The organism is Pseudoxanthomonas sp. Root630 (assembly GCF_001427585.1).
Lineage (GTDB): Bacteria > Pseudomonadota > Gammaproteobacteria > Xanthomonadales > Xanthomonadaceae > Pseudoxanthomonas_A.
On the sequence record NZ_LMGY01000016.1, the window covers coordinates 227,476 to 284,009 of the forward strand.

The 56,534-nt window shown below is 67.6% G+C and carries 53 protein-coding genes (2 of these 53 only partly in view); 32 read left to right on the forward strand and 21 right to left on the reverse strand.

The annotated features are described in order from the left end of the window. Positions 1-29, forward strand: the 3' end of a protein-coding gene (locus ASD72_RS13350) for a YaiI/YqxD family protein (protein WP_056880439.1). It extends 442 nt beyond the left edge of the window; the window shows 29 of its 471 coding nt (coding positions 443-471); its start codon lies beyond the left edge, outside the window; the stop codon is at positions 27-29. Positions 30-36: 7 nt separating this feature from the next. Then, a complete protein-coding gene (locus ASD72_RS13355; RefSeq protein ID WP_056880440.1) occupies positions 37-357 on the forward strand; it encodes a DUF6122 family protein in 321 nt (106 codons plus the stop codon). 2 nt (positions 358-359) lie between these two features. Here ASD72_RS13355 and ASD72_RS13360 read toward each other — a convergent pair whose 3' ends face one another. From ASD72_RS13360 to ASD72_RS13380, 5 genes are all read right to left on the reverse strand, one after another. Next, positions 360-929, reverse strand: a complete 570-nt coding sequence (locus ASD72_RS13360; RefSeq protein ID WP_155944645.1) for a hypothetical protein — start codon at positions 927-929, stop codon at positions 360-362. Between the two features lie 84 nt (positions 930-1,013). Then, positions 1,014-1,454, reverse strand: coding sequence for a DUF1801 domain-containing protein (locus tag ASD72_RS13365; RefSeq protein ID WP_056880442.1), 441 nt, complete (start codon positions 1,452-1,454; stop codon positions 1,014-1,016). Position 1,455: 1 nt separating this feature from the next. Further along, a complete protein-coding gene (locus ASD72_RS13370; RefSeq protein ID WP_056880443.1) occupies positions 1,456-1,872 on the reverse strand; it encodes a DUF1801 domain-containing protein in 417 nt (138 codons plus the stop codon). A gap of 104 nt (positions 1,873-1,976) precedes the next feature. Beyond that, complete coding sequence (locus ASD72_RS13375; protein WP_155944646.1) at positions 1,977-4,511, reverse strand: prolyl oligopeptidase family serine peptidase; 2,535 nt, start codon at positions 4,509-4,511, stop codon at positions 1,977-1,979. A 105-nt stretch (positions 4,512-4,616) separates the two neighbouring features. Continuing rightward, positions 4,617-5,666, reverse strand: coding sequence for an LD-carboxypeptidase (locus tag ASD72_RS13380; protein WP_056880445.1), 1,050 nt, complete (start codon positions 5,664-5,666; stop codon positions 4,617-4,619). A gap of 141 nt (positions 5,667-5,807) precedes the next feature. Here ASD72_RS13380 and ASD72_RS13385 point away from each other — a divergent pair, with 141 nt between their 5' ends. The 3 genes from ASD72_RS13385 to ASD72_RS13395 all read left to right on the forward strand — a co-directional run bounded on the left by ASD72_RS13385 (position 5,808) and on the right by ASD72_RS13395 (position 9,993). Beyond that, positions 5,808-6,425, forward strand: coding sequence for a dihydrofolate reductase family protein (locus ASD72_RS13385; protein ID WP_056880446.1), 618 nt, complete (start codon positions 5,808-5,810; stop codon positions 6,423-6,425). Between the two features lie 85 nt (positions 6,426-6,510). Continuing rightward, complete coding sequence (locus ASD72_RS13390) at positions 6,511-6,990, forward strand: VOC family protein (RefSeq protein ID WP_056880447.1); 480 nt, start codon at positions 6,511-6,513, stop codon at positions 6,988-6,990. 105 nt (positions 6,991-7,095) lie between these two features. Beyond that, positions 7,096-9,993, forward strand: a complete 2,898-nt coding sequence (locus ASD72_RS13395; RefSeq protein WP_056880448.1) for a two-component regulator propeller domain-containing protein — start codon at positions 7,096-7,098, stop codon at positions 9,991-9,993. A gap of 73 nt (positions 9,994-10,066) precedes the next feature. Here the strand turns inward: ASD72_RS13395 and ASD72_RS13400 are convergent, their stop codons facing one another. The 3 genes from ASD72_RS13400 to ASD72_RS13410 form a co-directional block, all read right to left on the reverse strand. After that, on the reverse strand, positions 10,067-10,588 hold the full coding sequence (locus ASD72_RS13400; protein WP_056880449.1) for a hypothetical protein: 522 nt from the start codon (positions 10,586-10,588) through the stop codon (positions 10,067-10,069). A gap of 1 nt (position 10,589) precedes the next feature. Then, a complete protein-coding gene (locus ASD72_RS13405; RefSeq protein WP_056880450.1) occupies positions 10,590-11,669 on the reverse strand; it encodes a hypothetical protein in 1,080 nt (359 codons plus the stop codon). 226 nt (positions 11,670-11,895) lie between these two features. Then, a complete protein-coding gene (locus tag ASD72_RS13410; RefSeq protein WP_155944647.1) occupies positions 11,896-12,426 on the reverse strand; it encodes a hypothetical protein in 531 nt (176 codons plus the stop codon). A gap of 129 nt (positions 12,427-12,555) precedes the next feature. Here ASD72_RS13410 and ASD72_RS13415 point away from each other — a divergent pair, with 129 nt between their 5' ends. The 3 genes from ASD72_RS13415 to ASD72_RS13425 are packed head-to-tail and all read left to right on the forward strand — an operon-like array spanning position 12,556 to position 15,310. Then, complete coding sequence (locus ASD72_RS13415) at positions 12,556-13,716, forward strand: SPFH domain-containing protein (RefSeq protein ID WP_056880452.1); 1,161 nt, start codon at positions 12,556-12,558, stop codon at positions 13,714-13,716. A gap of 14 nt (positions 13,717-13,730) precedes the next feature. After that, on the forward strand, positions 13,731-15,053 hold the full coding sequence (locus tag ASD72_RS13420; RefSeq protein ID WP_056880453.1) for a hypothetical protein: 1,323 nt from the start codon (positions 13,731-13,733) through the stop codon (positions 15,051-15,053). Continuing rightward, entirely contained in the window at positions 15,050-15,310 is a 261-nt protein-coding gene (locus ASD72_RS13425) for a hypothetical protein (protein WP_056880454.1), read from the forward strand. The genes ASD72_RS13420 and ASD72_RS13425 overlap by 4 nt, the downstream gene beginning before the upstream one ends. A gap of 578 nt (positions 15,311-15,888) precedes the next feature. On the opposite strand, the gene ASD72_RS13430 is transcribed toward ASD72_RS13425, so the two are convergent. Both ASD72_RS13430 and ASD72_RS13435 read right to left on the reverse strand, forming a co-directional pair. Further along, positions 15,889-18,189 carry a bifunctional diguanylate cyclase/phosphodiesterase gene (locus tag ASD72_RS13430; protein WP_056880455.1) on the reverse strand — a complete coding sequence of 767 codons (2,301 nt, stop codon included), beginning with the start codon at positions 18,187-18,189 and terminating at the stop codon, positions 15,889-15,891. A 1,906-nt stretch (positions 18,190-20,095) separates the two neighbouring features. Beyond that, positions 20,096-21,238, reverse strand: coding sequence for an AraC family transcriptional regulator (locus ASD72_RS13435; protein ID WP_056880456.1), 1,143 nt, complete (start codon positions 21,236-21,238; stop codon positions 20,096-20,098). A gap of 119 nt (positions 21,239-21,357) precedes the next feature. Between ASD72_RS13435 and ASD72_RS13440 the strand changes: the two genes are divergently transcribed. Further along, positions 21,358-22,161: a DUF2306 domain-containing protein gene (locus ASD72_RS13440; RefSeq protein WP_056880457.1), complete on the forward strand. Its 804-nt coding sequence runs from the start codon at positions 21,358-21,360 to the stop codon at positions 22,159-22,161. A 107-nt stretch (positions 22,162-22,268) separates the two neighbouring features. Here ASD72_RS13440 and ASD72_RS13445 read toward each other — a convergent pair whose 3' ends face one another. Further along, complete coding sequence (locus tag ASD72_RS13445; protein WP_056880458.1) at positions 22,269-22,451, reverse strand: DUF2892 domain-containing protein; 183 nt, start codon at positions 22,449-22,451, stop codon at positions 22,269-22,271. A 185-nt stretch (positions 22,452-22,636) separates the two neighbouring features. Between ASD72_RS13445 and ASD72_RS13450 the strand changes: the two genes are divergently transcribed. The 5 genes from ASD72_RS13450 (at position 22,637) to ASD72_RS13470 (ending at position 27,203) form a co-directional block, all read left to right on the forward strand. After that, positions 22,637-23,620 carry a hypothetical protein gene (locus ASD72_RS13450; protein WP_056880459.1) on the forward strand — a complete coding sequence of 328 codons (984 nt, stop codon included), beginning with the start codon at positions 22,637-22,639 and terminating at the stop codon, positions 23,618-23,620. Positions 23,621-24,281: 661 nt separating this feature from the next. Further along, a complete protein-coding gene (locus tag ASD72_RS13455; RefSeq protein ID WP_056880460.1) occupies positions 24,282-24,578 on the forward strand; it encodes an autorepressor SdpR family transcription factor in 297 nt (98 codons plus the stop codon). Further along, complete coding sequence (locus ASD72_RS13460) at positions 24,575-24,955, forward strand: hypothetical protein (RefSeq protein WP_056880461.1); 381 nt, start codon at positions 24,575-24,577, stop codon at positions 24,953-24,955. Before ASD72_RS13455 ends, ASD72_RS13460 begins: the two co-directional genes overlap by 4 nt. A gap of 359 nt (positions 24,956-25,314) precedes the next feature. Next, positions 25,315-26,118 (forward strand): HNH endonuclease, encoded by an 804-nt coding sequence (locus ASD72_RS13465; RefSeq protein ID WP_056880462.1) that lies wholly within the window; start codon positions 25,315-25,317, stop codon positions 26,116-26,118. 212 nt (positions 26,119-26,330) lie between these two features. Then, positions 26,331-27,203, forward strand: a complete 873-nt coding sequence (locus tag ASD72_RS13470; protein ID WP_056880463.1) for a hypothetical protein — start codon at positions 26,331-26,333, stop codon at positions 27,201-27,203. Between the two features lie 191 nt (positions 27,204-27,394). Here ASD72_RS13470 and ASD72_RS13475 read toward each other — a convergent pair whose 3' ends face one another. From ASD72_RS13475 to ASD72_RS13495, 5 genes are all read right to left on the reverse strand, one after another. Beyond that, entirely contained in the window at positions 27,395-27,754 is a 360-nt protein-coding gene (locus tag ASD72_RS13475; protein WP_056880464.1) for a hypothetical protein, read from the reverse strand. Next, positions 27,751-28,053 carry a type II toxin-antitoxin system HigB family toxin gene (locus ASD72_RS13480; protein ID WP_056880465.1) on the reverse strand — a complete coding sequence of 101 codons (303 nt, stop codon included), beginning with the start codon at positions 28,051-28,053 and terminating at the stop codon, positions 27,751-27,753. The genes ASD72_RS13475 and ASD72_RS13480 overlap by 4 nt, the downstream gene beginning before the upstream one ends. Positions 28,054-28,250: 197 nt before the next feature. After that, positions 28,251-31,916, reverse strand: coding sequence for a methylmalonyl-CoA mutase family protein (locus ASD72_RS13485; protein ID WP_056880466.1), 3,666 nt, complete (start codon positions 31,914-31,916; stop codon positions 28,251-28,253). 125 nt (positions 31,917-32,041) lie between these two features. After that, positions 32,042-32,971 (reverse strand): alpha/beta fold hydrolase, encoded by a 930-nt coding sequence (locus ASD72_RS13490; protein ID WP_056880467.1) that lies wholly within the window; start codon positions 32,969-32,971, stop codon positions 32,042-32,044. Positions 32,972-32,990: 19 nt separating this feature from the next. Continuing rightward, the gene (locus tag ASD72_RS13495) at positions 32,991-33,611 is read right to left on the reverse strand and encodes a TetR/AcrR family transcriptional regulator (RefSeq protein ID WP_056880468.1); all 621 of its coding nucleotides are present in this window, start codon (positions 33,609-33,611) and stop codon (positions 32,991-32,993) included. A gap of 215 nt (positions 33,612-33,826) precedes the next feature. On the opposite strand from ASD72_RS13495, the gene ASD72_RS13500 reads away from it, so the two are divergent. Then, positions 33,827-34,927: a Glu/Leu/Phe/Val dehydrogenase dimerization domain-containing protein gene (locus ASD72_RS13500; RefSeq protein ID WP_056880469.1), complete on the forward strand. Its 1,101-nt coding sequence runs from the start codon at positions 33,827-33,829 to the stop codon at positions 34,925-34,927. Positions 34,928-34,982: 55 nt separating this feature from the next. Further along, positions 34,983-36,155: an isovaleryl-CoA dehydrogenase gene (locus tag ASD72_RS13505; protein WP_056880470.1), complete on the forward strand. Its 1,173-nt coding sequence runs from the start codon at positions 34,983-34,985 to the stop codon at positions 36,153-36,155. 97 nt (positions 36,156-36,252) lie between these two features. On the opposite strand, the gene ASD72_RS13510 is transcribed toward ASD72_RS13505, so the two are convergent. After that, positions 36,253-37,026: a DUF2189 domain-containing protein gene (locus ASD72_RS13510; RefSeq protein ID WP_056880471.1), complete on the reverse strand. Its 774-nt coding sequence runs from the start codon at positions 37,024-37,026 to the stop codon at positions 36,253-36,255. Between the two features lie 128 nt (positions 37,027-37,154). On the opposite strand from ASD72_RS13510, the gene ASD72_RS13515 reads away from it, so the two are divergent. From ASD72_RS13515 to ASD72_RS13550, 8 genes are all read left to right on the forward strand, one after another. Then, complete coding sequence (locus ASD72_RS13515) at positions 37,155-38,330, forward strand: thiolase family protein (RefSeq protein ID WP_056880472.1); 1,176 nt, start codon at positions 37,155-37,157, stop codon at positions 38,328-38,330. Between the two features lie 170 nt (positions 38,331-38,500). Next, positions 38,501-38,845: a hypothetical protein gene (locus ASD72_RS13520; protein ID WP_056880473.1), complete on the forward strand. Its 345-nt coding sequence runs from the start codon at positions 38,501-38,503 to the stop codon at positions 38,843-38,845. Between the two features lie 163 nt (positions 38,846-39,008). Further along, positions 39,009-39,386: a hypothetical protein gene (locus tag ASD72_RS13525; protein ID WP_056880474.1), complete on the forward strand. Its 378-nt coding sequence runs from the start codon at positions 39,009-39,011 to the stop codon at positions 39,384-39,386. Positions 39,387-39,507: 121 nt separating this feature from the next. Further along, positions 39,508-41,115: a carboxyl transferase domain-containing protein gene (locus ASD72_RS13530; RefSeq protein WP_056880475.1), complete on the forward strand. Its 1,608-nt coding sequence runs from the start codon at positions 39,508-39,510 to the stop codon at positions 41,113-41,115. 191 nt (positions 41,116-41,306) lie between these two features. Then, entirely contained in the window at positions 41,307-41,843 is a 537-nt protein-coding gene (locus tag ASD72_RS13535; protein ID WP_056880476.1) for a polymer-forming cytoskeletal protein, read from the forward strand. Further along, positions 41,840-42,205 (forward strand): hypothetical protein, encoded by a 366-nt coding sequence (locus tag ASD72_RS13540; RefSeq protein ID WP_056880477.1) that lies wholly within the window; start codon positions 41,840-41,842, stop codon positions 42,203-42,205. The genes ASD72_RS13535 and ASD72_RS13540 overlap by 4 nt, the downstream gene beginning before the upstream one ends. Positions 42,206-42,271: 66 nt before the next feature. Then, the gene (locus ASD72_RS13545; protein WP_056880478.1) at positions 42,272-43,969 is read left to right on the forward strand and encodes a molecular chaperone HscC; all 1,698 of its coding nucleotides are present in this window, start codon (positions 42,272-42,274) and stop codon (positions 43,967-43,969) included. Next, positions 43,966-44,799, forward strand: a complete 834-nt coding sequence (locus ASD72_RS13550; protein WP_056880479.1) for a hypothetical protein — start codon at positions 43,966-43,968, stop codon at positions 44,797-44,799. Before ASD72_RS13545 ends, ASD72_RS13550 begins: the two co-directional genes overlap by 4 nt. Before the next feature lie 41 nt (positions 44,800-44,840). Here ASD72_RS13550 and ASD72_RS13555 read toward each other — a convergent pair whose 3' ends face one another. The 3 genes from ASD72_RS13555 to ASD72_RS13565 are packed head-to-tail and all read right to left on the reverse strand — an operon-like array spanning position 44,841 to position 47,200. Next, complete coding sequence (locus ASD72_RS13555) at positions 44,841-45,089, reverse strand: DUF6587 family protein (RefSeq protein WP_056880480.1); 249 nt, start codon at positions 45,087-45,089, stop codon at positions 44,841-44,843. A gap of 3 nt (positions 45,090-45,092) precedes the next feature. Continuing rightward, positions 45,093-46,958: a ferrous iron transport protein B gene (feoB, locus tag ASD72_RS13560; RefSeq protein ID WP_056880481.1), complete on the reverse strand. Its 1,866-nt coding sequence runs from the start codon at positions 46,956-46,958 to the stop codon at positions 45,093-45,095. Next, a complete protein-coding gene (locus tag ASD72_RS13565) occupies positions 46,955-47,200 on the reverse strand; it encodes a FeoA family protein (RefSeq protein ID WP_056880482.1) in 246 nt (81 codons plus the stop codon). Before ASD72_RS13565 ends, feoB begins: the two co-directional genes overlap by 4 nt. 108 nt (positions 47,201-47,308) lie before the next feature. On the opposite strand from ASD72_RS13565, the gene ASD72_RS13570 reads away from it, so the two are divergent. From ASD72_RS13570 to yeiP, 8 genes are all read left to right on the forward strand, one after another. After that, positions 47,309-48,109 (forward strand): enoyl-CoA hydratase-related protein, encoded by an 801-nt coding sequence (locus tag ASD72_RS13570; protein ID WP_056880483.1) that lies wholly within the window; start codon positions 47,309-47,311, stop codon positions 48,107-48,109. A 4-nt stretch (positions 48,110-48,113) separates the two neighbouring features. Further along, a complete protein-coding gene (locus tag ASD72_RS13575) occupies positions 48,114-48,515 on the forward strand; it encodes a VOC family protein (protein WP_056880484.1) in 402 nt (133 codons plus the stop codon). Beyond that, positions 48,515-50,506: an acetyl/propionyl/methylcrotonyl-CoA carboxylase subunit alpha gene (locus tag ASD72_RS13580; protein ID WP_056880485.1), complete on the forward strand. Its 1,992-nt coding sequence runs from the start codon at positions 48,515-48,517 to the stop codon at positions 50,504-50,506. Before ASD72_RS13575 ends, ASD72_RS13580 begins: the two co-directional genes overlap by 1 nt. An 8-nt stretch (positions 50,507-50,514) precedes the next feature. Further along, the gene (locus ASD72_RS13585) at positions 50,515-51,123 is read left to right on the forward strand and encodes a hypothetical protein (RefSeq protein WP_056880486.1); all 609 of its coding nucleotides are present in this window, start codon (positions 50,515-50,517) and stop codon (positions 51,121-51,123) included. Next, the gene (locus ASD72_RS13590; RefSeq protein WP_056880487.1) at positions 51,120-52,040 is read left to right on the forward strand and encodes a hydroxymethylglutaryl-CoA lyase; all 921 of its coding nucleotides are present in this window, start codon (positions 51,120-51,122) and stop codon (positions 52,038-52,040) included. Before ASD72_RS13585 ends, ASD72_RS13590 begins: the two co-directional genes overlap by 4 nt. Then, positions 52,037-54,601: an EAL domain-containing protein gene (locus tag ASD72_RS13595; protein WP_056880488.1), complete on the forward strand. Its 2,565-nt coding sequence runs from the start codon at positions 52,037-52,039 to the stop codon at positions 54,599-54,601. Before ASD72_RS13590 ends, ASD72_RS13595 begins: the two co-directional genes overlap by 4 nt. Before the next feature lie 227 nt (positions 54,602-54,828). Next, the gene (locus ASD72_RS13600; RefSeq protein ID WP_056880702.1) at positions 54,829-55,599 is read left to right on the forward strand and encodes an SDR family NAD(P)-dependent oxidoreductase; all 771 of its coding nucleotides are present in this window, start codon (positions 54,829-54,831) and stop codon (positions 55,597-55,599) included. Positions 55,600-55,637: 38 nt separating this feature from the next. Next, entirely contained in the window at positions 55,638-56,204 is a 567-nt protein-coding gene (yeiP, locus tag ASD72_RS13605) for an elongation factor P-like protein YeiP (RefSeq protein WP_056880489.1), read from the forward strand. A gap of 7 nt (positions 56,205-56,211) precedes the next feature. Here the strand turns inward: yeiP and ASD72_RS13610 are convergent, their stop codons facing one another. Next, positions 56,212-56,534 carry the end of a DUF4105 domain-containing protein gene (locus ASD72_RS13610; protein WP_056880490.1) on the reverse strand. The gene runs 1,468 nt beyond the window's last position, so the window shows 323 of its 1,791 coding nt (coding positions 1,469-1,791); the start codon falls outside the window, past its right edge; it ends in the stop codon at positions 56,212-56,214.

The following is a 56,534-nucleotide window of genomic DNA, read 5'->3' on the forward strand; positions in this document are numbered from 1 at the left end:
TCGACCGTTGGCTCGCGACCCGGCGCTGACGCGGTGATGCCGGAGTTCGAGTTCCGCCCGATCTTCCACTTGCTGCTGCACGTCATCGTGCCGCTGGCGGTGGCGCGCCTGTTCTGGCCTGCGCAATGGAAGCGCGCTGCGCTGTGGATGCTCGCCGCCTGGGCGATCGACCTCGACCACCTGCTGGCCGACCCGATCTACGCGCCCGGCCGCTGCAGCATCGGCTTCCATCTGTTGCACACCTGGCCGGCCATCGCGGTGTATGCAGGCCTGACCGTGCCGAAGAAGACCCGCTGGTTCGGCATCGGCCTGCTGATCCACATCGTGCTGGACGGGATCGATTGCCTGCTGATGTAGCGTCAGTCCGCGCGCACGCCCGGATCCAGTACCTGGAAACGTGTCTGCAAGGGAATCTCGATCTTGCGCTGACGGTCCTTCACCACCACTTCGACGCGCCACTGGCCGGACAGGTCGTCCGGGTCGGCGATGTACCCGAGCGAGGTCTCGCACAGCCGTACGTTGGTGGGATCGCCCTGCAGGACACCGCTGAAGCAGGCGACATCCTGCACGTCGAGTTGCGCCTTGCCATCCGGCTGGACGACCCGCAGGTCCAGGACGGTATCCGCCCTGCCATCGACGGCGGCGGGATTGGCGAAGAAGATCAGGATGGCGAGGCGCTCATCGCGCGCCACGCGGTCCGCCTCGCGGAAATGCGGGATCACGTCCGGCGGCGTATCCCACTTGTCCTGCCAGTCCATGTCCGGCGTAACCAGCAACATCGCGCTGAAGCCGCCGATCTCCTTCCTCGATTCGGAGGACGGCCCCGGCGTACCGTCGGGCGCGCGCCAGGCCTGTGCGCCGGCCTGCCCGCCCACCACGATGCACGCCAGGAGCACTGCACCGGCAACCCATCGCTTCGATCCCTGCATGCGCGTCTCCTCCCCCGGAGCATCGACTGGCCTGTACTGGAACACGCTTCGCCGCGTGCCCTCAAGGGGCACCGCGCCGGAGGGTCACATCTTCTCGCCCGGCAACCGGCCGGCCTGCCCGATCCAGTCGACCAGTTGCGCCTCGTCCAAAGCGTCGTGCTCGCGCAGGTGGACGTAGCGGACCTCGGCCACCTTCGAGGCTTCCGAAGGCACCGGCTTCAGCGACTGGCCGCGGAAGAAGGTCACCTTGAGGTAGCGCTCGAAGCAATGGAACGAGAGGAACCATCCCTCCATACCGGGTGCGCCATAAAAGGGGGAATTCCACTTCACCGCCTTGCGCACGCCGGGTACGGTGCGCTCGACCAGCGCATCGAGCCGTCGGGCCACCGCCTGCTTCCAGCCGGGCACCGCCGCCAGATAGGCCTGTACCGGCGCATCGCCCTCGCCCTTCGGGATCTGCGGATTGCCGCCGGACAACAGCCGCGGCGCAGACGATGCCTTCGCAGCGACTTTCTTGGCCGCCATCTCAGGCCTTGGCCTTCTTCGTCCTGTTGAACGTCACCGCGCGCAGGAACAGCGCCTTGAACGCCGCCGACTGCAGCACATCGCGCTCGCGCACATCGATCGCACGGCGCGTGCCGCCGTCCAGGCTGGCATTGAAGAGATCGTCCGGATCGTCCAGCTTCGCGCCGTGGGCAAAGGTCAGCTTCACGTAGGCCTTGTAGACCTCGCCGGTGCAGACCAGCCCGTCGTGCGACCAGGTCGGCACGCCATGCGGATTGGTCGGCTTGACCCACTTCACGTCCTCCACCACGTCCGGATCCGCGTCGTGGATCAATGCGCGCACGCGCGCCAGCACGTCGCCACGCCAATCGCGCAGTTCGTCGATGCGCGCATCGATGCGGCGCGACGCGTCGCTGGTGTCCTGCGGGGCCTGGCTCATGCGGTGCTCCTTGCGGGTGGTGGTGGCGATCGAGGTTGCCCGGAAGGACGAAGGATCACCCCCCAGGTGTTCATGCGATGCGAATGCGTCCCTCGCCGCAAGGCTCAGGGCGCAGCGACCTTCGCTGCGGCAGGCGACGAGGGCCCGAGGTGCGCCTGCAGGAAGCCGGCGATGCCCGTCCACATCGTTTCAATGTTGTCGATCTTCTCCATGCCATGGCCCTCCTTCTCGAACACCAGCCCCACCGGGGGGCGGCCATCGATCTCCAGCATGCGCTGCAACCGCCGCGCATGCTCCAGGTCGACGCGCACGTCCTCGGTGCCGTGCACGATCATCACCGGCACCTTGAGCTCGCGGTACTGGTAGATGGGCGAGGACGCCTGCATCGCGGCAAGGTCGGTATGCGGATTGCCGATCAGTTTCTCCATGGTCGCGCGCGCCGACTTCACCCGGCCGCCATCGCTCGCAGTGAAGAACAGGATGCGGTCGCTGACGCCGGCGATGGTCACCGCGCAACGGAACCGCTGCGGCCATCGGATGGCCATGACCATCGACGAATAACCGCCGTAACTGGTGCCGACCGCGCACATCCGCGAGGCATCGACGGGATACTTCGCGGTCGCCACGGCGATGGCCGCATCGATATCGTCCTCGATCGCGGTCCCGAGACCGCGATGGCCTTTCTCGCGGAACGCCTTGCCGTAGCCGTCGGACCCGCGGAAGTTCACCCGCAACACCGCATAGCCGAGCGAAGCGAGGAACTGCACCTCCGGGTCGTAGTGCAGCTTGTCGCTGACGCCGATGGGGCCGCCATGCGGGAAAACGATCAGCGGACGCGGGCCCTGCGCACGCGGCAGGGTGATGAAGGCTTCCAGCGGCGTCCCGTCCGCGCCCTTGAAGGCGAACGCCGTGCTGGGGGACAACGCGGAGGAAGGCAGATCCGGCCTGGTTTCGTCGACCAGCACCGCCTCGCGCTTGACCACATCCAGGTGGTAGAGCTGCGCTGGCTGGTCGCCCGACTCCACCCACACGAGCAACTGGCGGCCATCGCGACTGCGATCGCCCACCCACACGGTCTTGCCGTGGAACGCGTCGGTCAGCAGGCGGGCCTGGGCATTGGCGGTCGCGTCGAAGTACTCGCTGACGAACAGTCCGCCCTGGTAGTAGGCCGCGCCGATCAGTTGGTGCGCATCGTCGAACAAGGCGGTGACCACGTCGATGCCCGGCTTGCTGAAGAGGGTGCGCGTGATGGTTTTCGTCACCGGATCGAAGGCGACAAGCTCCTTCTGCGCACGATCCTTCTCGGTGATGCCGTAGATCAGCGCACCGTCGGCGGACACGCCCTCGGGATCGAAACGGTCCTCTTCATCGCGCGCGATCTCCATCACTTCGCGGAAGTCGCCGTGGGCGCCATACATCAGCACGCGCTTCATCGGCGGCGCGCGTTCCTCTTCGCCGTCCTCGTCTTTCTTGCGCGGCGACGTGTCTTCCTTGAGCGCAAGGGCGAGGCGGAGCGTACCCTCGCCGTCCGTGAACCAACCGACATCGTTCTTGACGCCCAGGTTCACGCGGTCGCGCGCATCGAACCGGTAACGCTTCACCGCGGCGGCGCTGCCGACATCCATGCGGTGCACCAGCAGTTCGCCGCGCGAACCGATGCTGCCGAACAGGATGTCGTCCTCGTCGCCGGGGAGCGTATCGACCACGAACCCCTTGCGCGGCAGTGTGTACTGTTCGATGGCCCGCTTGCCCGCGACCGGATCGCCCATGCGCGCGACATGGATCTCCTCCATGCCCTCCTCGCTGACCGGCAGCAGCACGACCCGATCGTTGGCCCACACGATGCTGCCGAACGCCCTGTTGCTGGTCGCCAATCGGGTGGCGCTACCGGCGACCAGGTCCACCAGTTCCACGTCCCAGCGCTTGTCGGCCACCTTCACGTGCACGGCGGCCAGCGTGCCCGCCGGATTGATGCGCGCGCGCAGCACGCGGTCCTCCTTCCACAGCGCCCGCACCGCCAGCGGCAATGCGCCCGGCTTGGGCGGCGGCGCCAGGGCCAGGTCGCGGGCCGGCTCCGCACCGGCCTTTTCCACCACGCCGCGATAGAACGCGGGGAAGGGATCCGGATAGTGCCCGGTGTACGTCAGCGCGTAGGACGCATACACCTGCGGATGTTCCTTCTTCAGCCAATCGATCACGCCGAGGCTGCGGTTTGCGATATGGAACGTGCTGTCGTTGACGGTCTTGGCGCGGAACTGCAGGTCGCCGGCATAGTTGATCCGGCCGGGCTCGATGACGAACTCGAACTCGGGCTCGTTGCGCAGGTCGTAGTTCAGATAGCGCAGCGGCCTGAGCTGGGACCACTCGTAGCGCCCGGCCGGCAGCGCATACAGGTGCAGGCTGCGACCTTCGGGCAGGTCCTTCATGTCGCCGCCGCCGAACGTGGCGTTGTCCTTGCGCACCTTCACCCGCACCAGCGGCATGTTGCTGTCGATGCCGACCACCAGCAGGCCTTCGTCGGCCTTCAACGCCGGCACCGTGCCGGGCTTGATCGCGCGTGCGTACGCTGGCGCGCCTGCGACAACGGCCACCAGAACCAGCAGCGCGGCCATGCCGCGCTTCCACAGACGCCCTGCCATGCACTCCCCCTTCTTGCTGACCCGGCCTGCGGTCCCACCCGCAGGCCTCCCCTTTCCTTGTGCCGGCGGTCGGTGCCGCGCGGACCGGCCGAGCTTACCGGGTTCTCACCCCTGGAACACCGGCTCCAGCATCCGGAACGTGCCGGCGTCCGCATCCATCTCCACCCGGCCGCCGACCGGCACGATGAACTGCTGGCGGATGTGGCCGATCATCGCGCCGCGGTAGACCGGCACCTTCAACGGCTTGAAATAGTCGTCGAAGATCTCCGGCAACGTCAGCGAGCCGTAACCGTTGCCCGGATCGCAGTCGGTGCATTCGCCGAAGATCACGCCGGCCACCTGCTCCAGCGCGCCCATCAGGCGCAGCGTGCTGAGCATGCGGTCGATGCGGTAAGGCGCTTCGGAGACGTCTTCGAGGAACAGGATCTTGCCGCGGAAGTTCGGCAGGTAAGGCGAACCGGCCAGCGCCACCAGCACCGACAGGTTGCCGCCCACCAGGTCGCCCTGTGCCTTGCCGCCGGTGATGGTGACGGTGCGATTGCGGCGCTGGACAAGTTCATCGCCCTTGTCGGCGCTGTTGCGGTATTCCATCTGCTCGCGCTGGAAGAACACCCGGCGGAACTGGTCCGCGTTGAACGCATTCCAACTGCCGATGCCGATGGGGCCATGGAAACTCACCAGGCCGGCCTGCGACAGCAACGCGTTGTGCAGCGCCGTGATGTCGGAGTACCCCAGCAGGATCTTCGGATTGCGGCGGATCGCCGCGTAATCGAGCAGCGGCAACAGCCGCGCCGCACCGGAACCGCCACGCGCGCAGACGATCGCCTTGACCTCGCGGTCGGCGAACATCGCGTTGAGGTCGCCGGCACGCTCGGCATCGGTGCCGGCCAGGTGGCCACGGCGCGCGGCCAGGTGCGGCGCCACCTTGACCTTCAGGCCCAGCGCTTCCATCGCCTCCTGCGCCAGTTGCAGGTCGAGCGGCTCATCGGTCGCGGCGGACGGGCTGACCAGGCCGACGGTAGCGCCGGGATTCAAGCCAGGCGGCAGCAAGCGCTTGCGCGGCACCGCGGCGAAGGCGTTCGATCCTGCCGCCAGCGGCAGCATCAGGGTCGTGGCGGCCAACGCCGCCGTTCCGAGGAAATTCCGCCTGTGCATGTCACCGCCTGTCGAAGGGAGCCGGCCCCAGCTTAACAAGCCGGGTGCGGCTTACCGAACGATCGCGCGCCGTGTCGATTCCGCCGCCGCCCGTTCGTCGCTGGGGAAAGGCGGACACACCGCTCCGTGAGGAACACGAACATGCGCAAGCTCATCGCCGCCGTCATGGTCAGCCTGGACGGCGTCATCCAGGGGCCCGGCGGCCCCGGGGAAGACCGCAGCGGCGGATTCACGCTCGGCGGCTGGGTCTGGCCCTACGCCGGCGACGGCGAAGCGATGGATGGCCTGTTCACGCGGCCGTTCGCGCTGGTGCTCGGGCGCCGTACATATGACATTTTCGCCGGCTACTGGCCGAAGGTGCCGAGCGATGCGCCGCACGGCGCCATCGCCGACGCGTTCAACGCCGCGCCCAAGCACGTCGCCACCCATCATCCCGACACGCTGGGCTGGCGGCACAGCCACGGCCTGGGCACGGACGTGGTCGGCGCATTGCGTGCACTCAAGCGCGAAGACGGCCCCGATCTGGTGACCCAGGGCAGCAGCGCGCTGCTGCATCAGTTGCTCGCCAGCGACGTCGTCGACGAACTGCGGCTGCTGGTCTATCCGGTGTTGCTGGGCCGCGGCAAGCGCCTGTTCGACAACGATGCGCAGCCCACCGCATTCCGCCTGACGCATTCAGGCATCACCTCGACCGGCGTGATCGTCAGCCACTACGAACGCGATGGCGACGTCCGCACCGGCTCGTTCAGCGACGGCTGACCTCCCCTCCCGGCAGCTTCACCCTGCCTTCCCGCGCGGACGGGATGCTTTGTCCCCCGCGCCTCTTCCGACCCTGGAGCTTCCCATGATCCCCAAGAACACGATCTGCCTCTGGTACGACACCGACGCGCTGGGTGCGGCCACGTTCTACGCGACGATTTTTCCCGACAGCGCCGTGGGCGCCGTGCATCGCGCACCCGCGGACTTCCCGTCCGGCAAGGAAGGCGACGTGCTCACGGTGGAGTTCACCGTGCTCGGCATTCCCTGCGTGGGCCTCAACGGCGGCAAGGCGTTCAAGCAGACCGAGGCGTTCTCGTTCCAGATCGCCACCGACGACCAGGAGGAAACCGATCGATTGTGGAATGCCATCGTCGGCAACGGCGGTGCGGAGAGCGCGTGCGGCTGGTGCAAGGACAAGTGGGGCCTGAACTGGCAGATCACCCCGCGGGTGCTGACCGACGCCTTCACCAGCCCGGACAAGGGCGTCGCCAAGCGCGCATTCGAGGCGATGATGGAGATGCGCAAGATCGACATCGCGAAGATCGAGGCCGCAGTCCGGGGCTGAACCGGCCCGGTGTGGGAGTCCAGCCCTCAATTCGCCGCCATCGGTGCCGCTATCAACTGGTAGCATGAAGCCACACCGGTGGGGGACCGATGCCTAGAATTCTGCATGTTTCCTGACGTACGGCGCGCCTGCGCCCTGCTGGCCGCTGTGCTGTGTGCGTTGGTCCTGCTCCCCGCCCATGCGCTGGAGCCGCGGCGGGCGATCGGTCAATTCACCCACGCCTGGTACGAAAACGAGCTACCGCAAGGCACCGTACTGTCCATCGCCCAGCAGGCCGATGGTGCGATCTGGCTGGCGACGTACGGCGGCCTGGCACGCCATAGCGGCGACGGCTTCGAAACGATCGACCCGCGCGTCGCACCGGCGCTGAAGAGCTCGGCGATCACGGCGGTCAGCGCCGACCGCCGCGGCGGCATGTGGGTCGGTACGCTCAACGGCGGGCTGTATCACCGGCAGGGCCGCACCCTGGACCCGGTGCCCCTGCCCGGTGGCATCGAAAGCGTGTTCGGCATCGTCAGCGACACGGCGGGCGGCCTGTGGCTGACCACCAATGCGGGCGTGGTGCGGATGGCGGACGGAAGGCCCCGCCTGCTGGGCGATGCCGACGGCTTTCCGCCGCGCGGCTTCTACCGGGCCATCGTCGCCGACCGCGCCGGTGGCATCTGGATCGCCGCCGACGGCGTGGGCGTCGTCCACTGGCAGGACGGTCGGGCGCGGGTCTACGACGAGCGCGACGGCCTGCCCAGCAATGCGGTGTACAGCCTGGCCATCGATGCGACGGGCACGGCATGGGTCGGTACCCAGGCCGGCCCGGCGTTCTTCCGCGACGGCCGTTTCCAGCGCGACCCGCGTGCGGCCGCGCTCGACGGGCGGCGCATCTACACGCTGTACGGCGACCGCGACGGCAGCGTCTGGTTCGCGCCGCTGGATGTCGGCCTGTGCCGGCTGGCCGCCGGCCACTTCAGCTGCGACAACACCCTGGCCGGCCTGCAGGGCGAAACCGTCCGGTCGATGTTCGAGGACCGCGAAGGCAACCTGTGGATCGGCACCACGTCCAGCGGCCTGCACCGGCTGAGCCCGTCCAAGCTGGTCACGGTGACCGGGCAGATGGTTTCCAACGCCGTGCGTGCGGTACACCAGGCACCCGGCGGCGCGTTGTGGATCGGCACCGACGGCGCCGGCCTGTCCCGCTACGACGGCGCGGTGCTGCAACCGGCCGCGGACTACAACCGGCAGCTGCCCAGCCAACTGGTGCGCGCCATCCTCTCCGACGAGCATCGCCAGCTGTGGGTGGCCGGCACCGAAGGCGTCACCCGCTTCGATGCCGGTGGCCGGGCCCGCACCTTCGGCCTGGCGGAAGGCCTGCCCGGCACGATCGTGTTCGCCTTCGCGCCAGCGCGCCAGGGCGGCATGTGGACCGGCACGCTGCAGGGCGTGGCGCGGATCGAGGGCGCCCGGGTCGAGGTGGTGGAAGGCACCCGCGGCGACGACACGCGTGCCCTGTACGAAGACCCCGATGGCCGTCTGTGGATCGGCCTGCGCAGCGGCCTGCGCTGCCTGTACCGCGGCGTGGTGGATACCTGCGGCACTGACGGTCTGTCCGGCACCAGCGTATTCGCCTTCCACCCGGCCGCCGACGGCAGCCTGTGGCTGGGCACCAGCGTGGGCATCGTGCGTATCCGCGACGGCAAGGTCACCCGTTATCTCCAGCGCGCCGGCTTCCACGGCGATGCGGTGTTCGCGTTGCTCGACGACGGTCGCGGCAATCTGTGGTTCAGCTCGAATCGCGGTATCGGCCGCTTGGCCAAGGCCGGCTTCGCTGCGCTGGACCGCGGCACGGTGCAGCAACTCGCGCCCCACTGGTACGGCACCAGCGACGGCATGCTCAACGCGCAGGGTAACGGCGCGTCGCAGACACCGGCGGCCCGCAGCGACGATGGCCGGCTCTGGTTCGGTACCGCCAAGGGCGTGGTCATCGTCGACCCCGCCCGCATGCAGGGCAATCCGCAGCCGCCGCCGGTCTCCATCGAGCGCCTGCGCGTGGACGGCGTGGACGTGGATCCGCAGCGCACCGGACGACTCGGCCCGGGCGTGGAGCGATTGGAACTGCACTTCGCGGCGATGAGCTACGTGGCCCCCTCGGCCGTGCGTTACCGCTACAAGCTGGAAGGCTTCGACCGCAGTTGGAGCGAGGCCGGCGCCGGCCGCGCCGCGTACTACACCAACCTGCCGCCCGGCGATTACGTGTTCCGGGTGATGGCCAGCAACAACGACGGCGTGTGGAACAAGGAAGGCGCGCAGCTGCGCTTCACGCTCCTGCCGCGGTGGCACCAGACCTGGTGGCTGCGCACGCTGGCGGCGCTGGTGGCGCTGGGACTGCTGGCCGCGCTGGTGCGCCTGCGCCTGCGTGCCGCGCGGGCGCGCGAACGCGCCCTGACCCACGAAGTCGCCCAGCGCACCGACGCCCTGCGCGAAGCCAATGCCCGCCTGCAGCACCTGGCCGCCAGCGATGCACTCACCGGCATCGCCAACCGGCGCGAATTCACCCGTTGCCTGAAGCTCGCGTGGGACGACCATGCCGGCCGTGATGCGCCGCTGGCGGTCCTGCTCGTCGATGTGGACGAGTTCAAGGCCTACAACGACAGCTACGGCCACCTGGGCGGCGATACCGCCCTGGCCACGATCGCCACTCGCCTGGCCGACAGCCTGCGCAGCAGCGAGGACCTGGCGGCGCGCTACGGTGGCGAAGAGTTCGCCGTCCTGCTGCCGGACTGCGACACGGACGCCGCCCTCGCCCTCGCCTGCCGACTGGTGGCGGACGTGCAGCACCTCGCGCTGCCGCATCGTGCCTCGAGCGTCACGGACATCGTCACCGTCAGCGTCGGCGCGGCCAGCCTGCGCCCGGCGCACGGCGGCACGCCCGACGCCCTGCTGCACGCGGCCGATGCAGCGCTGTACCGGGCCAAGGGCGAAGGCCGGAACCGGGCGTTGCCGGCCGAGTGAGGACCACCGAAACGAAACGCCCGGGCATGCTCCTGCATGTCCGGGCGTTCGTCGCGCGCGTTGGCCGGTGGCCTCAGCTTTTCCGGCAGCCTGCGTCCAGGCGCACCACCAACTGCGTCATCGCATCGTCGAGCGCGCGCGCATAGCCTTCGTAGGCTTCGTCCTCGGTGCCGTTCCAGTTGATCGACGCCTTCTGCGAGCGCAGCGTGAACGCCAGCTGCGAGCCCACGGTCGTGCTCAGCACGACGACCGGGACCTTGGTGCCGAGGTTCTGCGTCATGTACATGTGCAGCACGCGCACGTCGACCGCTTCGCCTTCGCCCTGCGGGGCGATGCCGACCGCCGTCATCCGCTCCCGCACGATGCGGGCCGCGTCATCGACCAGGAACAGGTGCTTGCCGAGACCGCCGGCGCGGCCGGTCGAAGGGCGGGCATCCACCACCTCGCCCTGCCGGTACGCGCACGCCACCTTGCGGTCCACCTTGCCGGCCAGCCGCGACGCATCCATCTGCACGCGGTTCACCTTCATCACGCAACCGCCCAGCATCGCGGCCGTCAGTGCCACCGCCAGCGCGCCCCACGCGGCACGCGCCATGTCAGCCACCGACCGGTGCGCTGGCGGGTGCGGCGTCGGCCGGCGTGGTCGCCGGCGCGGCGTCCGGCGCCGCCTGCGGTGCGGGTTCGGCCGTCGGCGTGGGCGCCGTGGCGTCCGCGGCACCGGTGGCGACCGCCTCGGCGGGCGTTTCGCCCGCCACGTTCTCTGCCGCCACCATCGTCGGCGCGGCCGCCGGAGCGAACGCCGCCGGCAGCGGTGCACCGGCCAGCAACGGTTCCAGGCCCAGCAGCGTCTGCATGTGGCCACGACCGATGCGCAGCCACGACCAACCCTCGCCCTGGCGCACCGGCACGCCGGAATAGCGCATGCCCGACAGGTTGACGGCCTCCGCCTTGACCTTGGCGTTCCACGCCGCGCGGCTCTCGGCGGTGAAGTCGTTCACCAGCATGTCGACCGCCTGCTGGATGCCGCGGTCCACCACCGCCGCCAGGCCCGGCGCACCGAGCGCCACCCAGTCCTGGATCGGTTCCGGACTACGCGCGCCGGACATCGGGAACTGGTAGCTGTAGTCGCGCGTGAGGCGCGGCACCACCTTGATCTTGCCGTTCGACTTGACGCTGCGCTCCACGAACTGCGCATGCACCAGCACGGTCAGCTGGGTGAACTGGTTGTCCACCGTATAGCTCGGCGTCAGGACCAGCGCCACCGGCGGCAGTTGCGCCTTCTGCTGCGCATCGTGGGCCTCCCACGCAGAGGGCATCACCGTCACCTGCGGGTTCGGCGAGATGCCGTCGGACACCAGCTTGGCGCGCAGCGCTTCCTGCATTTTCTGGTTGAAGGGATACCCCACCAGCAGGTCGCGCAGCGGCACCACGGCTTCTTCCGCCTTTTTCACCTGCGAGTTCTGCACCGCGCTGCCGATCAGCGCACCGATCAGACCGAACTGCATGCCCATGTTCTGTGCCGTCGCCGGCACCGCCACCCCGATCTCCTGCTGCGCTTCGATGATCTCGACCGGCAGTTGCTCGCCCAGCGGCGTCGGCAACTCGATCGGCTTGGCCGCGAAGCACAGACCCGGCAACGACAGCGCCCACAGCAGTACGCACACGCGCTTGAACATGATTCCCTTCCCCTGGTGATGTGGATGACGGACGCGGCAGGCGTACGGCAGCACGCACGCCACAGGGCGCGCACCTACCGCATCGTCTGTTCGTCGAAAAACCCCCTGGCGCCGGCCACCGGACATCCGGTCCCCACCGGCACGACAGGCAGCACCCCCGCGCTGCCTGCGCACGATACGCGAACCGGCGCCCACCGCACCATGCGCTGCAGCAGATGCGCGGCGCTCAGAGTCCCAGGTGGTCGTGCAGGGCGCGCCGCACCCGCCCGGCGTAGTCCTGCGATCCATAGCGGCCGGCGTCGAACACGCCGCCTGCGCCGGCGGCCTCCGCGAGGCCCGAGAACGTCGGCCGGGGCACGATGACGACCTGCCAAGGCGCGTCGTCGTGGTCGGCGTCCTCGCTTTTGCGCACCTCGATGGCGGCCACGTTCGTCGTGGTCAGGCGCGTGGTCGTCTGCCGGCCCCAGGCGCGACGCTGGACGAGGACGGTGCGCGGCGGATAGGTCCAGTGGTCGCCCCAGCCGGACAGCCCGGCGCGGATGAACTGCAGGCCGACATACGCCGCGCCGCCGACGATGATCGCGAAGAACGGCGTGGCGAAATTCAACGGCCACAGGCCGCGGCCCAGTTCCCACAGTGGCATGACGACGGCGAACGCGCCTGCGCCCACGCACATCACCCGGATCGGCCACGGGAACTCGCGCCTGACCAGCGGCAGGTCGTCGTCCGGAAGCGCAGCGATGTCATCGGTGGACATGCGCGGCATGGTAGCCAGAAAACGCCTGCACGGGCATGACCTCTGCGACATGTCGGCGTCATGCGGACCGGTATACTCGAAGCGGCATGGCGGGTGCCCCTTCCCGCCTCTGAATCACGGAGCGATGTCATGGGTCTTGTACAGGCGGTGGTGGGTGCGGTCGGCGGCGTGCTGGGCGACCAGTGGAAGGACTTCTACACGGTGCCGGCAGGCTTGCCGGCGACGGCGGCGCTGTTCGCCGCGGTCCCGCAGGGCACCAACGCCGGACGCGGCTCCAACACCAGTGGTTCGAGCAACATCATCACCAACGGCTCGAAGATCGTCGTGCCCGAGGGCTACGGCCTGCTGCTGATGCAGGACGGCGCGATCACCGCGTTCGTCGCCGAGCCGGGCGGTTATGAGTGGCGTTCGGACGACATCAACTCCAAGTCGATCTTCGCCGGCGACGGCATCGTCTCGACCTTCATCACCCAGAGCTGGGAGCGCTTCAAGTTCGGCGGCCAGCCGGGCTCGCAGCAGGCGGCGTTCTTCGTCTCGCTGAAGGAGCTGCCGGAAAACCGCTTCGGCACCCAGTCGGAGATCTACTGGGACGACGGCTTCCTCAACACCCAGGTCGGCGCGATCACCCGCGGCTCGTACACGCTGAAGATCGTCGACCCGATCCTGTTCGTGAAGAACTTCGTGCCGGCCACCTACCTGCAGCCGGGCAAGGTGTTCGACTTCACCGACCTGGACAACGCGGCCGCCGGCCAGCTGTTCAACGAAGTCGTCGGCTCGCTGGCCCCGGCGTTCAGCCTGTACACGAACGATCCGTCCAAGGGCAACCGCATCACCAAGATCCAGCAGGATTCGCTGGGCTTCGCGCAGAGCCTGTCGGCGGCGGTGGAACAGGGTTACCAGTGGAAGTCCGACCGTGGCCTGGCCATCGTCAAGACCGCCATCGTCTCCATCGAGTACGACGCCAACACCCGCGAACTGCTGAAGACCGTGCAGCGCGCCGACGCGCTGTCCGGCTCGCGCGGCAATTCCAACCTGCAGGCCAGCGTGGCGCAGGGCATCCAGTCCGCGGGCGAGACCGGCGGTGCCGCCGGCCTGGTCGGCGTGGGCATGGCCTCGGGCATGGTCGGTGGCCTCGGCGCGCTCCAGCAGCCGGCTACCCCGGCCGCACCCGCCGCGCCTGCCGCCGAAGATCCGGTCGCCAAGCTGCAGAAGGCCAAGCAGATGCTCGACCTCGGCCTGATCACCCAGGCCGACTACGACGCGCTGAAGGCGAAGGCACTGGGTCTGTAATCCGCTCACCGCCCATGTCCAACCCGAACCGTCCGGCGCCCCCGCCGCTGCCGCCGGCCCCACCCGTGGGGCCCGGCTCGCCGCAGGACGTGCCGCCGCTGCCCGGCACGTTCCCGGTCGATCCCGCCACCCTGCCCGACGCCATCCGCGACGAGCTGCAGGCGCCCGACCCGGTCGCCATCGATACCGCGTCGGCCGAACTGCGCGACGGGCAGAACCGCTGCCCGAAATGCGGCGCCACCGACATCCGCCACAAGCCCGGCACCGACCTGCTGGTCTGCCTGTACTGCCGCAACGAGTGGGATGGTGCGCGCGTCGAGGAAGCCTTCGGTTTCGGCACCGGCCATGCCGACCTGCGCGGCACCGTCATCGCCTCCGGCGCGAAGGACATCGATGCCGACGCCGCGCTGCTGATGACGTTCAAGTGCACCGGCTGCGGCGCGGAAGTCACCGTCAACACCGAAAACGCGATGACGGCGCGCTGCCACTGGTGCCGCCACGTGTTCGGCGTGAACGAGCAGATCGCCAACGGCGCGGTGCCCGATGCGGTGCTGCCCTTCCATATCAGGAAGGACGATGCCGTCGCGCGCATCCGCCAGTTCGTCGACAAGCGTCGGCTGTTCGCGCTGAAGGAATTCAAGGAACAGTTCACGCCCGAGAACGTCGTCGGCGTGTACCTGCCCTACATGATCGTGGACGGCAACGCGAGCGCGGAGGTATCGGGCAAGGGCGAGATCCTGATCCGCCGCTACACGCGCGGCACCGAGAAGAACAAGAAGACCTACTACGACGCCGACCTCTACCAGGTCGAGCGACAGGTGGACTTCACCGTGGACGACCTGCCGCTGGAATCCTCGCGCGAGCGCGGCAACCTCGACACCAACGTCAATACGCAGAACATCATCAACTCCATCCTGCCGTTCGACACCAAGAACGCGGTGAAGTGGAATGCTTCGTACCTGTCCGGCTTCACCTCCGAGAAGCGCGATACCGACGTGGAGCAGTTGCGGCCACGGCTGGAAGACCAGTTGCTGTCGATCGCGCGGTCCCAGGTCGAGGATTCGGTGAACCGCTACGACCGCGGCGTGCGCTGGGAACGCGAGCGCCTGGACGTGCACGGCACGCGCTGGGTATCGATGTACCTGCCGGTATGGCTGTACTCGTACCACCAGCCGGGGCGCAACGGCGGCATGCTGCATTACATCGCGGTCAACGGGCGCACCGGCGAGACGATGGGCAGCGTGCCGGTGCAGCACTGGAAGCTGCTGCTGGCGGCGCTGACGGTGGGTACGTTCCTTGAGGGCGTCGCCCTCGCGATCATCTGGGCGGGCGCATGAGCGACGACAACGGACTATGGCTGCTGGCGCTGGGCCCCGCGGGCGCCAGCGCGCTGTACTGGGCGCTGTACCGGTACTACCGCAACACCGACAAGTCGCACGCCTTCGAGCGCGAGACCGACGTGGTCGCCCAACCCGTCACCGGCTCGGACCGCAAGATCGACGAGATCCGCGGCACCCAGCGCAGCGGCATCGACGGCGACAACGTCAGCGCCTATCGCCAGCGCGTCGAGCGCGTGCGCGGCGACAGCAGTTAGCGGATTGGCGCTCCTGTAGGCTGGGTTGGCTCCATCAAACCCAGCATCGCGCGATCCGGCACATCGCGAAGTCAGCGCTACACCCACGCATCTTCCCTCATCGCGCGGTACGCTCGTTCCAGGAAGAGCGCTGGGTTTGGCAACCCAGCCTACGAGGGCGCATCCCCGCCGCGGATGTTCCAATGCCCGGCACGTCGTGCGATGGCCGACATGAAACACCGTAGGCTGGGTTGGCTTCATCAAACCCAGCATCGCGCGATCCATCAGGTCGCGAAGTCAACGCTACACCCCCGCGTCTTTCTCCACCGCGCGGCGCGCTCGTTCGAGGAAGATCGCTGGGTTTGGCAACCCAGCCTACGAGGGTGCATCCCGGCTGCGGGCGTTCCAATGCCCGGCACGTCGTACGATGGCCGACATGAAACACCGTAGGCTGGGTTGGCTTCATCAAACCCAGCATCACGCGATCCGACACATCGCGAAGTCAACGCGACACCTGCACGTCTTCCCTCATCGCGCGGCGCGCTCGTTCGAGGAAGAGCGCTGGGTTTGGCAACCCAGTCTACGAAGGCGCATCCCGGCTACGAAAGTTGCAGCGCGGGGCGGCGCTCGATCTCGGCGATCACGTCCGGCAGCGCGCCCGCGCCCACGGGCGGCGAGAACCAGTAGCCCTGCGCGGCGAAGCAGTTCATCCGCCGCAGGGCCGCCGCCGTGTCGGCATCTTCCACGCCCTCCGCCACCACCTGCATGCCCAGCTTGCGCGCCAGGCGGATCGTCGAACCCACGATGGCCGCGCTGGCGTCGTGCCGCACCAGCTTGCCGATGAAACTCTTGTCGAGCTTCAACTCCTCCACCGGCATCTCCTGCAGGTAGGCCAGCGAACTGTGGCCGGTGCCGTAGTCGTCGATCGCCAGGTGCACGCCCGATGCCGACAGCGCCCGCAGGGTGTCCAGGCTCGTGCGCGGGTCCGACATCGCCGCGGACTCGGTGATCTCCAGCGCCAGCTTCCGCGGCGAGACCCTGGCGCGTGCCAGCGCGCGTCCCACGTCGGCCAGCAGTCCGGCATCCAGCAGGCTGCACATCGACAGGTTCACCGCGACCGTCAGCCCCAGGCCGGTGCGCTGCCACGCGGCGCATTGGTCGAGCGCAATCTCCAGCACGTGCCGCGTCACCTCCGACATCAGGTCGGAGCGTTCGATCAACGGAATGAACGCGCCCGGCGCCACCCGCCCGTCCACCGGATGCTGCCAGCGCAACAGCGCCTCCACCCCGATCACGCGCATGTCGCGCAGCCTGACCTTGGGCTGGTACTGCAGGTGCAACTGCCCCCGCGGGATCGCATCGCGCAGTTCGCCGAGCAGCAGCAGCGTGCGTGGATCGTCGCGCCGCAGCGCGGCGGTGAAACGCACCACCTTGCCAGGCTGCTCACGCGCACCCTGCATCGCGAGGGTCGCCTGCTGTACCAACTCCCACGGGTCGTGGCCGTCCTGCGGACCCATCGAGAAGCCCATGCTGGCCGACAGCCTGAGCGAGCCGCTCTCGATCCAGAACGGCTCACGCAACGCATCCTGCAGCCGGCGCGCGCCCGCCAGCACCGGCGCTTCGTCGGCGATCGACGACATCACCACGCAGAAGGCGTCGGCGCCGAGATGGGCGATGGCATCGCGCGCTGGCAGCAGCTCCCGCCAGCGCGTCGCGAGTTCGCACAGCACCGCATCGCCGGCGTGGTGCCCATAGGCCTCGTTGACGGCACCGAAGCGGTCGACATCGATCACCAGCACGCCCACCTGCAGGCGGGCATCCAGTGCCTGTGCGATGACATCCGCGATCCGCCGCTGGTTGGGCAGGCCGGTCAGTGGATCGGTATCGGCCACCAGCGCGAGCGCATCGCGCTGGCGCTCGATGCTGCCTCGCAGCCCACGCATGCGCCACCACAGGAGCAGCGCCGCCACGCTCGTGATGAGCATGGCGGCCAGGGTCGCGGTCACCGCATCGGGGCGCGCCGGTGCCATCAGGCTCACCGGCGTGGCGAGCAATGCCAGCGCGACCAGCGACAGACGGCCCGCCGTGCCATGCACGCGCGCGGCGTCGCGGATCGCGAGCAGGCGATGCCGCGATGGATGCAGCGCCGCCGCGCCCCAACAGACGTAAGTGAACAACCACATCAGCAACAACGGCTGCTCCGGCGCCTCCACCCCGAAACTCATGGCGTGGTAAAGCCCGTCGCCCGCAGTCCAGAACACCAGCCCCAGGACCAGCAGCCCCAGGACCAGCAGCGTGAGCGAGGGCGAGCGCGTCTCCGGTGCGCTGGCGAGCCACGCGGCCAGCGCCAGCAGCACGAGGTCCGCCGCCGGGTAGAGCATGCGCAGGCGCTCCGGCGACGGCATCGCCGGCGCCTGGTCCAGGGTGGGCTGGACGAACACCCACCACCCCACCAGGCCCGCGCACAGCAGGATCACCGCACCGTCCAGCGCGCCCCGCCACGGGATGGCGCCCGCGTTCCTGTCGCGGATGAAGCCGAGCAGCGCCCAGGCGAACATCCCGGTGGCGAGCGTGTAGCACATGTCCGCGGCGGTCAGTCCCGTGGCCGACGTGCCTATCTCATCGTTGTGCGCCTGCATGAACGCGCCCGCGACGAACAATGCGTGCGCCAGGGCCAGCCCCCACCACGGGCCCCAGCGACGTCCATGCACTTGCGCGGCGCCGATGACCAGACCGGCCGTGCCGCACCACATCAACAAGCGGCCATACCAGGGGAAGCCCAGCGACCCCACGGCGATGGCGAACACCACGAGGATCCACCAGAGCTGCCCCAGCATTCCCGACGCGAGCGGAAACCAGGCGGTTCGCCGTTCCTGCATCCAGCGGACGAAGCCTTGCATGATCAACACGCAGACGGGCTCTGCGCGCCTTGAAGCGCAGCCACCAGCGTCGCGACCGAGTGATGCGGGGCCATACCTCAATCCCTGGAACAATCATTTCCCGCACAAAATCTAGCATGTGCATCCTCACAAACGCGGCCATCTCAAGTCACGTTTGCATGCGTTAAATGTGATACGAAAAACCGACAGACAACGCGTGATGCGCGCACCGAAGGCTGGTTTTCTCCATCGAGCCCAGCATCGCGCGATCCCTAAGATCGCGAGGTCAATCGACACCCAGACGCCTTCCGCCTCGGCACGCGTCGCTCTTGATCGACGGAAAGCGCTGGGTTTGGCAACCCAGCCTACGGAAGCGCATCTCGTCTTACGAAGGCGCATCCCGTCTACGGAAGTTCCAGTTAACGGGGCGCCCGATGCGGTAGGCGACATGCAGCACCGTAGGCTGGGTTGGCTCCATCAAACCCAGCATCGCGCGATCCTTAAGATCACGAGGTCAATCGACACTCACGCGCCTTCCGCCTCGGCACGCGTCGCGCTCGATCGACGGAAAGCGCTGGGTTTGGCTACCCAGCCTACGGAAGCGCATCTCGTCTTACAAAGGCGCATCCCGGCTACGGACGTTCCAATGCCCGGCACGTCGTGCGATGGCCGACATGAAACACCGTAGGCTGGGTTGGCTCCATCAAACCCAGCATCGCGCGATCCTGACGATCACGAGGTCAATCGACACCCATGCACCTTCTGCCTCAGGAAACGTCGCGCTCGATCGACGGAAAGCGCTGGGTTTGGCAACCCAGCCTACGGAAGCGCATCTCGTCTTACGAAGGCGCATCCCGGCTGCGGATGTTCCAATGCCCGGCACGTCGTGCGATGGCCGACATGAAACACCGTAGGCTGGGTTGGCTCCATCAAACCCAGCATCGCGCGACCCTGACGATCACGAGGTCAATCGACACCCACGCGCCTTCCGCCTCAGCACGCGTCTCGCTCGATCGACGGAAAGCGCTGGGTTTGGCAACCCAGTCTACGGAAGCGCATCTCGTCTTACGAAGGCGCATCCCGGCTACGGACGTTCCAATGCACGCCACGTCGTGCGATGGCCGACATGAAACACCGTAGGCTGGGTTGGCCCCATCAAACCCAGCATCGCGCGATCCCGACGATCACGAGGTCAATCGACACCCAAACACCTTCCGCCTCGGCNGAAACACCGTAGGCTGGGTTGGCCCCATCAAACCCAGCATCGCGCGATCCCGACGATCACGAGGTCAATCGACACCCAAACACCTTCCGCCTCGGCACGCGTCGCGCTCGATCGACGGAAAGCGCTGGGTTTGGCAACCCAGCCTACGGAAGCGCATCTCGTCTTACGAAGGCGCATCCCGGCTACGGACGTTCCAATGCCCGGCACGTCGTGCGATGGCCGACATGAAACACCGTAGGCTGGGTTGGCCCCATCAAACCCAGCATCGCGCGATCCCGACGATCACGAGGTCAATCGACACCCAAACACCTTCCGCCTCGGCACGCGTCGCGCTCGATCGACGGAAAGCGCTGGGTTTGGCAACCCAGCCTACGGAAGCGCATCTCGTCTTACGAAGGCGCATCCCGGCTACGGACNGCGCTCGATCGACGGAAAGCGCTGGGTTTGGCAACCCAGTCTACGGAAGCGCATCTCGTCTTACGAAGGCGCATCCCGGCTACGGACGTTCCAATGCACGCCACGTCGTGCGATGGCCGACATGAAACACCGTAGGCTGGGTTGGCCCCATCAAACCCAGCATCGCGCGATCCCGACGATCACGAGGTCAATCGACACCCAAACACCTTCCGCCTCGGCGCGCGTCGCGCTCGATCGACGGAAAACGCTGGGTTTGGCAACCCAGCCTACGGAAGCGCTTTCCGGTTACGAGAGTTCCAAGGCGCGGGGCGTCGTGCGGTGCATCGCGCGATACGCCGTCGGTGTGCAGCCCATCGCGGACTTGAACGCGCGATTGAACGGGCCCAGCGAGGCGAAGCCGGCATCGCCGCTGATGTCGAGGATGGTCGCATCGTCGTCCACGTCCATCAGCCGCGCGCAGGCATGGGCGATGCGGTGGCGGTTGATCATCTGATTGAAGTTCTTCTCGCCCAACCCCTGGGTGAGCAGGCGACTGAGCCGGTGTTCGGCGGTGCCGAGGCGATGGGCGAGATCGGCGACCTTCAGCTCCGGCTCGCGGTACACCTGCAACGTGTCGAGCTGGCGCCGCAATGCACGCGCCAGCCGCGCGTCCTCATCGCTGAGCGGACCGGGCGCCGCGCGCGTCTCCGGTACCGCGTCCACCGTGGCTACCGGCACACGGCGGCGATGCCACAGCGCGGCATGGGTGAACAGGATCATTGCCATCGCGCACACCGGGATCACCCCGCCACGCACCGAGGCGAGCCACGGCCAGGTGCCGGCCAGGGCGCCCATCAGCGTGGTGGTCAGCACGCAGGCGGCGAACAGAAGCAGGAATGCGACGCGCAGCCGACGCTCGGGTTGCGGTAGCGACGCGAAGCCGCCGCGCAGCGCTTCCAGGAAGGTCAGCACCAGCAAGGTGGAACTGGCCAGCGTCAGCAGGCTGTCCAGGCCCGAGGCCCACGGCGACACCGCGCCGTGCGTGCCGAGCGTCGCACCGCGGTAGGCGGCGATCAGCAGGGCCACGCCGGCCGCGACCAGCACATGCACCCGGCCCACGCCGCCCTCGCCGCGGAACATCGCCCGCGACACCAGCCAGAATCCGTTGCAGGTCGCGCTGCCGCCGATGGCGACCGCCCACCGCATCCAGGTCGGCGCGCCGTCCATCCACGGCGACATCAACGAGAGCGCCATCGAGCCGCTGACCACCGCGAAGATCACATCGATATCGCGCTTCGGTCGCTGCCACAGCAGCGCCAGCAACGACACCACCGCCACTGCGACGGCCACTCCGGTTGCGCCTGCCTGCCAGCCTTGCATGGTGTCGTCCTCGCGGGTCCCGGCACAGGGTGCGGCACCCGCACCGCCCAGCCAAGCGCCATCGGTCATGGCCGCGCGGTCGCATGCCGAATCGCCACGCGCGATCCGGCTGGCCGAATTCCGAATCGGCGAGACGCCCCCGGCGGGCGCTGCGCATCGTGCGGGCTGTCCCCACCGGAGCCTCCGCCATGCCCACCCCGCGTTCCCTGCCCGCCCCGCCCCGCGTTCTCTCTTCCGGCGCCACCGCTTGGTTCATCGCCGCCACGTTCGGGCAATGGGCGTTCGTGGCGTTCATCGTGCTGTTCTTCGGCGGGCCGGTGCTGGGCGGCGATCTGTCGCCCCTCAATGCCAAGCCGCACGTCACCGGCTATGTGCCCGGCGATGTCGTCGGCAACCTGCAGTTCGTCGGCCATGCGCTGCTGGCCGGGCTGGTGACCTTTGCCGGCGCGTGGCAGTTGATCCCCGCGCTGCGTCGGCGCTGGCCCGCGCTGCACCGCTGGAACGGCCGCGTCTTCCTGTCGGTCGCGCTGGTGGTCACGCTTACCGGCTTCTATCTGGTGTGGGTGCGCGGCTCGCAGCTGGGGCCGGCCAGCAACCTGTCGATCTCGTTGAACGGGTTATTGATCGTGATCTTCGCGCTGCTGGCCTGGCGCAGTGCGCGAAGGAAAGACATCGCCACGCACCGCCGCCATGCCCTGCGCGCGTACCTGCTGGTCAACGGGGTGTGGTTCCTGCGCATCGGCATCATGCTGACCGGGCTGGTGTTGGCGCCGCTGGGGATCAAGATCGACTACACCGGCGCGCCCTTCATCCTGGTCAGCTTCGGCAGCTGGCTGGTGCCGCTGGCGGTGCTGGCGCTGTACTTCCACGCGGAGCGATCACCGCGCACGGGCGTGAAGGTGGTGATGGGCACCGCGCTATGGCTGCTGGCGCTGCTCACGGCGGCCGGCAGCGCGGCGGCGATCGCCTTCATGTGGTGGCCGGTCTTGTAGGCCGCGACCTCGCTCCTCCGTAGGCTGGGTTGCCAAACCCAGCGCTCGGGATCACACCGCGCTCTGCTTGGTTTGCAAACCAGCCTACGTGGCGGACGTGTCGCGCTTCACCGCTTGCAGGTGTTGACACCCAGCAGGCGGTACAGCGGGCAGAAATTGAACAACCCCGTCGCCAGCGGCACCACGCCGATCCACGCCCACACCGGTCCGCCGACGATCGCCCAGCCGATCAGCAGCGCGCCGACCACCACACGGACGCCTTTGTCGAAGCCACCTACGTTCGCTTTCATGACGATGCCCTCCGGAAGGTATCGCCAGCCTGAGCGGCCCGCTGCGGCGGCGCATTGATCGGGATCAACGGCGCGCCGCTGTTACGACGAAGTGAACATCGCGCGCGCACGACGTACGGTTGGCCGTCGCTTCATCACCGGGGCGTTGGACGGAATGCACGGCATGTCGCCGAAGGAGTCGCATCATGGCCGACCGTCCCCGTTTTCCCGGCGGTACTTTTGGCAATCGCTTCGGCGATCCCGCCATCGATGGCGAAGTACTGCCGCCGCCGATCGATCCGGAACGCTTCCGGCATATCCAGTTGCTCAACGAAGCGGTGCTGGTGAACTTCGCCGCGTCGCCCAATCCGCGCACGCCGTGGGGGTGGTCGACGCTGGCCTGGGACGTGACGATGCCGACCACCTTCCTGCCCGGTGTGCACGTGGAGGCGGTGTTGTTCGGCGAAGGCGAGCAGATCGTGCCGGCGCAGGGCACGCGGCCTGCGCGGCCGTACAACGAGACCACCTACACGCTGTCGCTGCGCACGCCGCTGGCCGTGCGGATGATGGGCCAGGTGACGCTGGGTATCGATTTCGGCGCGTGCTTCGAACTGCCCCAGCGCAGCGACGTGATCCGCGACCTGATCCGCGAGGAAGTGCGCCGTGCCTTCCCGTCCTCGGGCCAGGTGACGTTGCGCGGCAGCGAGATCGGCGTGGATTTCGGCATCAACAGTTTCGTCGTCGACATCCCGCTGACGGCGGATGTGCCGAACTGGTTCGACGCCGACATCGACATGACGCTGGGCTTCGAGGTGTTCCCGGTGGATGGGCGGGTGGCGGCACGTTACGGGTTCGCACGGACGAGTGTGTCGTTCGGCACCGCGTCGGCCATCCTGTCCGGTGGCTGTTCGTCGGCGGTGGCGAAGGCGCTGGAAGCGGCGTGCGACGGGTTCTTCGATGGCTTCATCGGCCCGGCCATCGCGCGGCAGTTGCGCGACCAGGTGCAGGCGGGCATGAACACGGCGCTCGCCGAATTCAACCAGGGCCGTTCACCGCCGTACAAGGTGCACGACTTCTCGCTGACCGAATTCAACCTGCTGGTACGCGTGTGCCCGGTCAGCGCGCCACCACCGCCGCCGGACCCGAATCGTCCGGGGCGCGATGGCGGTCTTGAACCGCTGCATAGCTGAGCCCACATCAGCGCACGACCCGCGCCGTTGAATCCCACGGCGCCGGTGGCGCTCCGTAGGCTGGGTTGCCAAAGCCAGCGCTTGGGATAGGTCCGCGCTCTGCTGGGTTTACAACCCAGCCTACGGCCATACACGGAACCGTTGCAGGCCACCCGCAGGCCCCGCTCCTCGTAGGCTGGGTTGCCAAACCCAGCGCTCAAGACAGGTCCGCGCTCAGCTGGGTTTGCAACCCAGCCTACGGCCGTACACGGAACCGTTGCAGGCCATCCGCGGCCCCGCGCCTCGTAGGCTGGGTTGCCAAACCCAGCGCTCGGGCCTGGTCTGCGCTCTGCTGGGTTTACAACCCAGCCTACGGCTGTACACGGGACCGTTGCAGGCGATCCGCGGCCCCGCTCCTCGTAGGCTGGGTTGCCAAACCCAGCGCTTGGGACAGGTCCGCGCTCTGCTGGGTTTACAACCCAGCCTACGGCTGTACACGGGACCGTTGCAGGCGATCCGCGACCCCGCTCCTCGTAGGCTGGGTTGCCAAACCCAGCGCTCGGGACAGGTCCGCGCTCTGCTGGGTTTGCAACCCAGCCTACGGCTGCACGCGAGCGTGATCATTGGGTCTCGCCGACCGGCGGCGCTTGACACATTTAGATAGTTAGCTAACTATCGCATCATGAGCCAGGTCTTCCGCGCCCTTTCCGATCCCACCCGCCGGCAGGTGCTGCAGTTGCTGCGCCAGGGCCCGATGAGTGCGGGTGAGTTGAGCGATCAGTTCGATGTGTCGAAGCCGACGATGTCGGCGCATTTCGCGGTGTTGAAGGAGGCCGACCTGGTGCATGCGGAAAAGGTCGGCAAGTCGGTGATCTATCACTTGAAGCTGTCGGTGCTGGAAGACGCGCTGCTCGGCTTCGTCCATTCGTTCGGCACGGGCAAGGCCGCGCCGAAGGCCAAGAAGGAGTCGTCGCGATGAACAGAGAAGTGGTTACCAGCCTGGCGTGGGGCATCGGCATCGTGGTGCTGGCGCTGTGCGCGACGTTCGCCCGCAAGCAGGGCGTGATCGATAGCGAGATGGTCGACCGCATCGTGATGGGGGCGATCGGGTTGATGGTGGCGTGGTTCGGCAACCAGATGCCGAAGCGGTTCGTGCCCAGTGCACGGGCGCGGCAGGCGCAGCGCGTGGCCGGTTGGTCGATGGCGCTCAGCGGCCTGGTCTATGCGGGGTTCTGGATCGCGGCGCCGAAGGACGTGGCGGTGATCGGCGGCTCGCTGGCGGTGTTGCTGGGTATCGGAGTGACGGTGGCGTATTGCTTGTCGCTACGGAACAGGGCGCGGATGTCGGGGGTGTGAGCAGGACCGCTATCGAGGCTTTTTGCCTCATAGGTCAGGCTTAGCGTGAGTAGAACCACCCTCTTCCGCCGATGCGTGCACCTTTTGGGTGAAACGTTGGATGTTTTCCGGTATCGCGACACCGTTAGTGAGAGAAGAGATACCGTAAGTGTTAGAAGATGGGGCTTTGGAGGGTCTGGCGAGGGCGTTTGTGTGAGGAGAAGATGGACCAAGGCCCACCCTACGTGATTCGCGCGCTCACCGACCCCAGACCCAGGGCGGGCTCAAGCCCGCCGTGCGGACTCGCTGAGTCGCGTCGTCCGCCAAACCACCACCTTCACCGCTCTCCCATCACATCCAACTCCAGTCAAAGCCAACGCATGGACAAGAACGAAGAAGCGAAGTTTGAGGCCGTACTTCATGACGCGATACTGAAGGCGAAGGAGAAGGGCTATCACCCGAATAGATTCATCGGAATGATCGCCAGCAAAGGGGCCTTCCGAACGGTCAAAGACATCGTGGCTAGCGGAAAGCCCTCCGAGGGATTCAATACTCTAGTGCTGGCCAACAGCGTCGAGCTCACATGCGAAGCGATCATCGTCGAAACGGAATGGAGACGCTTCTTCGACGATGATCTTCTAGAGATCGCAGAGAAGAGACTTAGCCAGTTCGGATATGCCTGGAAGAAACATCAGGACGAAGTGCTCTTGCAGGCGGCGCCACCACCTGATGCAGAACGAGGCCCTGGTGCAGAACAAGGCGATGATTTCATTCCGCCTGACGCAGATCACCGCCAACGTCAGCTGCGCGAGCCCTACTCCCGACCAGGACAAGTGAACTTCCGCCGCATGCTGATAAGCATGCACGGACCCTATTGCATGCTCACTCAGACAGACGTGGAGGAAGCACTTGAGGCAGCGCACATCTGCGCTTACATGGGTGAACAATCCGACCATCCATTGAACGGGTTACTCCTCAGGAGAGACATTCACAGCCTGTTCGATCGCTACATGCTGAGCATCCATCCCGAAACGCTTCAGGTATGCCTGTCGGAAAGACTCAGATCGTCAAAGACCTATCGCGATCTCGACGGGAAGATTCTTAATGTGGACGCCAACGGGAAGGGACCCTCACGAAAAGCGCTTCGCGTGCATTTCGATACATTCACAAGGGACAACTTGTAGGAACCAGGTCACGGTGCCTGGGCGCATCCAAGATCAGGTCCGCAGAGTGTCCTTAACCAATAGCGACCAGGGATGCCTTATCAAAGAAGCATCCACTCGACCCGGCGCCACATAAAAGCATGGTCATTGCAAGCTGCACCCGGTAATGTCACGCCCACACCTCCCCCGCTCCTCCACATGAAGTCCCCCACACCCGTCTCCCCCACCCCCGCATGACCGACGCCCCCAGCCGCCTGCGCGCGGCGTTGTTGGGCCCGCTGGACAGGGAAGACGTCTACATCAAACAGAGGGAGCGCCGGATCGCCGCTCTGGCGAGCCTGTTGGTGCACCTCCTGTTCCTGCTGGCCCTGCTGTACTCCTCCAAGCTGGAGCTGTCCCCGCCCGAGGGCAGCAGCAGCGGGGGTGCGCGCGTCAAAGTGGACTTCCTGGGCGAGACCGACCGCGACGACCAGCGCCCGCCCGTCCCGCCGACCGGCGTCCAGGCCCCGCAACAACGCCCCCGCCCGCCCAAACCCCTGGTGACCACCCCCGTCACCTCGCCCGTCGACGCCACCCGCGTGACCGAGGCCGAGAACCCCGTGGCCGAAGAAGAAGCCGCACCCCAGCCGACCTCGTCCGAACAAGCCCTGCCCCAACCCCAGACCCGGCCACCCGCGAGCCAACCGTCGTGGCGCCGCTCCGCCCAGTGGGGCCAACCACCCGGCATGCTCGCCCAGGACACCGCCCCCGAGAACCGCGGCCCCACCGTCGGCAGCGGCCGCAGCCAAGGCCGTGGCCAGGACAACGAAGCGCCCAGCATGGGCGTGGACGGCCACCAGATCTATTACGACCTGCGCAACGAGATCCGCGTGCAGGAATGGCAGGCCCGCGGCATGACCGAACTCTCCTTCCCCCTGCCCGGCCGCCGCGAATACATGGTCTGCCCGCTGGAAATCGTCGCCCGCCGCGGCTCCGGCGGCTGCCGCCTGGTGGAACCGAACGACCCTGCCATGGCCGGCATCGGCGACGCCCGCGACGTGGTCACCGTCGAACGCGTCTACCGCCGCGGCGAACTGATCTGGCGCGGGCCGGGCGCGTACCGCTGATGGACCCGTAGGCTGGGTTGATAAACCCAGCATCGGATGTTTCCCCGCACGGGATGCTGGGTCTGTCGACCCAGCCTACGAAAAGCCTGCACTCGGGTGCACAAAGAAAAACCCCGCCGAAGCGGGGTTTCTCGTAGTGCGGCTTTCATGCGGCGACGATGCACCAGGCGCAGGACGGTGCTGTCCTGGTCTCATGCACCGATCAGGCTTTCCGCCGGAATGCCGAGATTCCGGTGCAGGTTGCGGATCATCTCGAGGGTGAGGCCGCGCTTGCGACTCAACACCTCGTAGACGCGGTTGGGCTGCCCGATGGAGGGGACCAGGTCCTTGACCGTCAGGCCTCCCTGCTCCATGCGGAAGCGGATCGCCTCGATGGGGTCCGGAGCCTCGATAGGAAAGTGCTTCGCTTCATAGGCTTCGACGAGCGTGGCCAGAATCTCGAAACGGTCCCCCTCTTCCGTACCCGGGGTGGGTTCGTTGTCGAAATAGGCCGACAGCTCCCGCAGCGCGGCCTTGTAATCCTTCTCGGTGCGGATGGGATGGATGTTCATGGATCCTCCACGGTGGCGGCATCTACCCGGTCGTACTCGGTATGGGTGCCGATGAACTTGATGTAGATGGCCTGGAATCGGTAAGCCACCGCGACGATGAGCCGATAGTCGTTGCCCTTGATGTTGAACACCACGCGGTTGTGACCGACGAAACTGGCGCTGGCGTAACGATGGCGAACGTCCTGGGGCGTGCGCCACACGGCGTGCTTGGCTTCGTCGTACCACGCTTTGAGGGGTTGTTCGGCGTCCGGATGGCGCGCCCAGAAATCCCGCAAGGTGCCCACAGCGATAACCTTCATGGATCCATGTTAGTCCCAAATTGGGACTAACGCAAGAAGAACCCCCGAGACGGGCGACACCGTAGGCTGGGTTGATAAACCCAGCATCGGGTGTTTCCGCGCACGGGATGCTGGGTCTGTCGACCCAGCCTACGGAATCCTGCACTCGGGTGCGCAACGAAAAACCCCGCCGAAGCGGGGTTTTCGTTCTCTGCGGCTTACATGTTCCGCCGGTACTCGCCACCCACGTCGTACAGGGCGTGGCTGATCTGTCCCAGGCTGTGGGTCTTCACCGCTTCGACCAGCGCGGCGAATACGTTGCGGCGCTCGCGGGCGGTGCGCTGCAGGTAGGCCAGGCCGTGGCCGTCGTGGACTTCCGGCGCGGCGTGTTCTTCCAGCGCGGTGGCGTGGCTGTGGTCGGTCTCGCCTTCCGGCGCCAGCCCGTTGCGCGAGGCCTGCCAGGCGCGGACATTGGCGATCTGCTGGCCCTTCTCTTCTTCGGTCGAACGGATCAGCTCGATCTCGGTGGCGATCTCGCCGCCGTGCTCGCGCGGCAGGAAGGTGTTCACGCCCACCAGCGGCAGGCTGCCGTCGTGCTTCTTGTGCTCGTAGTACAGCGACTCTTCCTGGATCTTGCCGCGCTGGTACATGGTATCCATCGCGCCGAGCACGCCGCCGCGCTCGCTGATGGCTTCGAATTCCTTGTAGACCGCCTCTTCCACGATGTCGGTGAGCTGATCGACGACGAAGCTTCCCTGCCAGGGGTTCTCGTTGAAGTTCAGCCCCAGCTCCTTGTTGATGATCATCTGGATGGCGACCGCGCGGCGCACGCTTTCTTCCGTGGGCGTGGTGATCGCCTCGTCGTAGGCGTTCGTGTGCAGGCTGTTGCAGTTGTCGAACAACGCATACAGCGCCTGCAGCGTGGTGCGGATGTCGTTGAACTGGATTTCCTGCGCGTGCAGCGACCGGCCGGAGGTCTGGATGTGGTACTTCATCATCTGGCTGCGCTCGTTGGCGCCGTAGCGCTCGCGCATGGCGCGCGCCCAGATGCGGCGGGCGACGCGGCCGATGACGGTGTACTCCGGGTCCATGCCGTTGCTGAAGAAGAACGACAGGTTGGGCGCGAAGTCGTCGATCTTCATCCCGCGGGCCAGGTAGTACTCCACGATGGTAAAGCCGTTGGACAGCGTGAAAGCGAGCTGGCTGATCGGGTTCGCCCCGGCTTCGGCGATGTGGTAGCCCGAAATCGACACCGAGTAGAAGTTGCGCACCGCGTGATCGACGAAGTACTGCTGGATGTCGCCCATCATGCGCAGGGCGAACTCCGTGCTGAAGATACAGGTGTTCTGCGCCTGGTCTTCCTTGAGGATGTCGGCCTGCACGGTGCCGCGCACGGTGGCCAGCGTCTCGGTCTTGATGTGGGCGTAGGTCTCCTCATCCACCAACTGGTCGCCGGTGATGCCCAGCAGGCCCAGGCCCAGGCCGTTGTTCGTCGGCGGCAGCTCGCCGTGGTACTGCGGCCGCGCGCGACCTTCGAAGAACGCATCGATGGTCTTCTTCGCTTCGGCCCAGCGCGCGTCGTCGGCCTGCAGGTACTTCTCCACCTGCTGGTCGATGGCGGTATTCATGAACATCGCGAGGATCATCGGCGCCGGGCCGTTGATCGTCATCGACACCGACGTGGTCGGCGCGCACAGGTCGAAGCCGGAGTACAGCTTCTTCATGTCGTCCAGCGTGGGGATGTTGACGCCGGAGTTGCCGATCTTGCCGTAGATGTCCGGGCGCGGCGCCGGGTCTTCGCCGTACAGCGTGACGCTGTCGAAGGCGGTGGACAGGCGCGCGGCCGGCTGGCCGACCGAGAGGTAGTGGAAGCGGCGGTTGGTGCGCTCCGGCGTGCCTTCGCCGGCGAACATGCGGATCGGGTCTTCGCCGGTGCGGCGGTACGGATACACGCCACCGGTGTACGGATAACTGCCGGGCAGGTTTTCTTTCTGCAGGAACGTCAGCAGTTCGCCCCAGCCCTGGTACGGGGGCGGCGCGATCTTCGGGATCTGCTGGTGGCTGAGCGATTCGCGGTAGTTCTCGATGCGGATGGTCTTGCCGCGCACCTGGTACTCGTTGACCGGATCGGTCACCGCCTTGTGCCGCGCAGGCCACTCGCGCAGCAGCTTCAACGCGTCGGACGACAGCGACTGGATGGCGTCGTTGTAGCGCTGGCGGAGCGTGAGCAGCGAACGGTCGATGGATGGAGCCCCTCTCCCTTCACGGGAGAGGGGTTGGGGAGACGGTGCATCCGCGCCCGCCCCCTCTCCCGCCGCGCGGGGCGCGGCGACCTCTCCCGCGAGGGGAGAGGTGGAAAGCAGTACATCGCCGGCATACAGCTCCAGCGCCTTCGGCAGCGCGGGATCATCGAGGTCCTTCAGCGCATTCCAGTAATGCTGCGCGCGGCTGGCGGTCTCGGCTTCCGTCTCGATACGGCGGTTGATGCCGCGGCCCTGCTCGGCGATCTCGGCCAGGTAGCGCACGCGGCTGCCGGGGATCAGCACGGTGGCGCGCGGCTCCTTCAGCTCGGTGTCGAGCGCGGGCGTCCACTTCTCGGCGGGCAGCTGCAGCTTCTCGCGCAGCAGGCGGCACAGGTTGGCGAACATCCAGCTGACACCGGGGTCGTTGAACTGGCTGGCGATCGTGGGATACACCGGCACGTCGGCGTCCGGCGTCTGGAACGCCACGCGGTTGCGCTTCCACTGCTTGCGCACGTCGCGCAGCGCGTCTTCGGCGCCGCGCTTGTCGTACTTGTTGAGCACGATCAGCTCGGCGAAGTCGATCATGTCGATCTTCTCCAGCTGGCTGGCCGCGCCGTAGTCGCTGGTCATCACGTACATCGGGAAGTCGACCAGGTCGACGATCTCCGAATCGCTCTGGCCGATGCCGGCGGTCTCGACGATCACCAGGTCGAAGCCCAGCGACTTCAGGAACGCGATGCAGTCCTTCAGCACGGCGTTCGTCGCCACGTGCTGGCGGCGCGTGGCCATCGAGCGCATGTAGATGCGGTCGCTGCGCAACGCGTTCATGCGGATGCGGTCGCCCAGCAGCGCGCCGCCGGTGCGGCGGCGGGTGGGATCGACCGAGATCACCGCGATATGCATCTGCGGGAAGCAGGACAGGAAGCGGTTCATCAGTTCGTCGGTGACCGACGACTTGCCGGCGCCGCCGGTGCCGGTGATGCCGATGACGGGCGTGGCGCGGGAACGGGGAACGGGGAACGGGGACTGAGAGTTCGCCGTCGCCCACTGTTTGCGCAGCTTTTCGAGTTCGGCGTCGGTGAAACGGCCATCCTCGATGGCGCTCAGCATGCGCCCGATGCCGGATTCGTCCGTGATGTCGGGCGTCGCGGGGGTATTCCATTCCCCGTTCCCCGTTCCCCGTTCCCGCGCGCCTTCGGCGCGCTTCACCACGTCCTGGATCATTTCCACCAGGCCCATCTTCATGCCGTCGTTCGGGTGGTAGATGCGCTCCACGCCGTAGGCCTGCAATTCGGCGATCTCTTCCGGCGTGATGGTGCCGCCACCGCCGCCGAATACGCGCACGTGGCCGGCACCGCGTTCCTTCAGCATGTCGACCATGTACTTGAAGTATTCGACGTGCCCGCCCTGGTAGCTGGACAGCGCGATGCCGTCGGCGTCTTCCTGCAGGGCGGCGCGGACGACGTCCTCGACGCTGCGGTTGTGGCCCAGGTGGATGACTTCCGCGCCCTCGCCCTGGATCAGGCGGCGCATGATGTTGATGGCCGCGTCATGCCCGTCGAACAGGCTGGCGGCGGTGACGAAGCGCAGCGGCGTGGCGTCGGCCTGGGTGGCGGGGAACTGGCTGGCGGGTGTACTCACGCGTGCTCACTTGCAGGACGGACAGACGCGGGATTGTAGCCGCTCGCGCGTGATCACCTCACCAATTGCACACCAGTGGAGACCGCACGCGCACCCTACGGTGGCGTGCGGTCAGGCCGTCCGCGTCAGCACAGGCCGAACGGCAGCTCGCGCGTGGACACGACGCGCTGGCCGACGGCTTCGCCACGCAGGAAGCGCAGGGATGCATCGAGCGTTTCCGGCGCGATGGTCACGCGATGGTGGCCGAGCCCCGTCGTGCTGAGCAGCGTGGCCTGCGGCCAGTAGCGCGCGTAACGCTCGCCTTCGCACCACGGCACGTCGGTGTCTTCCAGGTCGTGCACGACCAGGCCCGGCCGCGCGATCTGCGGCGCGGTGGATTGTGCGTGCAGGTCGCGGATGTCGTGCGCGGTGAGTTCCTGGTATTCGTCGAACAGCCGCCGGCTGAGGAACTGCGCCAGCCCCACCATGCCGCCGAAGCGGCGCGCGGCATCGAACGGATCGGCGGCGGGCGCCAGCAGGATCACGCGCGCGGCCTTCAGTCCGCGCGCCATTGCGATCGCGCTCGCGGCGCCACCGAGCGAATGACCGACGACGGCGGCCAGCGGACCGGTGTGGTCGGCGACCCGGGCGATCGCTTCGGCGAACATCGGCAGCGTGGCGCGACGCCCGCTGCTGCGGCCATGCGCGGGCTGGTCGAACGTCACCACGGCGTAGCCGGCGCGGCGCAGCGGTTCCACCCATGGCAGGAAGCGCAGGCCGAAGCTGGACCAGCCGTGGGCCAGCAGCACGGTCGGCTCGCGCGCGGGATCGCCCCACGTATAGGTAGTCAGGCGTTCGCGGCCGAAGGCCAGTTCACCGAGGCGCGCGCCGCCGATGTCGGCCTGGCGCGCCCGCGTGCGGGCACCGGGCATCGGCGTGCAGAACAGCTGGAACGCGCGGGTCAGCGTGCTGCGGGGCGCGAGCCAGCTGCCGATCGCGAGACGGGCGCTCAGCAGGCGCAGTGCGAATGGCTTACGAACGGTCGTGCTATTTTGACGGACAGTGACAGCGGCCATGGCGGTGGACCTCGGGGCGTCAGGTGGGGGTGGAGACAGCGGGGGCGCCGTAGGACGCCAGCAGGCGGTCCAGCGAACGGCGGGCAAGCAATGGCGCCTGTTCGGCGTCGTAGAGCCGGGCGTCGTGCAGGCCCTGGGCGACGGCGAACAGTTCGAACGCGAGCAGGACCGGGTCGGTCTTCGGCGACAGTTCGCCGGTGTCGATGCACATGCCGATCGCCTTGACCAATTGCTGGCGCAGTTGGAGCAACCAATCGACGATGCGGTCGCGCAGCAGGCCCGGGCGGGCGTCGTATTCGTGGGCGGCAGCCAGGATGACGCAGCCATCCGGGTTGTCGCAGACCCATTGGAACCAGTGTTCCATGATGGCGCGCAGGCGCGGCAGGCCACGCGGCTCGCTGATGGCCGGGCCGATCACGGCACGGGCGTAACGCTCGGCCGTCCACTCCAGCACGGTCAGTTGCAGGTCTTCGCGGGAGCCGAAGTGGGCGAACACGCCGCTCTTCGACATGCCGGCGGCCGTGGCCAGCTCCCCGATCGACAGGCCTTCCAGCCCATGCCGGGCGGCAATGTCGTAGGCCCGCGCGACGATCATCTCGCGGGTGGCATTGCCCTTGTGGGTGGCGGCTTGAGGACTCATGGAAACAGAAATAGCACGGTCGTTCGATTCTCACAATAGGCCAGAGGTCACCCGCCCCGTGCGGGGCCGTCATCTCGTCGGAGGGGGATTGGATTAAACTGCCGGCCAGCGACGACCACGGCGGAATCCGGAAACGTCGCTTTTTTCTTTTCTGACAACCCGTTAGCCGTGAAGGCAAGCCCGCGCCGGCCCCACCCGCGCACCGGAGCCCACCCATGATTTTCGAAACGCTCGACACCTCCGGCCACGAACAGGTCATCTTCTGCCACAACCCGGATGCCGGGCTGAAGGCCATCATCGCCATCCACAGCACCGTGCTCGGCCCGGCGCTGGGCGGCGTGCGCATGCGGCCCTACGCCGACAGCGCGCTGGCGCTGACCGATGCGCTGCGGCTGAGCCGCACGATGACCTACAAGAACGCGCTGGCCGGCCTCAACGTCGGTGGCGGCAAGGCCGTGATCATCGGCGACAGCAGCCAGGACAAGACCGAGGTGCTGTTCCGCTCCTTCGGCCGCTACGTGGACTCGCTGGGCGGCCGTTACATCACCGCCGAAGATGTCGGCACCGACGTCAACGACATGGAAAACGTCTACCGCGAGACCGAATACGTGGTCGGCGTGCACCAGGTGCACGGCGGCTCGGGCGATCCGGCCCCGTTCACCGCCTACGGGGCGCTGCAGGGCCTGATGGCCACGCTGAACCGCAAGTTCGGCAACGAGGAGATCGGCAAGTACAGCTATGCCGTGCAGGGCCTGGGCCACATCGGCATGGAGTTCGTGAAGCTGCTGAAGGAACGCGGCGCCAAGCTGTTCGTCACCGACCTCAACCCGGCGCTCGTCGAGCACGCGGTGGAGGAATACGGCGCGGAAGCCGTCAAGCCGGACGAAATCTACGACCTGCCGGTGGATGTGTTCAGCCCCTGCGCGCTGGAATACGCGATCAACGAGCAGACCCTGCCCCGCCTGAAGGCGAAGGTGATCTGCGGCACCGCGAACAACCAGATGTCGCATGTGACCGGCGTGGAAGCGGCCAAGCGCGGCATCCTGTACGCGCCGGACTATGCGGTGAACGCGGGCGGCGTGATGAACGTGTCGCTGGAGATCGACGGCTACAACCGCGAACGCGCCATGCGCATGATGCGGACGATCTACCACACCGTCGGCAAGATCTTCGACCTGGCCGAGAAGGAAGGCATCGCGCCGCAGTACGCGGCCGATCGCATCGCGGAAGCCCGCATGAAGGCCATCGGCAAGTTGAAGCTGCCGCTGGGCCGCACCGCGCCGCGCTTCATGGGCCACCTGCGCGGCGAGCACTGAGACCGAAGGCGTTACCGAAAACCTGGAAGTTGGGCCGCGGAGGAGGGAGGACCGAATGCGACCGGATACCGTCAGCGGGTTTCCGCTGGGCGAAGAGTTGGATGCGCTGCGCGAGGCCGTGCAGCGGTTCGCGCAGACCGAGATCGCGCCGCGTGCGGCGCAGATCGACCACGACAATGCGTTCCCGCAGGACCTGTGGCCCAAGCTGGGCGAACTGGGCTTGCTGGGCATCACCGTGGATCCCGAGTTCGGTGGCAGCGGCATGGGCTACCTGGCCCATCTGGTCGCGATGGAGGAGATCTCGCGCGCCTCGGGTTCGGTCGGCCTGAGCTACGGCGCGCACTCCAACCTGTGCGTCTCCAACCTCTACCTCAACGGCAATGCCGCCCAGCGCGCGACGTACCTGCCGAAGCTGTGCAGCGGCGAATGGAAGGGCGCGCTGGCGATGAGCGAGCCGGGTGCCGGCTCGGACGTGGTCGGTTCGATGAGCTGCCGCGCCGAACTCAAGGACGGTGTCTGGGTCGCCAACGGCAACAAGATGTGGATCACCAACGGGCCGGAAGCCGACGTGCTGCTGGTCTACATGCGCACCGCCGGCAAGGACGCGGGCAGCAAGTGCATGACGGCCTTCATCGTCGAGCGCGGCATGAAGGGCTTCTCCACCGCGCAGAAGCTGGACAAGCTGGGCATGCGCGGCAGCAACACCTGCGAACTGGTGTTCGAGAACTGCGAGATTCCCGCCGAGAACGTGCTGGGCGAGGTCAACCAGGGCGTGCGCGTGCTGATGAGCGGCCTGAATACCGAGCGGCTGGTGCTGAGCGGTGGCCCGATCGGCCTGATGCAGGCGGCGCTCGACATCACCCTGCCCTACGTGCGCGAGCGCAAGCAGTTCGATGCGGCCATCGGCACCTTCGGCCTGATGCAGGGCAAGTTGGCGGACATGTACACCGCACTGCAGTCCAGCCGCGCCTTCGCCTACCAGGTGGCGCGCGGCTTCGACGAAGGCCAGGGCTCGCGCGCCGCGGCGGCAGGCTGCCTGTTGCACGCGTCGGAAGCCGCCGTGCAGGTGACGCTGGAAGCGATCCAGTCGCTGGGCGGCAACGGCTACATCAACGAGTACCCCGCCGGTCGCCTGCTTCGCGACGCGAAGCTCTACGCCATCGGCGCCGGGACGAATGAAATCCGCCGCATGCTGATCGGGCGGGAGCTGTTCGACGGTCGCGGTTGATCCACCCGTCGTCGCAGGGTGGGCCTTGGCCCACCGTCTGGTTCATGGATGGCGATGGCGGGCTGAAGCCCGCCCTATCTCGCCAGTAGGTGGTCACCTACTCCAGGTCGGGCCAGGCTGAGGCATCGAGCGTTTCCCGATAACCATGCCACGCGGCGTAGGCCAGCCAGGGCATCAGGATCGCCAGCCCCAACAGCGCCGTGGCGAAGCCGATCGCGGTCAGGGTGACCAGCACCAGGCCCCATACCACCATCACGCCCTTGTTGCGCATCACCGCGTGCACGCTGGAGACCGCGGCCGTGACCATGTCGACGTCGCGGTCGGCGATCATCGGCAACGAGAACGCGGTCACCGCGAACGTCAGCGTGGCGAAGATCGCGCCGATGACCGAGCCCAGCGCCAGGAATTCCCAGAATGCGCCCGGGTCGCCGCCATCGAACGGGAAGAACGCGCTGACCATCATCCCGGCGCGCGACCACAGCAGGATGATGACCCCCTGCCCCAGCGCGAACACCCCCGCCTGCCCCAGCACGCGACGCGCGAGCACGAACGAATCGCGCAGGCGCGGGGTGCGGCCCTGCTCCAGCGCGCGGCTCACGCAATACAGGCCCACGCAGATCAGCGGCGCGACGAACACGAACCCCGACAGCAGGGTCGCCAGCAGCGCGAACCGGCCCAGCACGAAGGCCAGCCACGAGATGCCGGCGCTTACCAGCACGATCACCCCGCCGAACAGCAGCGACAGGCCCGGCGCCCGCCGGAGGTCGCGCCAGCCGGCGCGCAGCCAGCGCCAGGGCGCGCTCGCATCCAGCGTGGCGCAGGGCACGACGAAGGCGCGTGGTGCGGGTTCGATCGATGGTTCGTCTGACATTGGCATCCCCCTCTGGGCCGAGCATACGCCGCGCCGGCCAGGGTCGCGGCCCTGTACGAACGGCCGATTTGCCGGCCATCGGGCCGCGGCGGGATAATCGCCCCCTCACTCCACGCGGGAAGTCCCCCATGTCCGACATCGTCATCGCCGCCGCCAAGCGCACCGCCATCGGTTCGTTCCTTGGCCAGTTCAACGGCGTCCCCACCCCCACGCTGGGCGCGGCCGCCATCGCTGCGGCGCTGGAGCAGTCGGGCATCCCGGCCGCGGATGTGTCCGAGGTCATCATGGGCTGCGTGCTGCCGGCCAACCTCGGCCAGGCGCCCGCCCGCCAGGCCTCGCGCGCGGCCGGCATCCCGGACGCCGCGGGCGCGACCACCATCAACAAGGTGTGCGGCTCGGGCATGAAGGCCATCATGCTGGGCCACGACCTGATCAAGGCCGGCTCGGCCAGCATCGTGGTCGCCGGTGGCATGGAATCCATGAGCAATGCTCCGCACCTGATCCCGAACTCGCGCACCGGCAACCGCTACGGCAATTTCCAGGCGGTGGACCACATGGCGTGGGACGGCCTGACCAGCCCGTACGACGGCCAGCCGATGGGCGTGTTCGCCGAAGCCACCGTGGCCAAGTTCGGCTTCACCCGCGAGGAGCAGGATGCCTACTCCATCGAATCGGTGACCCGCGCCCAGGCCGCGCAGGCCTCCGGTGCGTTCGAGGGCGAGATCGTCCCGGTCAAGGTCGCGACCCGCAAGGGCGAGGTCGAAGTGGCTACCGACGAGCAGCCGGGCAAGTCCGATATCGCCAAGATCCCGACCCTCAAGGCCGCCTTCAAGAAGGACGGCAGCGTCACCGCCGCCAGCTCGTCCAGCATTTCCGACGGCGCCGCGGCCACCGTCCTGCTGAGCGCCGACGAGGCCGCCAAGCGCGGCCTGCAGCCGCTGGCCAGGATCGTCGGCCATGCCACCTATTCCCAGGCGCCGGAATGGTTCACCACCGCACCGGTCGCCGCCATCGACAAGCTGTTGAAGCAGGTCGGCTGGACGGTGGACCAGGTGGACCTGTTCGAAGTCAACGAGGCGTTCGCCGTGGTGGCGATGGCCCCGATCAAGGAACTGGGCATCCCGCACGCCAAGGTCAACGTCAACGGCGGCGCCTGTGCGCTCGGCCACCCGATCGGCGCGTCCGGTGCCCGCCTGGTGGTCACCCTGATCAACGCGCTGCGCGTCCGTGGCCTCAAGCGGGGCATCGCGACCCTGTGCATCGGCGGTGGCGAAGCGACCGCGATCGCGGTCGAGGTGGCCTGAGGTTTTGCGCAGTTCGGGGCGAAGGCGCGCTTGCTTTCCTTCGCCCCATAGGGTTTAACAACGGATTGACAAAGATAACCGGCCAACCGCTTGACAGCGGTAATGGGCTTGTCATCATGTTGCAGGCGCGCAATTGCGCGTTGCCTAACTAACGACGAGGAAATGCAAAGATGACCATGAACAAGGCTCTGATCGCGCTGGCTCTGGGTTTCGCCCTGGCTGCGTGCTCGAACCAGGAGCAGGCTGCTGACGCCGCCGCCGACGCCGCTGCCGCTTCGACCGAAGCCCAGGCCGCTGCCGACGCCTCCGCCGCCGCTGGCGAAGCCACCGCCGACGCCGCCCAGCAGTCGGCCGACGCCGCTGCCGCTGCCGCCGACGCTGCTTCGACCGCCGCGACCGACGCTGCTGCCGCCACCACCGGCGAAGCCGCTGACGCTGCTGCCGACGCCGCTGCCCAGGCTGCTGACACCGCCGAAGCCGCGACCGACGCTGCCAAGGAAGCCACCAAGCAGTAATCTGCTGGCGGTTGCCTGATTTAGCGTTAAACTGAAGAAGCCGCCAGTTCGCTGGCGGCTTTTTCTGTATCCGGGTCCGGCATCCCGGTTCGGCCTCCTCAACGGACGAACACGTCGCCACCCCGGCGCCACCTTCCACACACATACCGATTTGGGGATCCACATGAAGATCAAGAGCACCGTCCTGCTGGTCGCCGCCGTCCTGGCTCTGAGCGCCTGCACGAAGAGCGAGTCCACCGACGCCGCTGCCGCCGACGCCGCTGCTGCCGCCGACCAGGCTGCCGCTGCCGCCGGTGACGCTGCCTCCGCCGCTGGCGACGCCGCTGCCGCTGCCGGCGACGCCGCCGCTGCCGCGACCTCCGACGCCGCTGCTGCCGCGACCGCCGCCGCTGGCGACGCCGCTGCCGCGACCGAAGCCGCCGCCACCGACGCTGCCGCCGCTGCTGCTTCGGCCACCGCCGACGCCGCCCAGGCGACCGCCGACAAGGCTGCTGAAGTGGCCGACAAGGCCGAAGCCAAGGCTGAAGAAGCCAAGAAGTAATCGACTCGCCTTCGCGCGAATCGGAAGAGGCCCGCGCAAGCGGGCCTTTTCTTTTGCACTGCGGTTTGGCGCATGCGGGGCTTTGTGGTCTGATGCCGCCTTTCCCGCATTCGCGTGCCGCATGCCTGCCATCGCTTCGCAACTCGATCCGCGCTCACCCGACTTCACCGCCAACGCGGCCTACCACCGGGTGCTGGTGCAGGAACTGGACCGCCGGCTGGCGCGCGCCGCCGACGGCGGCGGCGAGAGGGCACGCGGCAAGCACACCGAGCGCGGCAAGCTGCTCGCGCGCGACCGCATCACCGCCCTGCTCGACCCGGGCTCGCCGTTCCTCGAGATCGCGCCGCTCGCTGCCGAGGACATGTACGACGGCGCGGCGCCGGCCGCCGGCATGGTGTGCGGCATCGGCCGCGTGATGGGGCTGGAAGTGGTCGTCGTGGCCAACGACGCCACCGTCAAGGGCGGCACCTACTTCCCGATGACGGTGAAGAAGCACCTGCGTGCGCAGGAGATCGCGCGCGAAAACCGGCTGCCGTGCGTCTACCTGGTCGACTCCGGTGGCGCGTTCCTGCCGCTGCAGGACGAGGTCTTCCCGGACCGCGAGCATTTCGGCCGCATCTTCTACAACCAGGCGCGGCTCAGCGCGGAGAACATCCCGCAGGTCGCGGTGGTGATGGGCAGTTGCACCGCTGGCGGCGCCTACGTGCCGGCGATGTGCGACGAGAGCGTCATCGTCCGCGAGCAGGGCACGATCTTCCTCGGCGGCCCCCCGTTGGTGAAGGCCGCCACCGGCGAAGTGGTGGACGCCGAAGCGCTCGGCGGCGCCGACGTGCACACCAGCGTGTCCGGCGTGGCCGACCATTTCGCCGAGGACGACCGCCACGCGCTGGAGATCGCGCGCGGCATCGTCGGCCATCTCAACCGGCGCAAGTCGATTCCCGTCGCGCTGCGCGAGGCGCGCGAACCGTTGTACGCCGCCGAGGAGCTGTACGGCATCGTCCCGAAGGACACGCGCCGGCCGTTCGACATCCGCGAGGTCATCGCCCGGATCACCGACGGCAGCGAACTGGACGAGTTCAAGGCGCGCTACGGCAAGACGCTGGTGACCGGCTTCGCCCATCTGCACGGCTACCCGGTCGGCATCATCGCCAACAACGGCATCCTGTTCGGCGAGAGCGCGCTCAAGGGCGCGCATTTCATCGAGTTGTGCAACCAGCGCGGCATCCCGCTGGTGTTCCTGCAGAACATCACCGGCTTCATGGTCGGCCGCAAGTACGAGAACGCCGGCATCGCCAAGGACGGGGCGAAGATGGTCACCGCAGTCGCGTGCTCGTCCGTGCCCAAGTTCACCGTGGTGATCGGCGGCAGCTTCGGCGCCGGCAACTACGCGATGTGCGGCCGCGCCTACGGCGCCCGCTTCCTGTGGATGTGGCCGAACGCGCGCATCAGCGTGATGGGCGGCGAACAGGCCGCCAGCGTGCTCGCCACGGTGAAGCGCGACGGCATCGAGAGCTCGGGCAAGGCCTGGTCGGCGGAGGACGAGGACGCCTTCAAGGCCCCGATCCGCGAGCAATACGAAAGCCAGGGCAGCCCGTGGTACGCCACCGCGCGCCTGTGGGACGACGGCATCATCGACCCCGCCGACACGCGCCGCGTGCTTGGCCTGGGCATTTCGGCCGCGCTCAACGCGCCGATCGAGCCGGCGAAGTTCGGCGTGTTCCGGATGTAGCGCGGCCACATCGCGACCGCCGTCACGAGGCGCCTCTTCAGCCTCGTGACAACCGCGTGCACAAGACCGACTCATCCATGAACCGCGTGGTTCATCGAGGTATCGCGCCCATGATTGTCCGCACCGGTCACAACGCGATCCGGCGATGAAGGCGATAGTCCGGTGTCCACGTCACCCGGAGCATCCCCTGCATGTCCATCTGGAAAGACCAAGGCCCCGCGAAGAAAGAGGCCACCCCACCCCTTCCCGAGCCCACGCCCGCTGCCGTGCGGGAGGCGCCGGCCGTCGCCGACTTCTCGCCCACCGTGACCGCCCCACCGGGCACGCGCGCGCCTGAGCGGGCCCCACAGGAAGCGCTGAAGGAATCGCTGATCGCCTCCGACCTGACCATCGAAGGCAAGATCGAGGGTACCGGCCACATCCGTATCGCCGGCAAGTTCAAGGGCGACGTCAACGTGCAGGGCGACCTCACCATCGAAACCGGCGCCAAGCTCAATGGCGGCGTGCGGGCGAAGAAGGTCACCATCGCCGGCGAGCTCGAGGGCAACATCGAATCGGCCGCGCGCGTCGAACTGCTCGCCTCCGGCGTGCTGATCGGCGACGTCAAGGCCGGTTCGCTCACCGTCGCGGCGGGTTCGCGGATGCGCGGCCAGGCCGATTTCGGTTGGGACGAAGTCGCCAGCAAGGGCGGCAAGTCCGGTGGTACGGAGTCCGGCGCCGCCGCATGAGCCAACCCCGCCCTGGCAGTGCCGGCGCCACCCGCACCTGCCCGCACTGCAAGGCGACCATCCTGGAGAGCGCGGCGGTCTGTCCCGGCTGCCGCCACCATCTGCGTTTCGAACCGGGCTCCGGCGCCGGCGCGGCGCCCACGCTCACCCCGCTCCGCATCGAAGGCACGCTGCAGCCACCGGCGGAAGGCGCGGCCTGGGAGTACAGCGTGGTGCTGTCCATCCGCAACGACCGCGGCGAGGAAGTGACCCGCCAGGTGGTCGGCGTCGGCGCCATGCAGCCGCACGAGCAGCGCAGCTTCGTCCTGTCGGTGGAGCTCAATCCCGCCACCGGCAAGGCCGCCCGCCGCACCCGGCACTGAAGCCCTCCCCGCCGGCAGCACGGCCGGCTACACTCGACGCCGACAAGGATGCCAGCAGGGGGCTGGATGATCGTCGGTATCGATCTGGGGACTACGCATTCGCTGGTGGGCGTTTACGAGGACGGCGCGCCTCGACTGATTCCGAACGCGCTGGGCAAGTTACTGACGCCATCGGTGGTCAGCGTCGGGGAGGATGGGACCATCTTGGTCGGGGATGCCGCCCGGGATCGGCTCATCAGCCATCCACAAGCCAGTGTCGCCAGCTTCAAGCGATGGATGGGCTCCCGGCGGGAAACACGCTTGGGCCAGCGCGCCTATCTCCCGGAAGAATTGTCAGCGCTGGTGATCCGCTCGCTGCTTGATGATGCCGAGGTCGCGCTGGGTCATCGACCGCAGGAAGCGGTCATCAGTGTGCCGGCGTACTTCAGCGATGCGCAGCGCCGCGCCACCCGACGGGCCGGCGAACTGGCCGGCGTGCGTGTGGAGCGACTGATCAACGAGCCCACCGCCGCCGCTTTGGCTTACGGCCTGGCGCAGAAGCTCGACGACGCCCACGTCCTGGTCCTCGATCTCGGGGGCGGCACGTTCGACGTGTCCATTCTGGAGCTGTTCGATGGCGTGGTGAAGGTCCATGCCAGCGCCGGCGACAACTACCTCGGCGGCGACGATTTCACTGAGGCGATCGAGAAGCACTGGCTGAGCGAAAATGAACTTCGCGGTGAGGCGCTGAAGCCCCACGAAGCCAGCCAACTGCGTCAACGTGCGGAGGCCGCCAAACGAACCCTCGCGATGGGCCAGCCCGCAGAAGTCGCTTTGTACGTTGACGGCAAACTCTACTCGCTGAGCTTAGACGAGAGCGGCTTCGAGCAGATCGTGGCGCCGCTGGTGACGCGCATGCGCTCTCCGATAGAGCGAGCGATGCGCGACGCGGGCCTGCGCGGCGGGGACCTGGCCGAGGTGGTCATGGTCGGCGGCGCGTCCCGCATGCAGCAGTTGTCAAAGCTGGCCGCGCGTCTGCTGGGCAGGCTTCCGTTGCGGCATGTGGCGCCGGATGAAGCCATCGCCCATGGCGCCTGCGTGGCCGCTGGGCTGAAGGCCCGCGACGAGACCCTCGAAGAAATCATTCTGACCGATGTGTGCCCGCACTCCCTGGGCGTGGCGGTCAGCATGGAGCTTGGCCAAGGCATGCGAAGCCACGGGCATTTCGACCCCATCATCGAACGCAACTGCACTGTGCCGGTAAGCAGGGTCCGCGAGTACTTCCCAGTGCACGACCAGCAGAACGCGATCACGCTGCGTGTCTACCAGGGTGAGAATCCCTGGGCCGAGAACAACATTGCGCTAGGGGAACTGGAAGTACCGGTGCCCCCTGGCGCGACACAGGAACGGGGTGTCGATGTGCGCTTCACCTACGACATCAATGGTGTTCTCCAGGTGGAAGCGCGTGTGCAGAAGACGGGCATCGTGCGCGAATTGCTGCTGATGCAGGGTGACGGCGGCCTGAGCGAAGAAGAGGCGCGCAAGCGCCTTGCCGAACTTGCGGGACTGAAGACGCATCCGCGCGACGAGCAGCCGAACATCGCGGCGCTAGCCCGGGCCGAGCGCCTCTACGTGGAATCGCTGGGCGACGAACGCCGTCATGTGCAAGGATTGATCGTGGAGTTCCAAGCAGCGCTCGCCACACAAGACAAGGCTTTCGTCGCACGCCAGCGTGACGCGCTGCTGCAGGCGTTGGATCAGTACGAGACGCGCGGCCCCCTATGACGGAAAGCGCATGGGACATCCTCGGCATCGAAGAGTCCGTCGACAGCCGCGCCATCCGCCGGGCATACGCCGCGCGCCTCAAGACCACGCGACCGGAAGACGATGCCGTCGGGTTCCAACTCCTGACCGATGCTTACGAGTGGGCCATGGGCGATGCGCGTCGGCGTTCTGTCGAGCCCCCCGGCACGACTCAGGCGCCTTCGACGGAACCCCCACCCGTGCCGCCGGCCGGATACGCCGAGGCCACCCCGGATACGGTGCTGCCCGAACTGGGCCGCGCCCTGGAGCCCTCCGCGCCTGTCCCGTCCGCCGATTCGGAGCCGACCTCCTCGGGCGATGACGGCTTCCCGTTCGGGCCGTTCTTCAGCGCCCTGGCCGACCACATCCGCGAGCGCGATCCAAAGCATCTTCGCCTCTGGTTGGACGAACACCCGGACCTGTACTCACTTGAGCTCAAGTGGGCTTTGATGCCGCATGTCTTCGATACGCTCGCACACAATGCGAGCTTGCTGGACCCACATCGCGGACATCTGGAAACGCTGACGGAATTCTTCGGCGTCGACGCGAGGCTGCGGCGCCATCCGGCTGTGGCGCCTGCCCTGGATTTCCTCGAACGCGCGCAGTGGCGGCAGGAGGTCGCTTCGCCGTCCGCGTCATCGATGCCCAAAGGTTGGGAGAATCTTGCCAACGTTCTGGACGATGCCCGGCAAGGCCCGCCGCGCCCGCGCAAGCCGATCCAGTCGACGTGGGCAACGAAGATCGCGGACTACTGGTGGGTGCTCTTCTTGATCCTGCTCCTTGGCAAGCTAGGCCGACTCTTCAGCCAGTAGCCATTGGCGCCCGGACTACAAGGAATCGGATTCGAAACCCTTCAACCGCACCCGTCGCAACCACCGCAATCCTTGCCGCCGATCCGCCCGTTCACGAGGCTGCCGGCGGGTGCGATCCATCGCCCCAACGCGTGTTGCCATTTCGCTCGCCCCTCGCGCAGCAGCGGCAGTGCCATCGCGATCCGCGCCTTGCGCAGCGGGCCGGGAAACTGCTTCTTCAGCACCACCCACACGCTGGCCACCACCAGGAGGGCGATGATGGCGTACTGCAGGGCGAGCGACGGGTCCATGGCTCAGCCGCCACCCAGGGCGCTGGCGACCTGGTAGGTCAGCAGCGAGGCCAGGTAGGCCAGTGCGAACAGGTAGAACGTCGCGAAGCCCATCTGCTTCCACGAGTTGGTCTCGCGTTTGATGGTCGCCAGCGTGGAAATGCACATCGGCGCATAGATGAACCAGACCAGCAGCGACAGCGCGGTGGCCAGCGACCAGCCGTCGCTGATGACCGGTGTCAGCGCCTGGATCGCCGCGTCGTCATCCGCGGCCGAGAGCGCGTAGATCGTGGCCAGCGAAGACACCGCGACTTCGCGTGCCGCCAGACCGGGGATCAGCGCGATGCAGATCTGCCAGTTGAACCCCAGCGGCGAGAAGAACACCGCCATGGCGTGGCCGATGCGGCCAGCGAAGCTGTAGTCGATCGCCGGCCCGATCGCGCCCTCCGGCGGTGCCGGGAAGTTGAGCAGGAACCACAGCAGGATGGTCAGCGCCAGGATGATGCCGCCGACGCGCTTGAGGAAGATCATCGCGCGCTCCCACAGGCCGATCAGCAGGTCGCGCGGGTGCGGGATGCGGTACGAAGGCAATTCCAGCAGCAACGCATGCTCGCTCTTGTCGCGACGCCATTTCTTCATCACCCAGGAGACGACCAGCGCGCTGACGATGCCGGCGGCGTACAGGCCGAACAGCACCAGGCCCTGCTGGTTGAAGACGCCCCACACGGTCTTCTGCGGGATGAACGCGCCGATCAACAGCGCATAGACCGGCAGCCGAGCCGAGCAGGTCATCAGCGGCGCGACCAGGATCGTCGCCAGACGATCACGCGGGTCCTGGATGCTGCGCGTGGCCATGATGCCGGGGATGGCGCACGCGAAACTCGACAGCAACGGGATGAACGAACGACCCGAAAGACCGGCGGAAGCCATCATGCGGTCGAGCAGGAACGCGGCGCGTGGCAGGTACCCGCTTTCCTCGAGCGCGAGGATGAACGCGAACAGGATCAGGATCTGCGGCAGGAACACGATCACGCCGCCGAGACCGGCGATGATGCCCTCCACCAGCAGGCTGTTGAGCGGCCCTTCCGGCAGGAAGGCCCCTGCCCACTCGCCCAGAGCGCCCGTGCCCGCTTCGATCAGGTCCATCAGCGGCGTTGCCCAGGCGTACACCGCCTGGAAGATCAGGAACATCACCACCGCCAGCGCCAGCAGGCCGAACACCGGATGCAGCAACCAGCGGTCCAGCGCATCGTCGACCTTCGCGGTGCGGGTCGGCATGCTGACTGCCAACGACAACAGGCGGCGCGTTTCCGCGTGCAGGTCCGCGCCTTCGGCGAGACGCACGGTGGGCTCATGCGGCCGCGCCGCGGTGCGGTCGATCTGCTCGATCAGCGCACGCGCGCCGTTGTGCTTCACGGCCACGGTCTCGACGACCGGCACGCCCAGCTCGCGCTCCAGCGCGGCGAGGTCGATGGCGATGCCGCGGCGCTGCGCCGCATCCATCATGTTCACCGCGAGGATCATCGGCTTGCCGAGTTCGCGCACTTCCAGCGCGAAGCGCAGGTGCAGGCGCAGGTTGGTGGCGTCAACGACGCAGACGAGCACGTCGGGCGCGGCTTCGCCCGGATAGAAGCCACGGCAGACATCGCGGGTGACGGCTTCGTCCAGGCTCGCCGCGTGCAGGCTGTACGCGCCAGGCAGATCGAGGACGGCGTACTGGCGACCCGACGCCGCGGACTGCAGGCGGCCTTCCTTGCGCTCCACGGTCACGCCGGCATAGTTGGCCACCTTCTGGCGGCTGCCGGTCAGCTGGTTGAACAGCGCGGTCTTGCCGCAGTTCGGATTGCCGACCAGCGCCAGCCGCAACGTCGATGCTTCGGCCGCGCTCATGCGCCGGCTCCGTTGCGCAAGCGGATGCGCGCAGCTTCGGAACGGCGCAGCGCGAAGCGGGTGAAGCCGACCTGCACCAGCAACGGCTCGGCGCCCAGCGGTCCCTTCGCGACCACTTCGACTTCCTCGCCATTGACGAAGCCCAGTTCGCGCAGGCGACGGGCGATCGAATCCTGGGGACCGTGGTCTTCCACGGTGTCGACGATGGCGGGGGTACGCGAAGGCAGCTCTGTCAGGATCACGCCGGGCTCTCAAATGCGAACTATTCTCATTGTAGCATCGCCGCAGTGCAGGAAGGCCGCAACGCAGCGTGCCGTTATCATTCAGCGACTTCGCAAGGAACGGTCGCAATGGCGGAATCCCCGCAGGAACACCCCCTCGTGCTGGAACGCACCGGCGCCATCGCCCGCCTGCGGCTGGACCGCCCCGCCCTCCACAACACCTTCGACGCCGCGCTGATCTCCGCCCTGACCACGGCACTGGAACAGGTGGCCGCCGACCCCGGTATCCGCGTCGTCGTGCTCGAAGGCGGTGGCGCCTCGTTCTCCGCTGGCGCCGACCTGAACTGGATGCGCGGCATGGCCTCGGCCAGCGAGGCCGCCAACCGCGAGGACGCTCTCGCCCTCGCCCGCCTCATGCGCACGCTGGACGAACTGCCCAAGCCGACGATCGCCCGCGTGCACGGTGCGGCCTTCGGCGGTGGCGTGGGGCTGGTCGCCTGTTGCGATATCGCCATCGGCGTGCCGGCGGCGAAATTCGGCCTGACCGAAAGCAAGCTGGGCCTGCTGCCTGCGGTGATCTCGCCTTACGTGATCGCGGCGATCGGCGCGCGCGAGGCCCGACGCTGGTTCGCAACAGCGGAGATCTTCGATGCGGCCACGGCGCTGCGGATCGGCCTGCTGCATGACGTCGTCGACCCGGATGCACTCGATGCCGCCATCGAACGACAGATTGGCCTGTTGCTGAAGGCCGGGCCGCTGGCGGCCGCCGGCGCGAAGCGGCTGGTCGCACGCATCGCGGCCACCGCCGACCGGGACCGCGCCGACAGCGACAACGCCGATCTGATCGCCCGCCTGCGGGTCTCTCCGGAAGGACAGGAAGGCCTGTCCGCCTTCCTCGACAAGCGCACGCCCGGTTGGGCCAAGGAGTGAAGCGATGATCGACCATCTCGGCATCGAAGTCGCCGACTACGCGCGCAGCCGCGCGTTCTACGCCCGCGTGCTTGCGACCCTCGGTTACGGGGTCGTCATGGAAGTCACCCGCGAAATGACCGGTGGCTATGAAGGCTGCGGTTTCGGGCCACCCAGCCGGCCGCACTTCTGGGTCGGCAAGGGCAGCGGCGAACCCGGCCGCGGCTCGCATATCGCGTTCACGGCAGGCAGCCGCGCGCAGGTCGACGCCTTCCACGCCGAGGCACTGGCCGCCGGCGCGCGCGACAACGGCGCGCCCGGTCTGCGCCCGCATTACCACCCGAACTACTACGGCGCCTTCGCCATCGATCCGGACGGCCACAACATCGAAGCCGTCTGCCACCTGCCCGCGGACACCGACGCCTGATGTTCTCCAAGATCCTGATCGCCAACCGCGGCGAAATCGCCTGCCGCGTCATCCGCACCTGCCGCAGGCTGGGCATCGCCACCGTGGCCGTTTATTCCGAGGCCGACGCCGATGCGCAGCACGTGCGCCAAGCCGACGAGGCCTACCTCATCGGCGGCCCGCGCCCCGCCGACAGCTACCTGCGCGGCGATGCGGTGATCGCGGCGGCGAAAACCTCCGGCGCGCAGGCCATCCACCCCGGCTACGGCTTCCTGTCGGAAAACGCGGACTTCGCCGAGGCCGTCGCGGCGGCGGGGCTGGTGTTCATCGGGCCCTCCGGTGCATCGATGCGCAAGATGGGCAGCAAGGCGGGCGCGAAGGAGTTGATGGCGGCAGCGGGCGTTCCCGTGGTGCCGGGATACACCGGCGAGGACCAGTCGCCGAACACGCTGTCGCGTGAAGCGGCGCGCATCGGCTTCCCGCTGATGATCAAGGCGGCCCACGGCGGCGGCGGCAAGGGCATGCGCGTGGTGCACCGGCTGGAGGAATTCATCGCCCAACTGGAGAGCTGCCAGCGCGAAGCCGCCAACGCCTTCGGCCGCGACCGCGTGCTGCTGGAGCGCTACGTGTCCTCGCCCCGCCACATCGAGATCCAGGTATTCGCCGATGCGCACGGCCACACGTTGCACCTCAACGAACGCGAGTGTTCGGCGCAGCGCCGTTACCAGAAGGTGCTCGAGGAATCGCCCTCGCCGTTCCTGACCCCCGCGCTGCGCACCGCAATGGGCGATGCCGCGGTGAAGGCCGCACAGGCCATCGACTACGTCAATGCAGGCACGGTGGAATTCATCGTCGATCCCGACGGGCAGTTCTACTTCATGGAGATCAACACGCGCCTGCAGGTGGAGCATCCGGTCACCGAACTGGTCACCGGCCTGGACCTGGTGGAGTGGCAGCTGCGCGTCGCGGCGGGCGAGCCGTTGCCGCTGGCGCAGGACGATATCCGCCAGCAGGGCCATGCGATCGAGGTGCGCCTTTACGCCGAGGACCCGGAAGCGGGTTTCCTGCCCGGCTCCGGCCGCCTTGAGCGGCTCGCGCTTCCGCCGCCGTCGCAGGGGGTGCGGATCGATGCCGGCGTGGTGGAAGGCGACACGGTGACGATCTTCTACGACCCCATGATCGCCAAGCTCATCGTCCACGGCGCGGACCGGCCCGAAGCGCTCGGCCGCCTGCGCGAAGCGCTGGCCCAGTGCGATATCGCAGGCCCGAAATCCAACATCGCGTTCCTGGAACGGCTGGCGCGCCACCCGGCCGTCACCGAGGGCCGGATCGACACCGGCTACCTGGACCGGCATCTGGACGAGTTCATGCCGGCACCGGCACTGCCGGGCGGGCACCGGGTCGCGATCGCCGCGGCCGAACTGCTGCGCCAGGAAGCCGATGCGCACGCCGGCGCCGCGCGCAGCAGCGAGCCCGGCTCGCCCTGGGCGGTCACCGACGGTTGGCGGCTGGGCCATGCGGGCGCACGACCGCTGGCGTTCCAGTACCGGGGCGAGACCTGGGAAGGCCGGGCGCATGGCCACGGCGGCCGATACCGCATCGCATTGGACGATGGTCAGCATGAGGTGGAGGACGCGCGCCTGACCGGCGACGTGCTCGGATTGCGTATTCATGGAGAGGCGCGGCGATTCCGCGTCCTGCGGCACGGCGCCCGGCTGACGCTGCACGATGGGGAACGACGGACGACGGTGGAGACGGTGCCTGCCTACCGGCGCGCGGATGCGGCCGAGGCGTCGGGCAACGGGAAGATCGTCGCGCCGATGCCGGGGCGCGTGGTACTGGTGAAGGCGCGGCCCGGCGATGCGGTGGTGGCCGGACAGGAGTTGCTGGTGATGGAAGCGATGAAAATGGAGCTTGCCGTCAAGGCGCCGCGCGACGGCGTGGTGGCGGAGGTGCGCGCCTCGGCCGGCGACTTCGTCGAAGCCGACACCGTCCTCGTGGCGCTCGAATGAGGGCCGCCATGACGCCGATGCGCCGGTTGGCCACCGTCATCCTGGCGGCCAGCCTGCTGGGTGGATGCGTCATGTTCGAACAAGCCCCTGCCCCCCTGGCCTGCGATCCGGCCCTGGTCGGGCGCTGGATTCCGTTATCCGACAGCCCGCAGGACCGGGTGCCGCTGGGCAAGGACGACTACGCGGACGTCGATGCCCAATGCCACGTCCGCCTCCGCGACAACAACCGTCGCGACGAACCGAGCTTCGATGCGCTCGGCTTCGAGGTGGACGGTGACCGCTACCTCGCCCTCGGCTTCAAGGAACTGGAAGGCCTGTTCGGCACCGGCAAGGAGGCGCCCCCGACACCCAAGGGCATGCCGGCCGGTGCCGTCACGTTACTGAAATACCGCATCCATGACGATACGCTGCAGATCGCGATGCTCGACACGGTGACCATCATGCAGCGCGTCCAACAGGGCAGCCTCAAGGCCCGCGAGACCGACGCCAGCACCTACCTGTTCGAAGGCGACCCCCGCCGGCTGCGCGATCTGTTGCGCCGGTATCCGGAGCTGTTCGAAGCGTTCGACGGCAAGGCCAAGACATTGCGCATGCAACGCGCGAAGGCGGGCACATGACGCCTCCCTCGCCAACGCCCGCCGGAGACTTCGTCCGCATCGTCGAAGTCGGTCCGCGCGATGGTCTGCAGAACGAGAAGGCGCAAGTCGCGACCGCCGACAAGGTGGAGCTGATCGACCGCCTGACGCGCACCGGCCTGCTGAGCATCGAGGCGACGAGCTTCGTCAGCCCGAAATGGGTTCCACAACTCGCCGATGCCGCCGAAGTGTTCTCGGCCATCCACCGGCGACCGGGCACGGCCTATCCGGTGCTCGTCCCGAACGAGACCGGCTACGACCGCGCGCGCGCCGTGGGCGTGGAGGAAGTGGCCGTCTTCACCGCGGCCTCGGAAGCATTCAACCGGAAGAACATCAACGCCTCGATCGACGAGTCCATCGAGCGTTTCCGCCCGGTGCTGGCACGCGCCGCGAACGATGGCATCAGGGTGCGCGGTTATGTCTCCACCGTGCTCGGTTGCCCCTACCAGGGCGACGTGCCTCTGACGGACGTGGTGCGGGTAGCGAAACAGCTGCATGCCTTGGGCTGCTATGAGATCTCGCTGGGCGACACCATCGGCGTGGGCACACCGCACAAGGCGGCGGACATGCTGAAGGCCGTCGCCGCAGAAGTACCGATGGCGGCGCTGGCGGTGCATTTCCACGATACCTATGGCCAGGCCCTGGCGAACCTGCTGGCCTGCCTGGACGTGGGCGTGCGCGTCGTCGATGCCGCGGTGTCCGGCGCGGGCGGCTGCCCCTACGCCAAAGGCGCCAGCGGCAACGTGGCCAGCGAAGATGTGGTCTACCTGCTGCACGGCCTGGGCCTGCGTACGGGCGTGGACCTGGACCTGCTGGCCGACACCGGCCGCTGGCTGGCGGCGCGACTCGGCCGCGAAACCGGCAGCCGCGTGGGCAAGGCATTGGCGGCGGCCGCATGAATCACGACGCGGCCAGCGAGGGTCTCGACCTGGCGGCACTCGTCGCCGCGCTGGAACGCGCCGTGGCCGAACGCGGCACCGACGACGCCACCGCCCTGCTCCTGCGGCAGGCACGCGATGCGCTGCTCGCCAAGCAGCGGGAAGCCGACACCGAGCGTTCGCGGTACCGCAACCTGTTCGATGCCGTCCCCGATCCGGTCAGCATCATCGCCGAAGACGGCACGGTGCTGGACCTCAACAAGGCGGGCATGTCGGCTTACAAGCGCCCGCCCGAGGAAATCGTCGGGCGCAACATCAACGTGCTCAACCCGGATTTGCCGCGCGACCACCTGGTGCCGGTGTGGGAAACGCTGAACCGCGGCGAGACCTATGTCATCGAAGTCACCAACATGCGCGGCGACGGGACGCGGTTCCCCGTCGAAGTGCACTCGGCGAACATCAACTTCGACGGCCGCAAGAGCATCGTGGCCGTCGCGCGCGACATCAGCAGCCGCCGGCTCGCGGAGCTGCGCTACCGCGAGTTGATGGAAACCATCGACAAAGGGATCGTGGTGAACGGCCGCGACCTCGTCGTGCAGTACTGCAACGGTGCCGCCATGCGCATTTTCGGCATCCGCGAAGACCAGCGCGTCGGCCAGGAACTCGCGCTGGACCGCTGGCATGTCGTCGACGAGCACGGCCGCGAGATGCAACGCCAGGAGCTGCCGGCGCAACGTGCGCTGGATAGCGGGCAGATGGTGGAGAGCGTGCTGCTGGGCATGTACCACCGCGAGCGCAAACACCTGATCTGGGTCACCGCGACGTCGGTGCCGCAGTTCGCGCCGGGCGAGAGCCGTCCGTCGCAGGTGACGACCCTCTTCAGCGACGTCACCGAGCTCAAGCGCGACAGCGCGCTGTTCGACCGTGCGCAGTCGCTGGCCCACATCGGCGGCTGGGAATGGGACATCGGGCGCGACCGCATGTACCTGACCGACGAGGCGCAGCGGATCCTCGGCGCCGCGCGCCCGTTGATCACCCTGGACGATGTGCTGACCTGCCTGCGCGAATCCGACCGTCGGCGACTGCGCGGTGCGCTGAACCTGATCACCGGCGGCGGCAAGGGCTTCGACCTGGAGTTGCAGGGCACGCAGGCCGACGGTCACCCGTTCTGGATCCGCGTGATCGGCGATGCCGAGCCTGGCGATCCCGGCGCGTCGCGCATCACCGGCACCATGCAGGACATCTCGCAGGACAAGCAGGCGGAGGAAACGCTGCGCATCCAGGCGCGCACCGATCCGCTGACCGGCCTGATGAACCGCGACGCCGTGCTGACCGAACTCGGCGCGCGCCTGAGCGACCCCGAACGCGCGCAGGTCGCGGTGCTCTACATCGACCTCGACCGTTTCAAGATGGTCAACGACGTGCTGGGCCACAACGCGGGCGATGAACTGCTCGTGCAGGCCTCCGACCGCATCCGCGGCGCGGTCGGTACCGACGGCATGATCGCCCGCTTCGGCGGCGACGAGTTCCTGGTCATCTGCGATGCCGGCGATAACCCGCAACTGCCCGAACACCTGGCGCATGCGGTGCTGGGGGCATTCGCCGACTCCTTCCGTTTCGGCAAGGACGAATTCGCCATCACCGCCAGCATCGGCCTGGCGGTGGCGCCGGGCGACGGCCTGCGCCCGCAACAGCTGATCCAGAATGCCGACATCGCGATGTACGACAGCAAGCATCGCGCGCGCAACGGCTGGCAGAGCTTCACCCAGGAGCTGGCGCAACGGCAGCAGGACCGGATGCAGATCGAGACGCAGCTCCGGCGCGCGGTGGACAACGAGGAGTTCCGGCTCGTCTACCAGCCGCAGGTCGACCTGCGCAACGGCCACATCATCGCCGCCGAAGCACTGATCCGCTGGCAGAACCATCAACTGGGCGAATTGCGTCCCGACGTGTTCATCAGCCATGCGGAGACGACCGGCGATATCGTGCGGATCGGCAGCTGGGTACTGCGCGAGGCCTGCCGCCAGGTGGCCGCATGGCGCGACCAGGGCCTGGGCATCGTGCGGGTCGCGGTGAACGTGTCGTATCGCCAGTTCGCCGGCGATGACCTCGCCGACCGGGTGCGCGCGATCCTCGCCGAGTTCGACCTGCCCGGCGCTGCCCTGGAACTGGAATTCACCGAACGCGTTCTCATCGAGGACGCGCCGGCCACGCTGCGCACCTTCGCCGACCTGCGCCACTTGGGCGTGATGCTGACCATCGACGACTTCGGCGAAGGCTACAGCGCGCTCAACTACCTTCGCCGCCTGCCCATCCACGGCCTGAAGCTCAGCCCGCTGTTCACCGAGGGCGTACCCAACAACCGCTCCGACGTGGCGGTCTGCCAGGCGGTCTCGGCGATCGCGCGCAGCCTGGGGCTGGGCCTGGTGGCGGAGGGCGTGGAGTCCGAGGCGCAGCGCCAGTTCCTGCTCAACCTGGGCGTTCCGGTCGGCCAGGGCTTCCTGTTCGCACCGGGGCTCTCGCCGGACGAGTTCGCACGCCGGCTGGCCGATACCCCGCTGGAGCGCGCATTGCACGCTTGAGGCGGCCGATTTCTGTAGGAGCGACGTAAGTCGCGACCGGAAACCTTCCTCTCCAGCGCCCCTTCCGCAAAGCGGCACGTCCTGGATCGTCGCAGTTCCGGCGTCGCCAAGAAGTCCTGTCTGCTTTGGTTCACGGTCGCGACTTACGTCGCTCCTACAGGGAGGCGATGGCGCCCAGCTCCCCACCATCGCGTAAAATGCCGGCTTTTCCGCAGCAGGTCCGCCGCATGCAGCTTTCCGATACCCGCGCCGTCATCACCGGCGGCGCCTCCGGCCTGGGACTGGCCGTCGCCCGCCATCTGGTCCGCCATGGCGGCAAGGTCGCCCTGTTCGACGTCAACGACGACAAGGGTGCTGCCGCCGTCGCCGAACTGGGGGAAGGCAACGCGCGCTATGTCCGTACCGACGTGACCGACGAAGCGGGTGTCGTCGCGAACATCGCGGCAGCCAGGGAATTCCTGGGCGGGCTGAACGCCGCGATCAATTGCGCCGGCATCCTTGGCGCCGGTCGCGTGCTCGGCAAGGAAGCACCGATGCCGCTGTCCACGTTCCAGGCCACCGTGATGGTGAACCTGGTGGGCAGCTTCAACGTCGCCAAGGCGGCCGCGGACGCGATGCAGCACAACACCCCGAATGCCGACGGCGAGCGCGGCATCATCGTCAACACGGCAAGCGTGGCCGCGTACGAAGGCCAGATCGGCCAGGCGGCCTATTCGGCGTCGAAGGGCGGCGTGGTGGGCATGACCCTGCCGATGGCGCGCGAGTTGTCGCGCTTCGGCATCCGCGTGATGACCGTGGCACCCGGCATCTTCTGGACCCCGATGGTCGATGGCATGCCGGACGCGGTGCAGCAGTCGCTCAGTGCTTCGATCCCCTTCCCGTCCCGCCTGGGCAAGCCGGAAGAGTTCGCCGACCTGGTCGCCTACATCCTCGGCAATCCCTATCTCAACGGCGAAACCATCCGCCTGGACGGCGCCGTGCGACTGGCGCCGAAGTAAGCCCGCTCCCTCTTTCCTTTCCTACCTACGGTCCAACCATGAAGGCTTTTGACATCAAGAAGGGCAACGTCGTCGAACACAACGGTGGCGTGTACCAGATCCGCGACATCGAGCGCAGCTCGCCGCAGGGTCGCGGCGGCAACGTGCGCTTCCGCTTCATCATGTACAGCGTGCCGGGCGGCAACAAGCTGGATGCCAGCTTCGATGCCGACGACAACCTGAGCGAAGTGGAGCTGCTGCGCCGCCAGGCGACGTATTCCTACAAGGACGGCGATGCGTTCGTATTCCTCGATGACGAGGACTACACGCCCTACACCCTGGACGCGAACGTGATCGGCGACGATGCCGGCTACATCACCGATGGCCTGAGCGGTTGCTACGTGCAGGTGATCGACGAACTGCCGGTCGCGCTGCAGTTGCCGCAGCACGTGACGCTGGAAGTCGTGGAGACACCGCCGGAACTGAAGGGCGGCACCGCCACCAAGCGCCCCAAGCCGGCCAAGCTCAGCACGGGCATCGAGATCATGGTGCCGGAGTACATCACCAACGGCGAGCGCATCCTGGTCTACACGACCACCGGCGAGTTCGGCGGCCGCGCGGACTGATCCGCGGTTACGACGCGCCTGCCGCGGCCAACGCCCGCAGGCGCGTACCGATCGCGTCCACGTTGGATTCGATCCCGCGCAGGGCTTCCCGCTGCTCTTCGGGAAGCCAGCGCTCCAGGTCCTTGCGCAGGGCGGCATCCTCGCCCCGAAGCCGGTCGACACGCGCCCGCGCCTCCACGCCGATGCGCGCGCGCTCGTCCGATTGCGGCAATCCGTAGCCCTCCGCTGCGAGTTCGGCGGGCCGGCTGACGAAGCTGGTGTCTCCCAGCCACGCCCTCAACGCCTGCACCGCGCCTGCGGCGTCTTCCGGCGCATTGCGCCCGAGATAGC

Bases quoted from the DNA above. Each gene is read 5' to 3' on its own strand.
- ASD72_RS13355 (WP_056880440.1), top strand. From the start codon at position 37: ATGCCGGAGTTCGAGTTCCGCCCGATCTTCCACTTGCTGCTGCACGTC.
- ASD72_RS13360 (WP_155944645.1), bottom strand. From the start codon at position 929: ATGCAGGGATCGAAGCGATGGGTTGCCGGTGCAGTGCTCCTGGCGTGC.
- ASD72_RS13365 (WP_056880442.1), bottom strand. From the start codon at position 1,454: ATGGCGGCCAAGAAAGTCGCTGCGAAGGCATCGTCTGCGCCGCGGCTG.
- ASD72_RS13370 (WP_056880443.1), bottom strand. From the start codon at position 1,872: ATGAGCCAGGCCCCGCAGGACACCAGCGACGCGTCGCGCCGCATCGAT.
- ASD72_RS13375 (WP_155944646.1), bottom strand. From the start codon at position 4,511: ATGGCAGGGCGTCTGTGGAAGCGCGGCATGGCCGCGCTGCTGGTTCTG.
- ASD72_RS13380 (WP_056880445.1), bottom strand. From the start codon at position 5,666: ATGCACAGGCGGAATTTCCTCGGAACGGCGGCGTTGGCCGCCACGACC.
- ASD72_RS13385 (WP_056880446.1), top strand. From the start codon at position 5,808: ATGCGCAAGCTCATCGCCGCCGTCATGGTCAGCCTGGACGGCGTCATC.
- ASD72_RS13390 (WP_056880447.1), top strand. From the start codon at position 6,511: ATGATCCCCAAGAACACGATCTGCCTCTGGTACGACACCGACGCGCTG.
- ASD72_RS13395 (WP_056880448.1), top strand. From the start codon at position 7,096: ATGTTTCCTGACGTACGGCGCGCCTGCGCCCTGCTGGCCGCTGTGCTG.
- ASD72_RS13400 (WP_056880449.1), bottom strand. From the start codon at position 10,588: ATGGCGCGTGCCGCGTGGGGCGCGCTGGCGGTGGCACTGACGGCCGCG.
- ASD72_RS13405 (WP_056880450.1), bottom strand. From the start codon at position 11,669: ATGTTCAAGCGCGTGTGCGTACTGCTGTGGGCGCTGTCGTTGCCGGGT.
- ASD72_RS13410 (WP_155944647.1), bottom strand. From the start codon at position 12,426: ATGTCCACCGATGACATCGCTGCGCTTCCGGACGACGACCTGCCGCTG.
- ASD72_RS13415 (WP_056880452.1), top strand. From the start codon at position 12,556: ATGGGTCTTGTACAGGCGGTGGTGGGTGCGGTCGGCGGCGTGCTGGGC.
- ASD72_RS13420 (WP_056880453.1), top strand. From the start codon at position 13,731: ATGTCCAACCCGAACCGTCCGGCGCCCCCGCCGCTGCCGCCGGCCCCA.
- ASD72_RS13425 (WP_056880454.1), top strand. From the start codon at position 15,050: ATGAGCGACGACAACGGACTATGGCTGCTGGCGCTGGGCCCCGCGGGC.
- ASD72_RS13430 (WP_056880455.1), bottom strand. From the start codon at position 18,189: ATGCAAGGCTTCGTCCGCTGGATGCAGGAACGGCGAACCGCCTGGTTT.
- ASD72_RS13435 (WP_056880456.1), bottom strand. From the start codon at position 21,238: ATGACCGATGGCGCTTGGCTGGGCGGTGCGGGTGCCGCACCCTGTGCC.
- ASD72_RS13440 (WP_056880457.1), top strand. From the start codon at position 21,358: ATGCCCACCCCGCGTTCCCTGCCCGCCCCGCCCCGCGTTCTCTCTTCC.
- ASD72_RS13445 (WP_056880458.1), bottom strand. From the start codon at position 22,451: ATGAAAGCGAACGTAGGTGGCTTCGACAAAGGCGTCCGTGTGGTGGTC.
- ASD72_RS13450 (WP_056880459.1), top strand. From the start codon at position 22,637: ATGGCCGACCGTCCCCGTTTTCCCGGCGGTACTTTTGGCAATCGCTTC.
- ASD72_RS13455 (WP_056880460.1), top strand. From the start codon at position 24,282: ATGAGCCAGGTCTTCCGCGCCCTTTCCGATCCCACCCGCCGGCAGGTG.
- ASD72_RS13460 (WP_056880461.1), top strand. From the start codon at position 24,575: ATGAACAGAGAAGTGGTTACCAGCCTGGCGTGGGGCATCGGCATCGTG.
- ASD72_RS13465 (WP_056880462.1), top strand. From the start codon at position 25,315: ATGGACAAGAACGAAGAAGCGAAGTTTGAGGCCGTACTTCATGACGCG.
- ASD72_RS13470 (WP_056880463.1), top strand. From the start codon at position 26,331: ATGACCGACGCCCCCAGCCGCCTGCGCGCGGCGTTGTTGGGCCCGCTG.
- ASD72_RS13475 (WP_056880464.1), bottom strand. From the start codon at position 27,754: ATGAACATCCATCCCATCCGCACCGAGAAGGATTACAAGGCCGCGCTG.
- ASD72_RS13480 (WP_056880465.1), bottom strand. From the start codon at position 28,053: ATGAAGGTTATCGCTGTGGGCACCTTGCGGGATTTCTGGGCGCGCCAT.
- ASD72_RS13490 (WP_056880467.1), bottom strand. From the start codon at position 32,971: ATGGCCGCTGTCACTGTCCGTCAAAATAGCACGACCGTTCGTAAGCCA.
- ASD72_RS13495 (WP_056880468.1), bottom strand. From the start codon at position 33,611: ATGAGTCCTCAAGCCGCCACCCACAAGGGCAATGCCACCCGCGAGATG.
- ASD72_RS13500 (WP_056880469.1), top strand. From the start codon at position 33,827: ATGATTTTCGAAACGCTCGACACCTCCGGCCACGAACAGGTCATCTTC.
- ASD72_RS13505 (WP_056880470.1), top strand. From the start codon at position 34,983: ATGCGACCGGATACCGTCAGCGGGTTTCCGCTGGGCGAAGAGTTGGAT.
- ASD72_RS13510 (WP_056880471.1), bottom strand. From the start codon at position 37,026: ATGTCAGACGAACCATCGATCGAACCCGCACCACGCGCCTTCGTCGTG.
- ASD72_RS13515 (WP_056880472.1), top strand. From the start codon at position 37,155: ATGTCCGACATCGTCATCGCCGCCGCCAAGCGCACCGCCATCGGTTCG.
- ASD72_RS13520 (WP_056880473.1), top strand. From the start codon at position 38,501: ATGACCATGAACAAGGCTCTGATCGCGCTGGCTCTGGGTTTCGCCCTG.
- ASD72_RS13525 (WP_056880474.1), top strand. From the start codon at position 39,009: ATGAAGATCAAGAGCACCGTCCTGCTGGTCGCCGCCGTCCTGGCTCTG.
- ASD72_RS13530 (WP_056880475.1), top strand. From the start codon at position 39,508: ATGCCTGCCATCGCTTCGCAACTCGATCCGCGCTCACCCGACTTCACC.
- ASD72_RS13535 (WP_056880476.1), top strand. From the start codon at position 41,307: ATGTCCATCTGGAAAGACCAAGGCCCCGCGAAGAAAGAGGCCACCCCA.
- ASD72_RS13540 (WP_056880477.1), top strand. From the start codon at position 41,840: ATGAGCCAACCCCGCCCTGGCAGTGCCGGCGCCACCCGCACCTGCCCG.
- ASD72_RS13545 (WP_056880478.1), top strand. From the start codon at position 42,272: ATGATCGTCGGTATCGATCTGGGGACTACGCATTCGCTGGTGGGCGTT.
- ASD72_RS13550 (WP_056880479.1), top strand. From the start codon at position 43,966: ATGACGGAAAGCGCATGGGACATCCTCGGCATCGAAGAGTCCGTCGAC.
- ASD72_RS13555 (WP_056880480.1), bottom strand. From the start codon at position 45,089: ATGGACCCGTCGCTCGCCCTGCAGTACGCCATCATCGCCCTCCTGGTG.
- feoB (WP_056880481.1), bottom strand. From the start codon at position 46,958: ATGAGCGCGGCCGAAGCATCGACGTTGCGGCTGGCGCTGGTCGGCAAT.
- ASD72_RS13570 (WP_056880483.1), top strand. From the start codon at position 47,309: ATGGCGGAATCCCCGCAGGAACACCCCCTCGTGCTGGAACGCACCGGC.
- ASD72_RS13575 (WP_056880484.1), top strand. From the start codon at position 48,114: ATGATCGACCATCTCGGCATCGAAGTCGCCGACTACGCGCGCAGCCGC.
- ASD72_RS13580 (WP_056880485.1), top strand. From the start codon at position 48,515: ATGTTCTCCAAGATCCTGATCGCCAACCGCGGCGAAATCGCCTGCCGC.
- ASD72_RS13585 (WP_056880486.1), top strand. From the start codon at position 50,515: ATGACGCCGATGCGCCGGTTGGCCACCGTCATCCTGGCGGCCAGCCTG.
- ASD72_RS13590 (WP_056880487.1), top strand. From the start codon at position 51,120: ATGACGCCTCCCTCGCCAACGCCCGCCGGAGACTTCGTCCGCATCGTC.
- ASD72_RS13595 (WP_056880488.1), top strand. From the start codon at position 52,037: ATGAATCACGACGCGGCCAGCGAGGGTCTCGACCTGGCGGCACTCGTC.
- ASD72_RS13600 (WP_056880702.1), top strand. From the start codon at position 54,829: ATGCAGCTTTCCGATACCCGCGCCGTCATCACCGGCGGCGCCTCCGGC.
- yeiP (WP_056880489.1), top strand. From the start codon at position 55,638: ATGAAGGCTTTTGACATCAAGAAGGGCAACGTCGTCGAACACAACGGT.